We start from the raw sequence: 57,671 nt of genomic DNA on the forward strand, positions 1-57,671 counted from the left end.
GGAGCAGGACGTCGTCGCCGAAGTCCTCGAGCCGGGCGCCGGCCGGCACCTCGGCGTCGTGCGGCAGTACGGCGACGATCTTCCCGGCGGCGACGGCGACCGAAGCGGCGCGCGTCCCCCCGGGGGTGATGACGCGAGTCGAGCGCAGTACCAGTTCCACGTCGTCGGACACGCCGGAACCTCCCCATCTACTTCCACAGAGCGAAATTCAACGTTCTGTTGACGGAGTCTCGCCGCCGATGCGGGACCAGTCAAGAGCCGCCGGACAGAGCACCGACACACCGGTACCGCAATTGGATGTTTCCACAGGATGGAATTAAGATTTCACTATCCAGAATGTAGCTACCACCACCGGGGGGCGGGCGGGTAACTTCCCGAGGACGTCCGCGACCCGGACAAACCCCCTCTGACCGGCGGGGACGGCTTCGACCCGGCTCTAGGGCCGACGCCGACCGACCGGTAGGCTGCTTCCTTGCCTGCCAGCACCGAAAGGACCGCGCCGTGCCGACGTCCAGCGCCAGCACCACCGACGCTTCCGCGAAGCCCACCGCCGCCAGCGGTGGCGTTCAGTCCCTTGAGCGCGCCTTCGATCTGCTTGAACGCATGGCCGATGCCGGGGGCGAGGTCGGCCTCAGCGAGCTCTCCACCGCCAGCGGTCTGCCGCTGCCCACCATCCACCGCCTCATGCGCACCCTGGTGGCATGCGGCTACGTCCGGCAGCAGCCCAATCGACGGTACTCCCTCGGCCCCCGCCTGATCCGCCTCGGCGAGTCCGCGTCGCGCCTGCTGGGGACCTGGGCGCGGCCGTACCTGGCCCGCCTGGTCGAGGAGACCGGCGAGACGGCCAACATGGCCCTGCTCGACGGGGACGAGATCGTCTACGTCGCCCAGGTGCCCTCCAAGCACTCCATGCGCATGTTCACCGAGGTCGGCCGCCGGGTGCTGCCGCACTCCACCGGCGTGGGCAAGGCGCTGCTCGCGTACACGCCCGCCGACGAGGTGCGGGCGCTGCTGGCGCGCACCGGGATGCCGGCCGCGACCGAGAAGACCATCACCACGCCGGAGGGCTTCCTGGAGGCGCTGGAGCAGGTCCGCAAGGCGGGCTACGCGGTCGACGACAACGAGCAGGAGATAGGGGTCCGCTGCCTGGCCGTGTCGGTGCCGAATTCGCCGACCGCCGCCGCGATCTCCATCTCGGGTCCGGCGGGCCGGGTGACCGAGGCCGTGGCCGAGTCCTTCGTGCCGATCCTGCAGAACGTCGCGGCCGAGCTGTCGGTGGCGCTGCAGAGCCAGAACCCCGCGTAGGTCCGGTCCGCACGCGCCAGGGCCCGGCCCCCTCGGAGGGGGCCGGGCCCTGGCGCGTGCGCACGGGTGCTCAGGCGGCCGGGACCGTCTCGGAGCCGGACTCCCGCGGGGCCGCCCGCGTCAGGCGGCCGTCCGTCATGGTCGACGTCCGGTCCATCCGCTCCAGGTGGGCGTGGTCGTGGGTGACCAGCACCGTCGCGGTGGAGCGCTCGCGGGTCAGCGTGACCAGCAGGTCGAGGACGGCCGCCCCGCGCTCGTGGTCCAGGGCGCTCGTGGGCTCGTCGACCAGGAGCACCGCCGGCTCGTTCATCAGGGCGCGGGCGATGTTGACCCGCTGCCGCTGGCCGCCGGAGAGCTGGTGGGGCCGCTTGTCGGCCTTGTCGGCCAGCCCCACCGCGTCCAGCAGCTCCAGCGCCCGGCGGCGCAGCGTCCGGGCGGGGCGGCCCGACAGGTGGGCCATCACCTGGAGCTGCTCGGCGGCCGTCAGCGACGCCAGCAGGTTCGGCTGCTGGAAGACGATCCCGATCTCCTCGCGGCGCAGGGCCGACTTCTCGGCCGCGCTCAGCCGGGCGGTGTCCCGGCCCGCCACCACCACCCGGCCGGAGTCCGGGGTGACCAGCGTGGCGGCGACGGCCAGCAGGCTGGACTTGCCGGATCCCGAGGGTCCTATCACCGCGCTCAAGGTGCCCGCGGGCACCTCCAGGCGGACCCGGTCGAGGGCGGTGAGCCGGCTCTCGCCGTCCGGGTAGGTCAGCGTGACGTCGTGCACGAGCAGGGTCATCGGGCGCTCCCGAGGGCGGTCAGGGGGTCGACGGCGGTGATCCGCCGGATGGACAGGGCCGCGCCCAGCGCGCCGAGCGCGATCATGATCGCGGCGGGCACCAGCACGGTCGCGGTGTCGAGGACGAAGGGCACGTCGCCCCCGCTGATCAGCGCGCCGAATCCGGCGGCGAGCGCCGTACCGAGGCCGGTGCCGATCGCGAGCATGACGACGGCCTGGCCGAGGGCGTCCTTCAGCAGGTACGGGGTGGAGGCGCCCAGCGCCTTCAGCACGGCGATGTCGCCGCTGCGCTGGATCGTCCACACGGTGAAGAAGGCGCCTATGACCAGGGCGGAGATGGCGAAGAGGAAGCCGCGCATCAGCTGGAGCGAGCCGTTCTCGGCCTGGTAGGACCCTATGGCGCCGAGCGCCTCGTCGATGGTCTGCGCCTTGGTGGCGGCCGCCGCGTCCCCGGCGGCGAGGTCTGCGGAGGCGGCGGTGTCGAGCGCGATCACGGTGGCCAGGGTGTCGATGGAGGTGCCGGGGTTGCCGATGCGCTGCCAGTCGTTCAGGTCCATCCAGACGACCGGCGTGTGGCTGTAGGCGGCGGTGCCGGAGACCGCGCCCACGGTCAGCTCCAGCGGGCCGATCTTCAGTTTGCCGCCTGCGGTCAGGCCGCCGAGCTCCTCGGCGGCCTTCTCGGTGAGGACGACCCGCCCCTGGGAGAGGCCGCCGCCGCGGGGCGGGAGGGGGCCGGCCGGGTCGACGCCGAAGACGGAGACCGCAGCGGTGCGGGCGCCCGCGGACGCGTTGGTGGTGCGGATGCCGAGCGGCTCGGCGGAGTTCACGCCGGGCTGCGCCCGCCAGGCCTGCCAGGCCTTCTCCGACACCTGGGAGTTGGTGAAGGACACCTTCTGGTCGCCGGCGGGCGCGGCGAAGGCGAGGTGGCCGGCGGGCAGTCCGGTGACGGCCGAGATGTTCTCCCGGGCCAGGCCGGCGGTGAGCCCGGACAACAGGCCGACCAGCAGCGTGATGAGCAGTACGACCGAGCCCATGAGGGCGAAGCGGCCCTTGGCGAACCGTAGATCTCTCCATGCGACGAACATGATCCCCACCCTGGTCTTCCCCATGGGCACAAGGCATCGCGCCACGGTGGCGATCCTGGTATCGAAGGACGCATCCGCACATCAAACTTTCGATTGACCGGCCGCCGCGCGTCCCCGCTTAGGCTGTCAAGGCCATGGCTGCCACTACGGAACCCCCCGCTCCGCGCCTCCTGACCCCCGTCTCGCGCGTGCTGCGCCTGTGCCTGCACGCGCTGCTGTTCGGGCTGCTCGCGCTGGCCGCCGGGCGGGCCGTCACCGACTCCGCGCCGCATGCCGGCGCGGTGGTCACCGCCTGCGCGGTGCTGGCCGCCGTGTACGTGGCCGGCGTACTGGCCCCCTCGGTGCACCGCTCGCCGCGCGCCGCCGCGGTGTGGCTGGCCGCGCTGGGCGCGGCCTGGGCGGGGCTGCTGCTGATCTCCCCCGACGGGGTGTGGATCGCGTTCCCGCTGTACTTCCTGGAGCTGCACCTGCTGCGGCTGCGCTGGGCCATCGCCGCCGTCGCGGTGACGGCGTGCGCGGCGATCGGCGGCTTCCTGGCGCACGCGCAGGGCAGCGCGGTCTCGCCGGGGGCCTTCCTCGGACCGCTGCTCGGCGGGGCCGTGGCGGTGGCGACCGTACTGGGCTACCAGGCGCTGTACCGCGAGAGCGAACGCCGCCGCGAGCTGATCGAGGAGCTCATCGCCACCCGCGCCGAGCTGGCCGCGGCCGAGCGGGACGCCGGGATCCTGGCCGAGCGGGAGCGCCTGGCCCGCGAGATCCACGACACCCTGGCGCAGGGCCTGTCCTCGATCCAGCTCCTCCTGCGCGCGGCGGAACGATCACTTCCGCAGGACGCCCCGGCCCTGGAACACATCGGCCGGGCCCGGGAGGCGGCCCAGGAGAACCTGGCCGAGGCACGCCGTTTCGTACGGGCGCTCACCCCTCCCGACCTGGAGCACGGGTCGCTCGCCGCCGCACTGGAGCGGCTGTGCACGGCGGCTCCGGGGCCGCGCGTCCGGTTCTGCCTGAGCGGCGCGCCGCGGGTCCTGCCCACCCCGTACGAGGTCGCCCTGCTCCGCATCGCGCAGTCGGCGCTGGCCAATGTCGTCCGGCACGCCCGCGCGGACCGCGCCGAGATCACCCTGACCTTCATGGACGCGTCGGTGACGCTGGACGTCGTGGACGACGGCACCGGCTTCGATCCCTCCTGCGCCCCCTCCGGCGAGGGCGGCTTCGGCCTCCCCGCCATGCGCTCGCGGGCCGAGACCCTCGGCGGCCTGTTCACGGTCGAGTCCTCCCCCGGCCAGGGCACCGCCGTGGCCGTCACGCTGCCGCTGCCCCTGGAGGCATCCTGATGACGATCCGCCTGCTGCTGGCCGACGACCACCCGGTGGTCCGGGCCGGGCTGCGCGCGGTGCTGGACACCGAGCCGGACTTCGCGGTGGTCGCGGAGGCCGCCACCGCCGAGCGGGCGGTGGAGCTGGCCGCCTCCGAGCCGGTGGACGTGGTCCTGATGGACCTCCAGTTCGGTACGGGCATGCACGGCTCGGCGGCGACGGCCGCGATCACGGCGCGGCCGGGGGCGCCCCGCGTCCTGGTGCTGACCACGTACGACACGGACGCGGACATCCTGGCCGCGGTGGAGGCGGGCGCGTCGGGCTACCTGCTGAAGGACGCCCCGCCGGAGGAGCTGGCGGCGGCGGTCCGCACGGCGGCGGCCGGCCAGTCGGCGCTGGCCCCGGCGGTGGCGCTGCGCCTGATGGACCGCATGCGGATGCCGGCGGAGTCGCTGACGAAGCGGGAGCTGGAGGTGCTCCAGCTGGTCGCGGACGGCCTGTCGAACCAGCAGATCTCGAAGAAGCTCTTCCTGAGCCAGGCCACCGTCAAATCCCACCTGGTCCACGTCTACGCGAAGCTGGGCGTCGACTCCCGCACGGCGGCGGTGGCCGCGGCCACCTCCCGGCGCCTGATCCGCACCCCGTAGCCGGGGGCGGGCGCCCTCACGCCACCCAGTGCGGCCGTTCCACCGCCGGAGCCAGCGGGACGCCTTCGTGGAAGGCCGCCGCGAGGCGGCGTACGGCCTCGTCCAGCAGCTCCGGCCCCAGCGTGTACGGAATCCGCAGCCGGTGCTCGAACGTCCCCGGATCCACCCCGAACCGCGCCCCCCGCCCGATGTGCACGCCGCAGGCCCCCGCCCGCTCCGCCAGTGCCGAGCCGACCGGCTCCCCCAGGTCCACCCAGAGCGACAGCCCGCCCGGCCCCCGCTCCCACGACCACTCCGGAGTGTGCCGCTCGAGCGCCCGCTCCAGCGCCGCCCGCTGGCCCCGCAGCTGCTCGAGCCGCGCCGGCAGCGTCGCGTCCAGCCCCTCCAGCAGCGGCTGCGCCACCAGCTGGTCCAGCACCGACCCGGTCATGTCCGCGGCCACCTTCACCGACGCCAGTTCCGTGATCATCTTCGCGGTGGCCCGTACCCACCCCACCCGCAGCCCGCCCCAGTGCGTCTTGCTGAGCGAGCCGATCGTCACGACGTGCTCGGCCCCGCCCCTCGGCGCCAGCGAGGCCAGCGGCGCGGGCGCCGGCACGTCGAGGGCGATGTCGGCGATGGTCTCGTCGACCACCAGCCAGGTCCCGGTCCGCCGCGTCGCGGCCAGCAGCCGCAGCCGCTGCTCCTGCGGCATCAGCAGGCCCGTCGGGTTGTGGAAGTCCGGGATGACGTACGCCAGCCTCGGCACGGTCTGGCGCAGCGTGGACTCGGCGATCTCCATGTCCCAGCCCGCGTCGGAGACCGCGATCGAACCGGTGCGCAGCCGCGCGTGCCGCAGCGCGTCGAGGGCGTTCGCGTACGTGGGGTTCTCGGTCACCACCCGGTCCCCGGGCCCGCACAGCAGGCTCACCACCAGCGAGAACGCCTGCTGGGCACCGGCCGTGACCAGGATCTGCTCGGGGCGGGTGGCCAGTCCGCGCCGGGTGAACCGCTCGGCCACGGCGCTGCGCAGGTCGGGCAGGCCGAAGGGGTGGTAGCCGGGGCTGCGGGCGAGCCCCGGCAGCCGCGCCGCGGCCCGGGCGAGGGCCTCGGTGAGGCTGTCCTCGGGGGCGCCGAGGGCGGCGATGGCGAGGTCGATCCCGGGATCGCCGTCGGCCCGGTAGCCGCCGGCGCCGAGCAGCAGGTGCGCGCCGACGGCGCCGTGGCCCTCGGGGAGCTCGGTCCAGGTGCCGGATCCGCGCCGGCTGCGGACGTAGCCGCTCTCGCGCAGCAGGTCGTAGGCCCCGGTGACGGTGGCCCGGCTGGCGCCGAGCGCCTCGGCGAGCTCGCGCTCGGCGGGCAGCCGCACGCGCAGGGCGATCCGGCCGTCGAGGATCAGCGTCCGCACGGCGTCGGCGAGGGACCGGTAGCCGGGGCGGGCCAGCACCTCGGAGGGCAGCAGCGCCGTGAGCTGGCGACTGCCGAGGGTTCTGTCCGCCGTCTGGACAACTCGCCCGTTTGCCATGCCAACCTCCCCCGATTGGCTCTGCCGACCAGACCAATCGAGGTCCAGACTCGCGCTATCGGCCCCCGATTGGCAAGGAGACCCCGCATGTCGGCCGCGCAGACCCCACCGACCTCGCAGACCCCACCGACCTCGCGGACCGACCCGACCCCGCAGGTCCACCCGACCTCGCAGACCCTCCTGACCTCGCGGACCCACCTGACATCGCGGACCCACCTGACCGACCGCGACGAACGCGCCCTGGCGGCCGCCGCCGAACACCGGATCTCCGAGCCGCTGCGCCTCGGGCCCGCCCTGGCCGCCGTACGGCGCCTCCTGGCACGGCGGCCGCGCGCCGCGCTGCAGGAGCGAGAATCACTGACATGCCACCCACCACACACTCAACCCCGAGCCCGGTGATCGCGGGCCTGCTCCTCGCCGCCGGCGGCGGCCGGCGCCTGGGGGGCCGCCCCAAGGCCCTGCTCCCGTACCGCGGCCGCCCGCTGGTCGAGAACGCCGTACGAGTGCTGCGCGAGGCGGGCTGCGGCCCCCTCCACGTGGTGCTCGGCGCCTCCGCGGCCGAGGTCCGCGAACGCGCGGAGCTGACCGGCTGCGTGGTCGTGGACAACCCGGACTGGGCGGAGGGCATGGGCTCGTCCCTGCGCGTCGGCCTCGCCTCGCTCGCCGGTACGGGCGCGGGCGCGGCCCTCGTCTCGCTGGTGGACCAGCCGGGCATCGGGCCGGCGGCCGTGGCCCGCGTCCTGGAGGCGTACCGCTCCCCCGCGAGCCTGGTGGCGGCGGCGTACGACGGGGAGCGCGGGCATCCGGTGCTCTTCGGCTCGGACCGCTGGGCGGACATCGCGGCTACGGCGAAGGGGGACAAGGGCGCGCGGGTGCACCTGACAGACCACGCGGACGAGCTCACTCTGGTGGAGTGCGGGGACGTCGCCGAGGCCTTCGACATCGACACCCCGCCCGACCTGGCACGACTTGCTTGAGCGACGGCCGCGGGGCGGTTGAGCGGGCTGTGACGAAGGTGGCACTGAGGGCCACCGGGCGCAGGACTCTGTCGACTCAGAGAATCTCGACATCAACAAACCATTGAACTTCCACCATAAGGAAATTACTATCCACTGGTCAGAAGCGCCCTGAACCCCCAGACGGCGCCCGCGACCGTATCCCGGAACTCTCCACACCCGACGGCACTGCGTGCCGTCCTGCGCGAGCATTCCCCGCGGCCGCCAGGCACCGCCGCTGAAGGAGTGACAGATATGTCCGCACCAGCGCCGTCATCGCTGGCCATCGTCGACGCCGAGCCCCTGCCCCGGCAGGACGAAGTCCTGACCGAGGCGGCCCTCGCGTTCGTGGCCGAGCTCCACCGGCGGTTCACGCCCCGCCGCGACGAGCTCCTCGCCCGACGCGGTGAGCGCCGCGCCGAAATCGCCCGCACCTCCCACCTCGACTTCCTCCCGGACACCGCACAGGTCCGCGAGGGCGACTGGAAGGTCGCGCCGGCGCCGGCCGCGCTGAACGACCGCCGTGTGGAGATCACCGGTCCGACCGACCGCAAGATGACCGTCAACGCCCTGAACTCGGGCGCCAAGGTCTGGCTCGCCGACTTCGAGGACGCCTCCGCTCCCACCTGGGAGAACGTCGTCCTCGGCCAGCTCAACCTCATCGACGCCTACGAGCGCCGCATCGACTTCACCGACCCGCGCACGGGCAAGTCGTACGCCCTGAAGCCGGCCGAGCAGCTGGCGACCGTCGTGATGCGCCCGCGCGGCTGGCACCTGGAGGAGCGCCACCTCCGGTTCGAGGGCCGCCCGGTCCCCGGCGCGCTGGTCGACTTCGGCCTGTACTTCTTCCACAACGCCAAGCGGCTCATCGAGCTCGGCAAGGGCCCGTACTTCTACCTGCCGAAGACGGAGTCGCACCTGGAGGCGCGCCTCTGGAACGAGATCTTCGTCTTCTCGCAGGACTACGTCGGCATCCCGCAGGGCACGGTCCGCGCGACCGTCCTGATCGAGACCATCACGGCCGCGTACGAGATGGAGGAGATCCTCTACGAGCTGCGCGACCACGCGGCGGGTCTGAACGCGGGCCGCTGGGACTACCTGTTCTCGATCGTGAAGAACTTCCGTGACGGCGGCGAGAAGTTCGTCCTCCCGGACCGCAACGCGGTGACGATGACGGCCCCGTTCATGCGGGCGTACACCGAACTCCTGGTCCGCACCTGCCACAAGCGCGGCGCGCACGCCATCGGCGGCATGGCTGCCTTCATCCCGTCTCGCAAGGACGCCGAGGCCAACCGGGTCGCGTTCGAGAAGGTCAAGGCCGACAAGGACCGCGAGGCCGGCGACGGCTTCGACGGCTCGTGGGTGGCCCACCCCGACCTGGTCCCGATCGCGATGGCCTCCTTCGACGCGGTCCTCGGCGAGAAGCCGAACCAGAAGGAGCGGCTGCGCGAGGACGTCTCGGTGGCCCCGGGCGAGCTCATCGCGATCGACTCGCTGGACGCGAAGCCGACGTACGAGGGCCTGCGCAACGCCGTCCAGGTCGGCATCCGCTACATCGAGGCCTGGCTGCGCGGCCTGGGCGCCGTCGGCATCTTCGGCCTGATGGAGGACGCGGCCACGGCCGAGATCTCCCGCTCGCAGATCTGGCAGTGGATCAACGCCGGTGTCGTCTTCGAGCACGACGGCGAGCCCGTGACGGCCACCGCGGACCTCACCCGCGAGCTCGCCGCCGGGGAACTGGCCGCGATCCGCGCCGAGATCGGCGAGGAGGCCTTCGCGGCCGGAAAGTGGCAGCAGGCCCACGACCTCCTTCTCCAGGTATCCCTGGACGCGGACTACGCGGACTTCCTCACCCTCCCCGCGTACGACCAGCTGGTCGGCTGACCCCCACCCCACCCGAACCCCACCTCCGCCCCCCAGGCCCCGGGCCTGGGGGGCGGAGGCGTGTGCGCAACCCGGCCGCGGAGGAACCCGGCCGCGGAAGCGGAACCTTGACGGCCCGAACGACCGGTCGGTTGTTACTCCATCGTAACTTTCCTGTACCTAGCGGTAACAACGCGCGCCGTGTCACCTTTCCGATGCCACCGGCCGGCGGTACCCCCACTTTCCCAGCCATGCACCGGAGTTCTCTTCGGATCGGGCATGGCCGACCGCAGGAGTTCCGCCGTGATCGGATTCCGCAACGCCAGCAAGGACCGGGCCCGTAGTCGAGTGCGACGGCTCGCCGGGGCCGGGTTGGTTCTGCCGCTCGCCGCCGGCGCCCTGGTCGCCGGCTCCGCCGGGACCTCCGTGGCCAGTCCCGGGACCGGGCCCACCGCCGTGGTGTCCATGGGCGACAGCTACATCTCCGGCGAAGCCGGCCGCTGGAAGGGCAACAGCCTGACCAACAGCGGCAATCGCACCGGGACGGACCGCGCCTGGGTCTCCGGGAACACCTACGACCCCGCCAAGGTGTACGGCAGCACCGCCGGGGGCTGCCACCGCTCCGATTCCGCCGAGGTCAAGAGCGCAGGAGCCATCGCCGACGCGGCCGTGAACCTGGCCTGCTCCGGGGCGACTTCCGAGAACGTCTTCCGCGCCTCCAACGGCGGCGTGGCGTTCAAGGGCGAGGCCCCGCAGGCCGATCAGCTCGCCACCGTGGCCCGGACCGACAACGTCAAGGTCATCGCCCTGTCCATCGGCGGCAACGACCTCGGATTCGCCGACATCATCAAGGACTGCGCCCTCGACTTCGTCCTGTGGAACTCGTACTGCTACGACGACCAGCAGTACGGGGTCGACGAGAAGATGGACGCGGTGATGGCGAACGTCGGCAAGTCCGTGGACGAGATCCGCGCCGTGATGCGGGCCGCCGGGTACACCGACTCCGCGTACCGGATCGTGCTCCAGTCCTACCCGTCGCCGATCCCCCGCGGCGCCGAGAACCGGTACACGCAGAGCGACTGGAGCCGCCTCAACACCGGCGGCTGTCCGTTCTGGAACCGGGACTCGGACTGGGCGCGCGATTCGCTCGTGCCGCAGATCGCGAACCGCCTCAAGGCGGTCGCCGCCGCCAAGGGCGTGCAGTTCCTGGACCTGCGGGACATGATGCAGGGCCGCGAGGTGTGCGCGAAGGCCAGCAAGCAGGTGAGCAGCTCGGCGCCCGCTTCGGCGAAGACGAGCGAGTGGGCGCGCTGGATCGACAGCAGCGAGACGCAGGGGCTGGTCCAGGAGTCCATGCACCCGAACCAGTTCGGCCAGCTGGCGCTCGGGCGCTGCCTGAACCTCGCCGTCGCCCAGCCCGCGAACTCCGCGTCCAGCTGCAAGAACACCGCCGGAGCGGACCAGACGGGCATGTTCCTGACATCCACCCCCTGATACCCGCGTCCGGGTCCGGCCGGGGCGTCCGCGGAGGCTTCCGCGGACGCCCCTTCCCGTCCGCTCAGCCGCGTACGGCGGCCAGCGCCTCGTCGTACAGGGCCGCCAGGTCGGCGCTGCCGCCGCTGCGGACCCAGGCCTCGGTGGCGGCGTCCACGCAGGCGAAGACGGTGGCGGTCACCGCCGCGGCGCGCACCTGCGGGACCGGGCCCTCCCCGGCGGCCATCCGGGCCGTGACGGCGGGCTGGACCAGCTCCTGCCAGCGCAGCCGCTTCTGCGTGTAGCGGGCGCGCAGCGGCGGGGTGTGGAAGATCAACGTCGTGATCTCCAGCAGCTGCCCGGGGTCTCCGTGCGCCTCCATGAGCACCTCGAAGCCGGCGCGCAGGGCCTCCCACGGGGTGGCGGCGGCCGGCTGGGCCTCGACCGTCGCGCGCAGGAGCTCCCCGAGCTCCTCCTGCTCACCGCAGACGATGTCCTCCTTGGTACCGAAGTACCGGAACAGCGACCGCTGGGAGATGCCCGCCTCCTTGGCGATCTGCGCGATGGTCGTGGCCTCGTACCCCTGCTCGGCGAAGAGCCGCATGGCGGTGTCGAAGATGCTCGCGACCACGGCCTGGCGGGAGCGGTCCCACAGGCTCGGCTGCGTTGCGGTTGTCCCCATCGGGCCAGCATATAGGCGGACCGCCAGTCTGACCCTCACTGTCCGCTTGGCAGTCACTGCCACACGGGCATACAGTGATGGTCAGACGTTGTCATCCCCATGGGCAGGAGCCACTGTGAACGCGGTCGACTACCGAGGCAGGACCACCCTGATCACCGGCGCGAGCTCGGGCCTGGGCGCCGAGTTCGCACGCCAGCTCGCCGCGCGCGGATCCGACCTCGTGCTCGTCGCCCGCCGGGAGGACCGCCTGAAGGCGCTCGCCGCGCAGCTGTCGGCGGCGCACGGCGTCAGGGTGGAACCGCTCGCCATGGACCTGGCCGTCGACGGGTGCGGCGAGCTGCTGGCCGCCGAGGTCGAGCGGCGCGGGATCACGGTCTCCAGCGTCATCAACAACGCCGGCTTCGGCACGTACGGGCTCTTCCACGAGGAGGATCCGCAGCGGGTCCGCCAGGAGGTGGCCCTCGACGTGACGGCCGTCGTCGACATCAGCCGGGCCTTCATCGGCCCGCTGCGCAGCCGCGGCGAGGGCGTCCTGGTCAACCTCGCCAGCGCGGCCGCCTACCAGCCCGTCCCGAACATGGCCGTGTACGGCGCGACCAAGGCCTTCGTGCTCAGCTTCACCGAGGCCCTCTGGCAGGAGTCCCGGGGGACCGGGCTGCGCGTCATGGCGCTGTCGCCCGGTGCGACGAGGACGGAGTTCTTCGACGTCGTCGGCACGGAGGACGCCGCGGCCGGCGGCAGGATGCAGACCTCGGAGGAGGTCGTGCGGACCGCGCTGAAGGCGCTGGACCGGCGGAACCCGCCGCCGAGCGTGGTGTCCGGGGCGATGAACCGGATCATGGCCCTCAGCGGGCGGTTCGCGAGCCGCCGCACGGTCGTGCGGATCGTGGGCCGGATGACCTCGCCGCGGACTCCGGCGCGGGCCGGGGCCGCCGCGTAGCAGCCACCGCACTCACCCTGCAGGAGCTGCCGCGAAGGGGCTGACGGGGGAACGGCCGGTGCGTACGCCACACCCGCAGTGGATGGCGTACGCACCGGCCGTTCTCCCGCCGGCCCGCGGGGGCCGGGTCAGTGCACCGGCACCGGTTCCGGCGAGGTGGCCGAGGACCGCTGAGCACCGAAGTGGTTGAAGGCCAGATTGAGCGCGATGGCCACCACGCAGCCGGTGCTGATGCCGGAGTCCAGGACGACCAACAGGTCCTTCGGGAACGCGTGGTAGAACTCCGGCGCCGCGATCGGGATCAGGCCGATGCCGACCGAGGCGGCGACGATCAGGGCGTTCTCGCCCTTCTCCATGGCCGCACCCGCCAGGGTTTGGATGCCGCTGGCCGCGACCGAGCCGAACAGGACGATGCCGGCGCCGCCGAGGACCGGCAGCGGGACCACTCCGATGACGGAGGCCGCCATCGGGCACAGGCCCAGCAGGATCAGGATGCCGCCGCCGGCGGCGACGACGAACCGGCTGCGCACCTTGGTCATCGCCACGAGCCCGATGTTCTGCGCGAAGGCGCTGCACATGAAGCCGTTGAACAGCGGGCTGAGCGCGCTGCCGAGGGTGTCGGCGCGCAGGCCGCCCTCGATGGTCTTCGCGTCCGCCGGGCGGCCCACGATCTTGCCCAGCGCCAGGATGTCGGCGGTGGACTCGGTCATGCACACCAGCATCACGATGCACATGGAGACGATGGCCGCGACCTGGAACTGCGGTGCGCCGAAGTGGAACGGGGTCGGGAAGCCCACCAGGGAGGCGTTCTTGACGGAGTCGAAGCTGGTCATCCCCAGCGGGAGCGCGATCAGCGTGCCCGCCACCAGGCCGAGCAGGATCGAGATCTGCTGCAGGAAGCCGCGCAGGAACTTGCGCATCAGCAGCACGATGACGAGGGTGACGGCCGCCATGCCGATGTTCTTCATCGAGCCGTAGTCGGTGGCGGTCCGGTTGCCGCCCTGCGACCAGTTGAAGGCCACCGGCAGCAGGGACACGCCGATCAGGGTGATGACCGTACCGGTGACGACCGGCGGGAAGAAGCGGACGAGCTTGCCGAAGTACGGGGCGGCGAAGAAGCCGACGACCCCCGCGACGATGATCGCGCCGAAGATGACGGGGATGGCGTCCGCGCCCTCACCCTTGCCTATGGCGATCATCGGGGTCACGCCGGCGAACGAAACGCCGTTGACGAAGGGGAGTTTGGCGCCGATCTTCCAGAAGCCGAGGGTCTGGAGGAGGGTGGCGAGGCCGGCGGTGAAGAGCGAGGCGCCCATCAGGAACGCCGTCTCGGTCGCGGAGAGTCCGACGGCAGGGCCGACGATCATGGGCGGGGCGACGACACCCGCGTACATGGCGGCCACGTGCTGGAGGCCGCTCGTGAACATCTTCAGAGGAGGCAGGGTCTCGTCGACCGGGTGCTTCTCCTCCGGTACTGCGACTGCATCTTTGCGAAACCTGGGCGTGTGGGCCACGGCTTCCTCCGGTCGGGTAACACGTCGGCAGGGACGTGGGTGTCTTGGAGGTGGTGCGAACGCTGTGCGAGTCGAGCCGGTATGGAGTTGTCGATGTGATGTGGGGGGTGCTTCTTGCTCGGATTGCGTCTTGCTCGGGTTGCGTCTTGCTCAGGAGGCGCGGAAACGATTCGCCCAAACCGTTCCGGCCAAGCAGTGGCACGAGTCACCGCCCCCGGGAACGCCCTCGGAACAACCTCGGGCGCTTCCCGGGAACAGCTGCCGCGGACCCCGCTCGGGTCCGCGGCGACCGGCCGGGGGCCGTCCCCCCCGGCCGGACTCCGGGGGATCAGCCCTGCGCGGTGATGCGCGCCAGGCGCTGGGCCTCTTCGCGGGTGGACACCGCGATGGCGTCCTCGTCGGCGAAGAGGAGCCGGTTGTTCTCGACGATCTGCTTGCCGTTGACGAACGACGCCGTCACCGGGGCGGCCGCACCGAAGACCAGGGCGGTGACCGGGTCGGCGATCGAGGAGTGCAGGAAGGTGCTGATGTTCCAGAGCACCAGGTCGGCGCACTTGCCGGCTTCCAGCGAACCGATGTTGTCGCTGCGGCCGAGGACCTGCGCACCGCCGTACGTACCGAGGCGCAGGGCCTGGCGGGCGTTGAGCGCGGCCTCGCGGTGGACCGGGTTCAGCCGGTTGATGAGCAGCGCGTTGCGCAGCTCGGTGTGCAGCTCACCGGACTCGTTGGAGGCGGTGCCGTCCACGCCGAGGCCCACCGGTACGCCGGCGGCCAGCATGTCCGGGACGCGGGCGATGCCGGCGGCCAGACGGGCGTTGGAGGACGGGCAGTGCGCGACACCGGTCTTGGTACGGGCGAACGCGGCGATGTCGGAGTCGTTCATGTGGACGCTGTGCGCCATCCACACGTCCTCGCCGAGCCAGCCGGTCGACTCGAAGTAGTCGGTCGGGCCCATGCCGAAGAGCTCGTGGCAGAACTTCTCCTCCTCGACGGTCTCGCTGCCGTGCGTGTGCATGCGCACGCCGAGGCGGCGGGCCAGCTCGGCGCCCTGCTTCAGCAGCTCGGTGGAGACCGAGAAGGGGGAGCAGGGGGCGACGGCGACCTGGGTCATCGCGTCGAAGGAGGCGTCGTGGTACTTCTTCACGGTCGCCTCGGTGTCGGCGAGCGCACCTTCGAGGGTCTCGACGGCGTGGTCCGGCGGCAGGCCGCCGTCCTTCTCGCTGCGGTCCATCGAGCCGCGGGCGAGGGTGAAGCGGACTCCCATCTCGGACGCGGCGCGGATGATCGAGCCGGAGAGGTCGCCGGCGCCCTTCGGGTACACGTAGTGGTGGTCCATCGCGGTGGTGACACCACCGCGGGCCATCGCGGCGAGGGAGCCCTGGGCGGCCGTGTAGGCCATCTGCTCGTCGATGCGCGCCCACGTCGGGTACAGCGCGACGAGCCAGTTGAAGAGGTTGTGGTCGGTGGCCAGGCCACGCGTGATCCACTGGTAGAAGTGGTGGTGCGTATTGACCAGACCGGGAGTCACGAGGTGCCCGGTGCCGTCGATGCGGCGGACGACGTTGTCGAGGTTCTCGGGGGCCTTGCCCGCACCGATGGACTCGATCTTGTTGCCGGCGATGACGATGTGACCCGAGGCGTACTCGGTGTCGTTCGCATCGACGGTTGCGATCGCGCAGTTCTCGATGACGATGCGCTCTACTGCGCCGTCCTGGGCTGCCGATGCTGCCATGGGACTTCCTCGTGCTTTCAGTGGCGGTGCGGGCACGGCAAAACCCAGGGGATTTGAGTGCCGGAGCCGGGGGCCTGACAGCTGACAGTACTGTCGCCCCGTGTGTTGCGTCCGGGTGCCGATTCAGGAAGTGGCGGGCGTGTCGTGCGGTCCCGGGGCCACTGCGGGGCCCCGGGACGCGCGTGCCGCGCTCAGAGGTTGGTCATGTCCACGGGGATGCGGGCGTCAGCGCCGTCCCGAAGGATCGTGGCCTCGATCAGACCGTACGGACGGTCCGCGGCGAAGTAGACCTCGTTGTCGTTCTTGAGGCCGAAGGGCTCCAGGTCGACGAGGAAGTGGTGCTTGTTCGGGAGCGAGAAGCGGACCTCGTCGATCTCCGAACGGTGGTTGATGATGCGCGAACCCATCTGGTACAGGGTCTGCTGCAGCGAGAGGGAGTAGGTCTCCGCGAAGGCCTGGAGCATGTGCTTCTTGGTCTCGGCGTAGGACTTCTCCCAGTTGGGCATCCGCTGCTCGTCGTCGGTCCAGTTGAAGCGCCAGCGACCCGACACCTGGGTGGCCAGGATGCGGTCGTACGCCTCCTGCAGGGTCGTGTACTTGTCCTTCACGTAACCCCAGAACTCGGAGTTCGTGGAGTTCATGACGATCAGGTCCTTGAGGCCGGAGATGACCTCCCAGTTCTGGCCGTCGTACGTGATCTGGGTGACCCGGGTCTCCATGCCCTTGCGGACGAAGGAGTGGTTCACCTCGTCGGAGCCGATGAACTTGGAGTTGGCGTCCGAGGTGGCGATCCGGTCCCAGGCGTACTCCTCGATCCGGATGCGCGCCTTCTGGATCGGCTCCTGGCTGTTCACGAACCAGCGCGCCAGGTGGATGCCGAACTGCTCGGCGGACTCGATGCCGTACTCCTTGGCGAACGCGTACACCGTGTTCTTGGTGGTGTCCGTCGGCAGGACGTTGGCGTTCGAGCCGGAGTAGTGGACGTCGTCCATGTCGCCGGAGAGGGCGACCGAGACGTTCAGGTCCTTGATGTGGTGGGTGTCGCCGTCCCGCGTGATCTTGACGACGCGGTTCTCTGCTTTGCCGTACTGGTTCTGGCCCAGAATCGTGGCCATGCTAGCTCCCTCGGTAAACGGAGTAGCCGAACGGGTTGAGCAGCAGCGGTACGTGGTAGTGCTCGCCCGGGTTCACCGCGAAGGTGATGGTGACCTCGGGGAAGAACGCACCGCTGTCCCTTACGCGGGGGGCGTCCTGCTGCGCCTCGGCTTGCTTCTTCTCGAAGTACGTCTCGGTCTCGAAATCGAGACGTACGTGGGTGGTGCCCTCCGGCAGCGCCGGCAGGTCCTTGCATCGCCCGTCCGCATCGGTGGCGGAGCCGCCCAGGGCCGCCCACTCGCCATCAAGACCCGTACGGGCCGACAGGGAGATGGCGACGCCCTCGGCGGGGCGTCCGATGCTGGTGTCCAGGATGTGCGTGGACACCGAAGCGGTGGTCGCGGTGCTCATGCTCACGCTCCTTCTTCTGCGAGTTCGACGAGGCGGGTCAGTCGGATCCGGTTGATCTTCACCAGCTCGCCGCGGGCGATCTCCCGCTCCTGCTCCGGCGAATTGCCGATCCGGACCTTGACCGCGTCCCGCATGAACTCACCGGTCGCACCGGTGGCGCAGATGAGGAAGACGTGGCCGAACTTCTCCTGGTACGCCAGGTTCAGTTCGAGGAGCTCGTTCTTGAGCTCTTCCGAGGCGCCGGCCATGCCGCGCTGCTCGCGGGCGGAGGTCGGGTCTCCCGGCTTCGGCCGGCCGATCGGCGCGTGGCCTCCCATCGCCTCGGCCAGGTCCTCGGCGGTGAGCTCCGCCATGGCGGACTCGTTGGCCGAAAACAGGGCTTCCGCGCCGGCGAAGGGGCGCTGCGCGAGCAGCTTGGCGCCCCATGCCGAACTGGCGCACACCTCGTGCAGCTCGGCCGCGGCCGCACTGTCGTCCAAGGCGTTGAACCGGGTGAGACCCGGGGTCGGACTCGAAGTCACGGTGGGCCTCCGTGGCCTGTTGTTGCTTGACGGGCTGCGCATAGCTAACGCCCTCGACAACACGGCGTCAACACTTTGTTGAAACTTCCCGTACACAAAAGCCGCCGCCCGGATGAATTGGGCGGCGGCTCGTCACCATGAGTCAGGCGGAATTCACGCTTGGTTGTCCTTGTTCGCGTTTTCCCTGTTCAGGTAGTTGTAGACCGTGAAACGGCTGACGCCCAGGGCGCCCGCGACCGTCTCCACACCGTGCCGTACGGAGAAGGCGCCCCGCGCCTCGAGTATCCGCACCACGTCCTGCTTGGACTTCCGGTCGAGCTGTGACAACGGTACGCCGTGCCGGCGCTCCAGCGCCGCCAGGATCCGCTCCAGCGAGTCGGACAGCTGGGGCAGGCGTACGGCCAGCAGGTCCTGGCCCTCCCAGCTGAGCACGACGTCGTCGGGCTGCGCCAGGGCCGGATCCATCAGCTCGCCGCCCATCGCGTCGACCAGCGGCTTGACCGCGGTGACGAACGGGTGGTCGCGGGGCTCGGTCATGGGGTGTCCTCCCCGATCACGTTGACCTGGAGCGAGACGCGCGTGGCGCCGGACTCCAGCGAGTCGCGCAGCAGCGCGGCCACCGCGGCCAGTACCGCGTCGGCGTCACCCTCGGCGGTATTGCCGAACGGGCCCACGTCGACCGCGTCCAGTCGGGCCTCCTGGATGACCTCGCGAGCGGCCACGGCATGGGCGGGGGCCTCTTCGAGATCGAAGGGCTCGGTCGTGAACTCCACTCTCAATCGCACGCTGGTCAAGCTACCTCCCGGTCAGGATTTTTCGGCAGTCCGGGCTTGACATCCACGCAGAAGCCCATGCAGTCTTCCATCAAGCAGAAACTAACTTCCGCAATACGGAAGGAGCGCACACCCCTCATGGGATACACGGACCAGCGCTTCGATGTGAACCTTTCGATCCTCTTCACGGAACTCCCGCTTCTGGAGCGTCCCGCGGCAGCCGCCGCGGCGGGCTTCACCGCGGTCGAGCTGTGGTGGCCCTGGATCGAGACCCCCACCCCCGCTCAGGCGGAGCTCGACGCCCTCAAGAAGGCTCTTGAGGACGCCGGCACGCAGCTGGTGGGCCTGAACTTCTACGCCGGCCGGCTGCCGGGCCCGGACCGCGGCGCGGTCTCGGTACCCGGTGAGGAGTCGGACCGCTTCAACGCCAACATCAACGTGGCGGCGGACTTCGCCGCCTCGGTGGGCTGCAAGGCGCTGAACGCCCTGTACGGCAACCGCGTCGAGGGTGTGGACCCGGCCGTCCAGGACGAGCTCGCCCTGGAGAACCTGGTCGTGGCGGCCCGGGCCGCCGACCGCGTCGGCGCGATCCTGCTGATCGAGACCCTCAACAAGCCCGAGTCGCCGCTCTACCCGCTGGTGAGCGCCCCGGCCGGCATCGAGGTCGTGGACAAGGTGAACGAGGCCACCGGCCTCGGGAACGCCAAGTTCCTGCTCGACCTGTACCACCTGGCGATGAACGATGAGGACCTCTCCGAGGTCATCGAAAAGTACGCCGCCAAGACCGGCCACGTCCAGATCGCGGACAAGCCGGGACGCGGTGCCCCCGGCACCGGCGAGCTGCCCCTCGCGGAGCTGCTCGACCAGCTGAAGAAGGCCGGATACGAGGGCTACGTAGGCCTCGAGTACAAGGCCGAGGACGCCGCCGCCTCCTTCGCGTGGCTGCCGGCCGAGGCCCGCGCCGCGCAGTAGGCGGACGAAGTCCGGGCGATCAGCCAGGCACCCCTCGCACTTTTCGTACGAAGCATTAAGAGAAGGACCCTCATCATGAGCACGCTCCCCAACATCGCCTGGATCGGCCTCGGCATCATGGGCTCCCCCATGGCCGAGAACCTCCTGAAGGCCGGCTACCCGGTCACCGGCTTCACGCTGGAGCAGGACAAGCTCGACCGTCTGGCCGCCGCCGGCGGCAGCGCCGCCGGCTCGATCGCCGACGCCGTCAAGGACGCCGACGTCATCATCACGATGGTGCCCGCCTCCCCGCAGGTCGAGGCCATCTCGTACGGCGAGAACGGCATCCTGGAGAACGCGAAGTCCGGCGCGCTGATCATCGACATGTCGTCGATCACCCCGCAGACCTCGATCGACCTCGCCAAGAACGCCGCCGAGAAGGGCATCCGCGTCATCGACGCCCCGGTGTCCGGCGGCGAGGCCGGCGCCATCGAGGCCGTCCTGTCGATCATGGTGGGTGGCGAGAAGGCCGACTTCGACGCGGCCCTGCCGATCCTCGAGGCCCTCGGCAAGACCATCGTGCTCTGCGGTCCGCACGGCTCCGGCCAGACGGTGAAGGCCGCCAACCAGCTCATCGTCGCCGTCAACATCCAGGCGTGCGCCGAGGCCGTGGTCTTCCTGGAGAAGTCCGGCGTGGACCTGAACGCCGCCCTGGACGTCCTCAACGGCGGTCTGGCCGGCTCCACGGTCCTGACCCGCAAGAAGGACAACTTCCTGAACCGCGACTTCAAGCCCGGCTTCCGGATCGACCTGCACCACAAGGACATGGGCATCGTCACCGACGCCGCCCGCAACGTCGGTGCGGCCCTCCCCGTCGGCGCGGTCGTCGCCCAGCTGGTCGCCTCGCTGCGCGCCCAGGGTGACGGCGGCCTGGACCACTCCGCCCTGCTCCGTGCGGTCGAGCGCCTCTCCGGCGCCCAGATCTGAGCACCTCCCCTTTCACAGGGGCCCTGAGTTTCCGGATGGTGCCGGTGCTGACACCTGTCCTGTCGCGCCCAAGCGCCGGCACCGTCCGGATTTCCTCTCTCCATCTTTGTTCAACAAACTGTTGACGCTGCGTTCGGCCTGAAATTAGGCTGTTCCGCATGACGGAAGACGCTTTCCGTCAGCAGGTTTCCCGTACGGAAGGTCACCATGTCGAAGCGCACGCTGACGACCGAGTCCGGCGCCCCGGTCGCCGACAACCAGAACTCCGCCACCGCCGGCGTCGGTGGCCCGCTCCTGATCCAGGACCAGCAGCTCCTTGAGAAGCTGGCCCGCTTCAACCGGGAGCGCATACCGGAGCGTGTGGTGCACGCCCGCGGCTCGGCCGCGTACGGCTACTTCGAGGTGACCGACGACGTCACCGGTTACACCAGCGCCGCGTTCCTGAACACGGTGGGCAAGAAGACCGAGACCTTCCTGCGCTTCTCGACCGTCGCCGACTCGCTCGGCGGCGCGGACGCGGTCCGCGACCCGCGCGGCTTCGCGCTGAAGTTCTACACCGAAGAGGGCAACTACGACCTCGTCGGCAACAACACCCCGGTGTTCTTCATCAAGGACCCGATCAAGTTCCCCGACTTCATCCACTCCCAGAAGCGCGACCCCTTCACGGGCAAGCAGGAGCCGGACAACGTCTGGGACTTCTGGGCGCACGCCCCCGAGGCGACGCACCAGATCACCTGGCTCATGGGTGACCGCGGCATCCCGGCCTCGTACCGTCACATGAACGGCTACGGTTCGCACACCTACCAGTGGACGAACGCGCAGGGCGAGGCCTTCTTCGTCAAGTACCACTTCAAGACGAACCAGGGCATCCGCTGCCTGTCGGGCGACCAGGCCGCCGAGCTCGTCGGCAAGGACGCCAACTCGCACCAGACCGACCTGCTCCAGGCGATCGAGCGCGGCGTGAACCCGAGCTGGACCCTCTACGTCCAGATCATGCCGGCCGCCGAGGCCGCGGACTACCGCTTCAACCCGTTCGACCTCACCAAGGTGTGGCCGCACAGCGACTACCCGCTGCAGCGCGTGGGCCGTCTGGTCCTCGACCGCAACCCGGACAACGTCTTCGCCGAGGTCGAGCAGTCCGCCTTCTCCCCGAACAACTTCGTCCCGGGCATCACCGCCTCGCCGGACAAGATGCTTCAGGGGCGTCTGTTCGCGTACGCCGACGCCCAGCGCTACCGCCTCGGTGTGAACCACACCGTGCTTCCGGTCAACGCCCCGAAGGCGACCAAGGCCGACAACTACGGCCGCGACGGTGTCATGGCGCTGCGCAACGGCTCGCGCCACGACAAGAACTACGAGCCCAACTCGTACCAGGGCCCTGCCGAGACCGGTCTCGCGCTCGGCGCCCCGAAGGCCGTCTCCGGCTACACGGGCACCCACGAGGCCCCGGCCCACACCAAGGACGACGACTTCTTCCAGGCCGGTGAGCTCTACCGCCTGATGTCGGAGGCCGAGAAGCAGCGCCTGGTGGCGAACATCGCCGGCGGTCTGTCCCAGGTCACCCTGGAGGACGTCATCGACAAGAACCTGGCTCACTTCCACGCCGCCGACGCCGACTACGGCAAGCGCGTCGAGGAGGCCGTCCGCGCCCTGCGCGACGCCTGAGCCTGAAAGCTGCACCGGGGACCTGGCGGGAGGTCAGGTCCCGGGTGCCGAGCCCGAACCGCGGACCCGGATGAGGGGTGGTACGCGGTAAGGGCCGGACGAGGGCCGCGACGGGCGTGTGAGCCAGTGCGGTGGTAATGGGTGCCGAGGCCCGTCTCTTGACCTGAGGGAGACGACGCCGGAGCTCTCGTCACCGCCCGTCGCGGTCCCAGCCACACTTCACACCTCCCTCCTCCTGTACAGGGGGCCACGCACAGAGCCCCCTTCACATGAGCCTCCACACTCCGCCCGGCGGCGCGAACGTCCTGTCGCGCCAGCCTCGCACCGTCGGGCGGTCACACTCAAAGCGCCGAGTCACGGACGGTCCCGTGACTCGGCGCTTTGTCATGCACGGCGGTCGTCGACCTCCACGGACAGGTACGGCCACACGCGGGTGAGAGCGGCCAGTTCACCGCGCGACGGCCCGCCGCCGGTCGCGGGCGCCGCCGCCAGGCAGTCGGCGGGGCTGAAGTGGACCGTCGTCCCCGTCGTGCCGTCGCCGTCGACCGGCGTCAGGTCGGTGACGGGCACGCCGTGCTCGTAGTGCTGCACCCAGGACCCGCCCGCGCGGCGGTTGGTGTGGACGAGCCGTTCGCTCAGCGCCGCCACGACGGACATGCCGCGCCGCGGGTGGCCGTCGGGCAGGACCTGTGCCCCGGGGTGGTCGAAGAACCGGAGGTCCTTCGTCGCCATGACCGGCTTCCTCACCGGCCGGCCCCGCCCGTCGAGTCGGGTGTCGGTACCCCGGCCCTCGTCCGCCACGGACACCGACCCGTCGGCGTGCAGCGTGACGGTGCACCGCCCTCCACCCGAGCACTCTGCCTCGTCCGCCGCGTACGCGACGACTTCGAGCAGCAGGTGGAGAACGCCGCCCGGAGCGAACACGGCCGGGTCCCGGCGGATGCGGGCGAGGTGCTCGGCGTCCACGGAGCGCGCCCAGTCGTGCGTCGTGTTGCGCCAGGAGGCCGGTGATCCGTCCGACGGTGATCTGTCCATCGGAGCAGTATGCCCACGCGCTGCGCCGCGTCAGGCCCGGGCCTGCCGGGGAAGGCGGGCGGACAGGGCCAGGGCCGCCGCCAGCAGGGCCGCCGTCACCAGGGCCGTCGCGGAGAAGGCCGCCGCGGGGGTGCGGCCGTGGTCCGTGAAGGCCGACCAGAGCGTGACCAGCAGGGCCACCCCGACCGCGTTGGCCAGTTGCTGCACGGCGTTGAGCACACCGGACGCGGAGCCCACCTCCGGTTCGGACACGCCCGCCAGGATCACGTCGAACAGCGGCGGGATCACCAGGCCCATGCCGAGCCCGGTGACGAAGGTGCCCGGCACCAGCCGCCAGCCGTCGCCCGCTCCGCCGGCCGTGGCGGCGAGCACGAGCAGCCCCACCGCGGTCAGGACGATTCCGCACTGGATCACGCCCCGGCCGCGCCTGCGGGCCAGCGCCCCCGCCGGGCCCGCGGCGACCGCGATGCCCAGCGCCATCGGGGCGATCGCGTACCCCGCGCCCTGCGGCGAGAGGCCGAGGGGGCCCTGGAGGAACAGGGACAGCACCATCGTCAGGCCGGTGAACGAGGCGAAGAAGGCGACCGCGACGAGGATGCCCGCGGTGTAGCCCCGGTTGGCGAGCAGGCTCGGGGTCATGAGCGGCGAGGGCCGCCGGTGCTGGAGGCGTACGAAGAGCAGGAAGCCGAGGGGGCCGGCCGCCAGCAGGGCGAACCCCCAGGCCGGCCAGCCCAGTTCCGGACCCTCGACCAGCGGGTACACCAGCGCCCCGGAAGCCGCCCCGGTCAGCAGCACGCTCGGTACGTCGATCCGCAGGCCCGCGTCGGGCACGCCGCGCGGGATCCACCGGAGCGCGCCGGCCAGCGCCGCCAGGCCCAGCGGCAGGTTCACCAGGAACACCGTCCGCCAGCCGGTGCCGAAGAGGTCGGTGCCCGCAAGGAGCCCGCCCACCACCGGACCACCGACGGCGGCCAGGCCCATCACCGGGCCGAACAGGCCGAAGGCCTTGCCCAGTTCCGCCTCGGGGAAGGTCTCCTTGATGATCCCGAAGCCCTGCGGCAGCAGCAGCGCACCGCAAGCGCCCTGGAGCGCCCGGGCCGCGATCAGCGCCCCCGGCCCCGGGGCGAGCGCGCAGAGCGCGGAGGCCAGGGTGAACCCGGCAGCGCCGATCAGGAAGAGCGGGCGCCGCCCGTACCGGTCCCCCAGCCGCCCGGCGGTGATCAGCAGGACGGCGAACGGCAGGGTGTACGCGGCTCCGAGCCACTGGGCGGTCGCCCGGCCCCCGCCGAGGCCGGCGGCGATGGCGGGGGCGGCGACCCCGGTGACGGTGGCGTCGAGGAGGTCCATGACCTCGGCGACGAGGACGACGGCCAGCACCGCCCAGCGCCGCGGATGCGGAGCGGGATCCGGATGCGGATCCGGGTGCGGATGAGGATGCGGAGCGGGATCCGGATGCGGGTGCGGATGCGGGTGCGGATCCGGGTTGAGGCGTGGTCGTGCCATGGACGGGCTTCCCCCTTGCGGACGGCCGGACATTGACGAACAGTGTTCGTTCCGAACAACGTTCGCCACGAACACCGTTCGCTGTCAAGTGCTAGCCTGTCGCCATGGATTCGCCGGCCCGCCGCAAGAGCACCCGCACCCGCCCCGCCAAACCCCCGCTCAGCGAACGGGCCGTCGTCGACGCCGGCCTGCGCGTGCTGCGCCGCGAGGGGCTGGACTCCGTGACCATGCGGAAGGTGGCCGCCGAGCTGGACACCGGGCCCGCCTCGCTCTACGTCTACGTCGCCCAACGCGAGGAGCTGCTGCGCCTGATGCTCGACGCCGTGATCGCGACGGTGCCGCTCCCGGCGCTCCCCGCCCCTTCCCACGGGGACTGGCGCGAGCGGCTGGCCGGGCTGATCACCGAGGTGGTCCACGCCCTCAACGCACACCCCGGCATCGGCCGGGTCTCGCTCGGCTCCATCCCGACCGGCCCGGCCTGGCTGGACCTCTTCGACCGCATCCTCGGACTCCTGCTGGCCGGCGGGGTCGACCGCCAACGCGCCGCGTGGGGCTGCGATCTGATCGCCCTGCACATCGGGGCCGTCACCTACGAGGTCGGCGTCGCACAGCCGGCGTACGGCGCGGGCGCAGGCGGCCCCGGTGGCCCCGACGCCCTCCAGGGCGCCCTGGAGAGCCGCCACGCCCAGGCCTCCATCGAGGAGCGGCTCGCCGCGCTGGATCCCGGCCGCCACCCGCATCTGGCCGCGAGCGCCGTCGAGTTGGCGGCCGGCCCCGCCGCGGCCCGGCTCGCCCTCGGCATCGAGGTGCTGATCGGCGGCCTGGCCCCTTCGTAGGGCAACGGCGCGGGACAACGCGGAGCGGCCCCCGCGCCTCCTCACGGAGGCACGGGGGCCGCTCGTACGAACTGCGTGCTTCGAACCGCGGACTGCGGACCGCCGTCAGACGGACAGCGGGCGGATCGCGGTCGGGGCGTGACCCGGCTCGGTCGCGAGCTCCTCGAACTCGGTGACGTCGCTCATGTCGACCGTCTTGCTCATCGCGATGTTGGTGACGCGCTCCAGGATGGCCTCGACGACGACCGGGACCTGGAACTCCTGGGCCAGCTTCTTGGCCTCCTCGAAGGCCTCGCCCAGCTTGTCCGGGTCGGTGACGCGGATGGCCTTGACGCCCAGGCCCTCGGCGACCTTGACGTGGTCGACGCCGTAGACGCCCAGTTCGGGGGTGTTGATGTTCTCAAACTCGAGGTTGACCTCGAAGTTGATGCCGAGGCCGCCCTGCGCCTGGCGGATCAGGCCCAGGTAGGCGTTGTTCACGAGGACGTGGACGTACGGGACCTTGTGCTGGGCGGCGACCGCCAGCTCCTCGATCATGAACTGGAAGTCGTAGTCGCCGGAGAGCGCGACGATCGGGGTCTGCGGGTCCGCGGTGGCGGCACCGATCGCGGCCGGGATGGTCCAGCCGAGCGGACCGGCCTGGCCGCAGTTGATCCAGTGGCGCGGGCGGTAGACGTGCAGGAACTGCGCGGCCGCGATCTGGGAGAGGCCGATGGTGGTGACGTAGCGGGTCTCCGGGCCGAAGGCCTTGTTCATCTCCTCGTAGACGCGCTGCGGCTTCAGGGGGATGTTGTCGAAGTGCGTGCGGCGCTGCAGGGTGCCCTTGCGCTCCTGGGCGGAGGCGGCCCAGGCGGAGAAGTCCGGCAGCTTGCCCTCGGCCTTGAGCTCCTTGGCGACCTCGATGAAGAGTTCCAGCGCGGCCTTGGCGTCCGAGGCGATGCCGAAGTCCGGGGCGAAGATCTTGCCGAGCTGGGTCGGCTCGATGTCGACGTGGACGAACTTGCGGCCCTTGGTGTAGGCGTCCAGGTTGTAACCGGTGTGGCGGTTGGCCCAGCGGTTGCCGATGCCGAAGACGAAGTCCGACTCCAGGAAGGTCGCGTTGCCGTAGCGGTGCGCGGTCTGGACGCCGACCATGCCGGCGGCCAGCTCGTGGTCGTCCGGGATGGTGCCCCAGCCCATGAGGGTGGAGATGACCGGGACGCCGGTCAGCTCGGCGAACTCGACCAGCAGGTCGGTCGCGTCGGCGTTGATGATGCCGCCACCGGCGACGATCAGCGGGCGCTCGGACTCCAGCAGGAACTGCAGGGCCTTGACGGCCTGGGCGCGGGACGCCTGCGGCTTGTAGACCGGCAGGGGCTGGTAGGTCTCCGGGTCGAACTCGATCTCGGTCAGCTGGACGTCGATCGGGAGGTCGATGAGGACCGGGCCCGGACGGCCGGAGCGCATCAGGTGGAAGGCCTGCTGGAACACGCCGGGGACCTGCGCGGCCTCCAGGACCGTGGTCGCGGCCTTGGTGACCGGCTTGGCGATCGAGGCGATGTCGACGGCCTGGAAGTCCTCCTTGTGGAGCTTCGAGACCGGGGCCTGACCGGTGATGCACAGGATCGGGATCGAGTCGGCGATGGCCGAGTACAGCCCCGTGATCATGTCGGTGCCGGCCGGACCCGAAGTGCCGATGCAGACGCCGATGTTGCCCGCCTTGGCCCGGGTGTACCCCTCGGCCATGTGCGAGGCGCCCTCGACGTGGCGGGCCAGCGTGTGACTGATGCCGCCCACGTTCTTGAGCTCGCGGTAGAACGGGTTGATCGCAGCACCAGGGACACCGAACGCTTGTTCGACACCCTCGAGCTTGAGGATCTCCACTGCAGCGGCGGCGGCTGTCATACGAGGCATCGAGTTCTCCTGCGGGTCGGGCGGTCAGGCGGCCAGGCGGTCGAGCTCTTCCGGATTCCGGCGCGTTTCCGTAATGCGGAAGTTTTGTTCTGCTATACGGAACAAGCTAAGCGGCGAGTCACGGCGCGTCAAGCAGCTTCAGAACCCCGGAACACACCAAAAGCCGCGTGTCGTGCGAGCGACTTGTACGAACGACCGGGACGCGGCCGAAAATCAGCGGAAAATCGGGGGCACCCCCGCCCCCTCGGTGGCCGGTGGTGGAGCATGGGTCCACGCAGAGCGACGGAGGGACGGCAGTCATGGCGGATGCGGTACCGGTGCGCTGTCCGGCGTGCCTGCGCGAGAACGACTACGCCGCCCCGGTCTTCCCGTGCGCGTGCGGGAGTCCCGTCGTGCCGCCGCTGGACCTGGCCGCGGCGCCCCTGCCACTGACGCACCGCACCTGGTCGGACACGTGGGTGGCGGTGCGCTGCGCGGCCTGCGGGCTGGTGGGCGAGTGGCCGCGTCCGGAGCTGGGGTGCACCTCGTGCGGGACGGTGGTGCGGATCGCGGTGCGTCCGGTGGGGTCCGGGTCCGCCGCGGGTGACGGCGTACGGGACGGGCTGCGTCCGCGTCCGGACGCAAGGGAAGACGTACGGGAAGACGTACGGGAAGCCCTGCGGGAAGACGCAGCCGCGCCGCGGCCCGCGTTCCGGCCCGTGACCATCCGTACCGCCCGGGACGCGGTGACCACGGCCGCGCTGTACCTGCGGTGGCTCGGCTTCCAGGACGTCCGCCGGCCCGACGGGCAGACCGTCCCCTCGGCGGCCGTGGACCTGCGGGCCCCCGGGCTGGTGGCGCAGGTGGACCCGACCACCGCGCCGACCGGGCTGCGGGCCGTGGAATGCGTCTGGCTGAACGGGCTGACCGCCTCCGCCACCAGCGTCTGCTTCTCCCTGGCCGGATACACGCAGGACGCCCGCTCCCGCGCGGACGACCTGGGGATACCGCTGTTCGTCATGGACCTCACGGGCGTGCCGCAGCCGGTCAACGACCCGGCCGACGCCCTGGTGCTCACGGGGGCCTAGGGAGTGTCGTCAAAGTCGCGTCGGCCGCCCGCAAGGGCGGGGCCGGCGGGGTCTGCGCGGGCCCGGTCGACCGGGTCCGTACGTCCGTGGGGCAGCACGTAGGCTCGGAGCACATGGCGGAACACGCATCCGTATCTGTGCCGAGGAGAGCCCGATGAGCCTGTACGACATCCCGCTGACCACCCTGTCCGACGAGCCCACCAGCCTGGCGGCCCACAAGGGCAAGGCGATCCTGCTGGTGAACACCGCCTCGCAGTGCGGTCTCACCCCGCAGTACTCGGGACTGGCCCGGCTGCAGTTCGCGTACGAGCAGAAGGGCTTCACCGTCATCGGCGTGCCCTGCAACCAGTTCGGCGGGCAGGAGCCCGGCACCGCCGACGACATCGCGACCTTCTGCGCGGCCGGGTTCGGCGTGACCTTCCCGATGCTGGAGAAGACCGAGGTCAACGGCGAGAACCGGCACCCGCTGTACTCGGAGCTGGTGAAGACCCCGTACGCCGACGGCGAGGCGGCCGAGGACATCCAGTGGAACTTCGAGAAGTTCCTGATCTCCCCCGCCGGCGAGGTCGTCGTCCGCTTCCGGCCGACCGTCGAGCCCGAGGCCCCCGAGGTCATCGCGGCGATCGAGGCGCAGCTATCGGCCTAGCCGTCGGCGCGGCGCGGACCGTACGGGGGCGGGCCGGCCGTGCGGCCGGCCCGCCCCCGCGCCGTACCGGTACGCGGTACCCGCTACCGGTGCCGGTACGGGCTGCTCAGCCGAGCTCGGCCTCGTCGTACTCCGCCCCCGAGCCGGCCGCGGTGAGCTCCCGCAGCTCCACCCGGCGGATCTTGCCGGACACGGTCTTCGGGAGCTCCGCGAACTCGATGCGGCGGATCCGCTTGTACGGGGAGAGCACGGCGCGGGAGTGCGCGAAGAGCGCCCGGGCGGTCTCCGGCCCGGGCTCCCAGCCTGCGGCGAGCGCGATGTACGCCTTCGGCACGGCGAGGCGCAGCGGGTCGGGTGCCGGGACGACGGCGGCCTCGGCGACGGCCTCGTGTTCCAGCAGCGCGCTCTCCAGCTCGAACGGGCTGATCTTGTAGTCCGAGGCCTTGAAGACGTCGTCCGAGCGCCCGACGTAGGTGAGGTACCCCGCCTCGTCGCGCGAGGCGATGTCCCCGGTGCGGTAGAGCCCGTCGGCCATGGCCTCGGCGGTGCGCTCGGGGTCGTCCCGGTAGCCGGTCATCACCCCGGCGGGCCGGGTGCGCAGGTCCACGCAGAGCTCGCCCTCGTCGGCGGACTCCTTGCCGGTGACGGGGTCGAGCAACACGATCTCGTACCCGGGCGCGGGGCGCCCCATCGAGCCGGGCTTGACCGGGACGCCGGGGAAGTTGCCGACCTGGAGCGTGGTCTCGGTCTGGCCGAACCCGTCGCGGATGGTGAGGCCCCAGGCCTCGCGGACCTTCTCGATGACCTCGGGGTTGAGCGGCTCGCCCGCGGCGACGGCCTCGCGCGGAGGCGTCCGGAGCCGGGTGAGGTCGGACTGGATCAGCATCCGCCAGACGGTGGGCGGGGCGCAGAAGGTGGTCACGCCGTGCCGGTCCATCTCCGCCATCAGGCGCTCGGCGTCGAAGCGCGCGTAGTTGTGGACGAAGACGGTGGCGCCGGCGTTCCAGGGGGCGAAGAGGTTGGACCAGGCGTGCTTGGCCCAGCCGGGCGAGGCGATGTTGAGGTGCACGTCGCCGGGGCGCAGCCCGAGCCAGTACATGGTGGAGAGGTGGCCGATGGGGTACGAGGCGTGCGTGTGCTCGACGAGCTTGGGGCGGGCGGTGGTGCCGGAGGTGAAGTACAGCATCAGCGGGTCGGTGGCCAGGGTCTCGCCGTCCGGGCTGAAGTGGCCGTCGGCCGCGTACATGTCCTCCAGCCGCCGCCATCCGGTGGGCACGTCCGCGCCGGCGGCGATGCGGGTGTAGGTGCCGGGGACCTCGTCGAACTTGCCGGTGTCCTCGGCGCGCACGATGACGTGGCGCACGTTGCCGCGCCCGATGCGGTCGCGCAGGTCCGCCGCGCCGAGGAGGGGCGTGGCGGGGATGACGACGGCCCGCAGTTTCATCGCGCCGAGCATGACCTCCCACAGCTCCCGCTGGTTGCCGAGCATGACGAGGAGCCGGTCGCCGGCCGCGACGCCCTGGTCGCGCAGCCAGTTGGCGGCGGAGGCCGACCGCAGGGACAGCTCCCCGAAGGAGACGGACCGGCTGGTGCCGTCCTCCTCGACGATGCGCAGGGCGTCCGCGCCGTTGCCCTCGGCGATGTGGTCGAACCAGTCCAGGGCCCAGTTGAAGCGCTCGGGGCGGGGCCAGGTGAATCCGGCGTGGGCGGCCTCGTAGTCCCCGCGGCGTTCGAGCAGGAAGTCGCGTGCGGCCAGGAACTCGGCGGTGGCGCCGGTGTTGTGCGTCATGGAAGGCATCGTGCCGTGCCGCCCGTACGCCCCACCAGAGCGGCGTCAGCCGTGGATTGACCCGAAGCGCACCGAACCGGCGCCGCCGCCGGTCTCGGTCATCTCCGCGATCAGCCGTTCCCCTTCCGCGACGACGCGTTCCTTCTCCCCCTTCGACGTCTTCCCGAAGAGCTCTACGGTGAGGAATTCGCCCTCCCATCGCCACAGTCCGGCGACGAATCCGTCGACGAGGAGGGTGCGGTGCGCCTGGTTCCCCGTCCAGGTGCGCCCCCTGGCCTCGGGGGCGATCACGCGGGTGCGGTCGGCGTGGGAGAGCAGCAGGTTGTCGAACTCCGGGAGGAAGCGGGGCGGCGCCGGGGTGTCGGCGTCGGGCCGGGGCGCGTCGGGGAGGTCGAAGAGCTCGGCGCCGTTCTCGTCGCGGAAAACGGCCAGCCGGGGCCGCAGCCGCTCGAAGGCCCCGCGCAGCCGGGTCAGCCCGGCCCAGGTCTGCATGTCCTTGACGGAGGCGGGCCCGAAGGCGCCGAGGTAGCGCAGTACGACGTCGTCGACGGCGTGCGCCGGGGGCTCTTCGTCCGGGGACCGTCCGGTCCACTGCTGCAGGGTGGTGAGCCGTACCTGCCCGCTCAGCCCCCAGACCCCGCGCGGCGTGACCTGGACGAGCGGCAGCCGGCAGCGTGCGGCGACGGACAGGGACTGCGGATCGGCGTCCGGCCAGTACGCGAGCAGCTCCTCGCGGATCTCCCCCATCGTGCGGGGCTCGGCCTCGACGAAGTCCCGGGCGAGCTCTCCGAGCCGCTCGAGGTCCACGCCGACGAGGCCCTTGCGGAATGCGTTGACCTCGCGGTCGCGGGCGGCCTGGACCAGCGGGCGCAGGGTCAGCGCGTCGTCCGCGGTGTGGGTGTGGATGGTGGACCGCATGGTGACCATCCGGACCACCGTGCGGGACTCCATCAGCTCCGCGAGCGCGGCGGGCCGGAAGTCGGCGAGGCGGGCGTGCAGCTGGAAGTACGGCGGCTTCACGTTCTGCGCCTGGAGTCCGAGCAGGTGCGCGACGGCGTCCTCGGCGGACAGCGTGGAGCGGCGCAGGAGCAGCTGGCGCGCCAGCGTGGCACGGTTCAGTGAACGGGTGTCGAGTACGGAGCCCATGGCTGCAAGCTACCCGTACTTGCGGACAGGTACTGTCCGCGACGGGAACGGGGCAGATGGCCACAGAACCGCCGATACCCGTCAGGGCCGCCGATATCCTTCCGATATCCTGCCCTCGCCGAGGAAGACGCCGACTGGGGAGCTGACCTGCGATGCCGGAGCGCCCGGACCACCGCCACCGCCGCCCCTCACCGTCCGGGAAGCGCACCGGCGGCTGGCGCCGCCCGACACCCCCGCCCGCCGCACCGCCCGCCTCCCCGCCGGCGGGTCCGGAGCCCACGGCGGCGCCGGCCGCTCCCCCGGACCACCGCAGCGTGATCGACTCCGCCGTCTACCGCGACGGCCGGCGCATCGCCTCCCCCGCGACCCTCGCGGAGACCTTCCGCCGGCTGCGCGACCAGCCCGACGGCATGGCCTGGATCGGCCTGCACCGCCCCACCGAGCCGGAACTCCACTCGCTGGCCGCCGAGTTCAACCTGCACGAGCTCGCCGTCGAAGACGCCCTCGAGGCCCACCAGCGCCCCAAGCTGGAACGCTACGGCGACACCCTGTTCGTCGTCCTGCGCGCGGCGCGCTACCTCGACGCGTCGGAGGAGGTCGAGTTCGGCGAGCTGCACGTCTTCCTCGGCCCGGACTTCCTGATCACGGTCCGCCACGGCGCCGCCCCCGACCTCTCCGCGGTCCGCCGCCGCATGGAGGAGACCCCGGAACTCCTCTCCCTCGGCCCCGAGGCCGCCCTGTACGCGATCCTCGACGCGGTGGTCGACGGCTACGCCCCCGTCGTCGCGGGCGTCCAGAACGACATGGACGAGATCGAGACGGAGGTCTTCCGCGGCGACCCGGAAGTCTCCCGCCGCATCTACGAACTCTCGCGCGAGATGGTCGAGTTCCAACGCGCCACCCGCCCCCTGGTCGGCATGCTCCACGCCCTGATGGCGGGCTTCGCGAAGTACGGCACGGACGAGGAACTCCAGCGCTACCTGCGCGACGTGGCCGACCACGTGACCCACACCAGCGAACGCGTGGACGGCTTCCGCCAGGCCCTGACGGAAATCCTCACGGTCAACGCCACCCTGGTCTCCCAACAGCAGAACGCCGAAATGCGAGCCCTGGCCGAAGCCGGCTTCGAACAGAACGAGGAGATCAAGAAGATCTCCTCGTGGGCCGCCATCCTCTTCGCCCCCACCCTGGTCGGCACGATCTACGGCATGAACTTCGAAACCATGCCGGAACTCCACTGGGCCGCGGGCTACCCCTTCGCGATCCTCCTGATGGCCGTGGTCTGCACGAGCCTGTACGTCATCTTCAAGAAGCGGGACTGGCTGTAGGGTCCAGATCGGGGCCGTTGGTCAATTTCACATAAGCGAAGAGCGCACAGCCATGCTTCGGGGCTCTGGGGAGAATCCGGGGAGGCGCACATCTCTGGGGAGCGGCCTTTGTGACACCTCCATCCACTGGCCGCACCCTGGCCCAAGCGCCACCCTCGATCGACCGTCTCACCCGGCGCATCGGCAAACCCGTGACCACCTCACCGAAGGCCTACGCCAGGGCAAGCAAGTGTGGCATGCATCCGCTCAATCGATCCCCACGTCGGCAGGCAGCATGAGCCGACCACGGCGGATGATTGCGCCCCGCAGCCCAGAATGCGGAATCCTACAATGATGTGATCCACGATCAGCTTTGATGGCATCACCGGTTTCAGCGCCGGGCGGGTACACGCAAAGGATGTGCCTGGGGGACGAGGGGAACAGCCATCACAACAACGCACGACACCGCAGGCGGCGATTTCCGAGACATCGTGATCGCACTTACCCGTCGGCGGATCGAGATCTACCAGAGCGCCGGCGAGGAGTGGCGATTCGCCGAAAGCCTGAAGTCCGTCAGCGAGGACACCGCCCAAGAGTACGAGGGGCGCACCGTGCTCGAACTCATCCAGAACGGGCACGACGCACTCGGCGGCGACCGTCCGGGGCGCATCTCCGTCCTCGCGGTCTCCGAGGAGACAGGCGGCGTCCTCTACGTCGCCAATGAAGGTGCGGCCTTCGGCGAGAAGAACTTCCGCGCCATCACCGAGGTGGCTCTGTCGAGCAAGACGGCAGGCGAGGGGATCGGCAACAAGGGGCTCGGGTTCCGTAGCGTGCTGCAGCTGACGGACTGGCCGGAGATCTATTCGAAGGCCTCCTCTGACTCCCCGGTCTTCGACGGCTACTGCTTCCGGTTCGCGCGCCCCGAGGACGTCCACGCCCTCGTGAACGATCCGGCCCTCGCGTCCCGGGTGATCGAGGACATCTCCCCCCTCGCGCTGCCCGTACCGGCCGACGCCGCGGACCCCCTACTCAAGGAACTGGCCGAGGAGGGGTTCTCGACCGTTGTACGCCTGCCGCTGCGGGACAAACACGCCTGGGAACTCGCCGTCGCGCAGATGAGCGACATGGTGAACGGCGAGGCACCGCTTCTGCTGTTCCTCGACCGGGTGGCCGCACTACTCGTGGAGGTGCGCGACGACTCCCCCGAGGCATTCACGCGCGTCCTGTCGCGTACTGAGCGTGCCTCGGGTCTCGTCTCGACCCGCAACACCGACTGGGTCACGGAAGTCGACCTCGCCGACGCCGGCCGCTACCTGCTGGCGCGCCGCATTCTGGAGGCCGACGCCCTGCACGAGGCAGTCAGCCACAGCGTCCGGGCCCGGCAGATCGACTCTGCCTGGGAGAACTGGAACGCCGAAGCGTGGGTGGCGGTGGCCCTCAGACTGGACACCCAACTTCCGCACGGCCGCATGTACACGTTCCTCCCCATGGCCTCTGCCGTCCGGTCTCCCTTCCCCGGACACGTCCACGCCCCCTTCTTCACGAAACTGGCACGGCTCGACATCAGCGAGTCGGTGGTCCTCAACGACCACCTCCTCACTCAAATCGCGTTCCTGACGGTGGAACTGAGCCGGCGCGTTCGCTCGGAGGCACCACACCTTGTGGCCGCCGACCTCGTCGTAGACCTTGTCAGTTGGGACGTGCCGCAGCGGCTGAACGCGGCTCTGGACGGCAAGCTCGGCACCGAACCGATCGTCCCGCTGCACGGTGGGGAGACCTGGAGTTCCCTGCAGGACTCTGCTGCGTGGCCGGAAGGAAAGCGCCCGTGGCGGGTACTGACCGCGGATGCGCTCGCCGAGGCAGGGGCGCCCCTGCTCGCCACCTCTGTCGGCCCCGTCCGCCACACGCGACTCGACAAGCTGTGCAGGACACTCCTGTCCAGACCGCTCCGCGCACCGGCACAGCTGACGGCCGAATGGGTGGAACGCGTGGCCACGACCCTGCCGCGCGAGGACGAGATGACCGCCGGCCGCCTATGGGGCGACTTCTACAGCGACATCGCGGTCGCCTTCGCCAGGGATCCGGAAGCACTGCGAGGACGCCGCATTCTCCTCGATCAGAGCATGCGGCTGAGAAGCGCCCTCAGCGGCGTGACCGACTCGCCTCAGAAGGGCGAGGTCGTGTTCTTCCACCCCGACACGGCTGGCGGCGACTCCGCCGCCCAGGTCCCCAGCGACCTGAAGGCGCTGCGGCGTCGCATCGCCTTCACCCACCCGGCGATCGCCTGGGACATCCAGGGACGCGATTTCCTTCAGGGCTACCGGCTCGTGCGCCCCTACGAACTGGACCGGGTCTTCGACGCGTTGCAGGACCTGCTGTCCGAACATCCTTCCGAAGCGCTCAGCCGCGACGTGCTCACGTTTGCCTTCCGGCAGTACCCGGCGCTCACCGAGGCCCAGCGAAGGCGGCTGCCCCGCATTCCGTTCCGGGTCCCACTGGCCACCAACGTCTGGGACAAGGCGGTGCGGTGCTCGTTCTCGGCTGCCTGGGGCACCGAAGGAGCGTTGAGGTTGGACGGGTTCCTCAACGAAGGAGGCGCCCGGGTGCCGGCCCTGGCCTCGCAGAGGGACTGGTGGATCAACGGCCCGGAAAGCTGGCCCATCCCCGTCCAGGACAGGGCTGGCTGGGTCGAGTTCCTCAAGGCCCTGGGCGTGTGCGACGGCCTACGGCTGACCCGTGTGGGCGAGCGGATCAAGCCCAGCTACGGCAACGACCTCGGTCCCGTGAGCCTCGCGGTGCGCTTCGGCCTGGGGGACCGCCTCGCCGCCGTCTGGACCGCCGACGTCCGGGCAAGATGGACCAAGTTCGCCCACCCGTGGACACAGTACGAGTTCACTCGGGCACCTGCCCATCTCGCGGGAGGGAGCGAGGTCGCGGCGCTGACCGATGCCGCACGGCGTGAGTTTGCGGAACTGCTGATCCACGGACTCCGCACCTGGAGTCAAGAGATGTTGACATTCTCCGTACACAGGCCCACTTACCAGTTCAAGGACGAACACGTGTGGCCGACTCCTCTCGCCTCGTTCCTCCGGGGCCTGGATTGGCTCCCCGTCGAGCACCCGGACGGTCCCGCCTTCGTAGCTCCCCGTCAGGCGTGGTTCAGCACCGACGGCGAACTCCCCGCTTTCATCCCCGCACTGCCGTTGTCGATTCGGCGGCTCCTCGCCGACAAGGAGGTCGCCGACCGCCTTTTGCAGCTCGGCCTGCGCAGATGGGACGACCCGCAGCACGCAGGGGCGTCGGTGCGTCAGCTCGGGGTCGTGCTGAGCAAGGGCGAGGTCCCCGAATACCTCAGCGTCTCTTTCAAGCGGCACTACGAGCGGGCCTGGTCGCATGTCGCCCAGACAGGAGTCTGGCCGTGGGCGCCCGGGAAGGAGGTCCAGCTGGCGGTTAGCCGCACCAACGCGCTCGGCATCCTGGCATCCTCCGCCATCTCCGTTGAGGGAGACACCCTCTACGTCCGCGACCAAGAGGACCCCCTCAAGGAGGCACTCATCGAGCTGGCGGGTCACCCCGTCCTCGTCGCCTCCGCGGAGTACGGTGGAGCGATCGTCCAGATGGCCGAGGAGAACGGGCTCAAGGTCGAGCGCACCTCCGCCACCCACGTTCAGGTCAGGCACAGCGACGGCGCCCCGATCAGCCCCGGCGGAGAGGCTGCTGTACTCGTCGAAGGCATTGAGTGGCTGGTCGTCGTCGTCGCACTCGCGATGGAACTGAAATCCGGAGCATTCGTACGGCGCAGCGAACGCGGCGTACGCGCCGCACTCGAGCGGCTGCGCACCATCCGCGTGGTTCAGGCCGAGGACGTGGAGATCGCCATCGCAGGGACCCCGACCGAACCCCCGTCGACCACCCGGGCCCTTCCCCTGCCCGACGACGACCACCCCACCGTGGTGGTCTGGAGGAGTACCGGGGGCTGGGACGAGCTCCAAGCTGCGACGCCGGCCGTCGCCCAGCTCCTCGGCCGTCCCTGGCTGCAGGACGCACTCGAACTCATCCTGGTGAAACTGGAGCGGTACTTCGAAGGCCACCTGCCCGACCAGATCGACGATGGCGCCCTTGCCCATGCCTTGGACACGACCGAGGCGAAGGTCACCGAGATCAGGCGCCACCTCACCGACGACGTACAGGAAGCCGTACGGCTGATTCGTCCAGTGCTGGCCTGCGTCGCCGCTTCCCACTGGGACGAGGAGGCGGAACATCTGCTGGCTCGTGCCGCGAATGACTCCGAACTCCGAGTGATCGTCGAACGGTACGCACCAGACTTGCCCATCCCGTCGGACGACCTGGTCGCTCTCGCCCGCACCTCCACCACGCCCGCCGAGCTCCGCGACGAACTATGCCTCGACTTCCGGCAATTCAACTCCGCACTCGCCATGCTCGGCCCCGGATATTCTCCTTACACCTACCCCGACCGCCACGAACAGGCCTTCGGTGACTTCGTAGGCGCACACTCCGACGTACTTGTGGAACGGCTGCGCGAGCACTACGCCGTCGTCGCCGAGGAGGGCGGCGACTTCTCTGCCTACGTGGCGGCCCGCGGGCTCCACAGCCTCAGGCCAGACCCGGACTGGCTGGACCTTTACATGACTCCGCCACTGGAAGTGATGCGCGCCAAGGCACGGGAGTGGCTGCGCAAGCATGACGCCGAAGACGACTTGGACAGGCCGGGGCACCTCCAACCCGTCGGTCTGCTTCGCGAGCTCAATGCCGTGGCGATCTCCGCTCTCGTGGGGCGGCTGATTCCCCTCGTCCACGCGTGGTGCCACCAACACGGTGTCGCGGCTCCCGCCGGCTGGCGCAACGCCGTACTGATGGAGGCCAAGAACTACATCGACAGGACCGGGCTGAGCGACCTGGTGGAGCTGAACGAGGAACGACTTCTCAATGCCGTGCAACACGCAGTCGGATGGCCGGACGGCATGCCGAAGACCACGGAACTTTCCCGATTGAGTCTGACCCAGGCTCATCTGGCCCATGCGACCAAGCACATCCAAGGCTCTGGCGGTCCGAGCAGCACTCCCCCACGCACGATCACCATCGGGGACGACGAGGTCACGGTGGGACGCGATCAGCTCTCCGTCATCGCGGACCTAGCGGCAAGGACGATCGGCGAAACCTTCCTCGCCCAGAGCGGCAGAGTGCGCCTGGACGCCGTGGTCGACGTGCCACGACCGCGCACCGCCCAGGGTTCCCGCAAACCGCGCATCGTCGTGGCGAAGATGACCCAGGCCAACGAGGACCAGCGATCAGCCATCGGCCTCGTCGGAGAAGTGGCGGCCCGCGCATGGCTCCAGCGCCGGTATGCCAACGTACGCTGGACATCCGGATACGCCGCGGTCCTCAACGGCGAACGCGAAGCGTCCGACGCCCTTGGGTACGACTTCGAAGTCGAGTGGCGCGACACCAGCCGGTTCTTTGAGGTGAAGGCCCTGAGCGAACCCGTTGCCGATCGAGTGGAGTTCGAGTTCGGACCCTCCGAACTGGAAACAGCCCGCCGCCACGCGCGTGGAAGTCGCTACCGCATCCTGCTGATCACCTCCGCCCTCGCACCAGTGGACCGCAGAGTCTTCGAGCTGCCGAACCCCTTTTCCGCGCAGGGCCGTGATCGATTCAGGATCGTGAGCCGAGGGCTGCGCTACCAGTGCTCCCCTCTCGCAGGGGGGTAGGACGTTCCCTGCGGAGCACTCCGCCGTTCCCCGACCGTGGGGCAACACAGGTAACACTTCTCAGATCTCAGAAGTGGGCGGCACGGGCATGTGCCGTGTCGCCCGTTTCTCACGCCGTAGTACGGAACGTACCGGCGCCGCACCATGAGCATGCGGCCTTCGTGTACCACGACGGCCGCTGCGATGGCCGGTCGACCTTCAGCGTTCTCCTGCTCCACGTTGCTCCTTCAGATCGGGTGGGCCGGCTGCCCCGAGGGGCGATACCGGCACGTTCACTGCGGCTCGGCCCCGGTCCGGAGGAGCGGCGCGAGCAGAGCGACCGCCTCCTCCCAGGGGAAGCGGTCGGCGTCGCCGCCGGACTTCGGACGGTGGGGCTCGTAGCTGCCGATCAGCACGCCCATCTCCCGGAGCTCGTCGATGCTGCGCCGGTAGGCCCGGTGGGCGGCGAGCGCGGTGTTCACGTAGGGCACCAGCACCGTGGGAATGCCCATGCCGGGTGCTTCGCAGAGGATGCCGAGGGCCAGGTTGTCGGCGAAGCCGGCGGCCCACTTGTTGACCGTGTTGAACGTGGCCGGCGCGACCGCGATGGCATCGGCCCGCGGATACGTCCTCGCCTCGCCGGGCGAACGCCAGGCGGACCTGACCGGGTACCCGGTCTGCTCCTCGACCGCCCGGGTGTCGAGGAACTCGACACCCTGCGGCGTGGCGATGACCCCGACCTCCCAGCCCCGTTCCTGCGCTGCGGTGATCAGTCTGCCGACGTCGCCGGCGATCCCAGCCGCGCACACGACGACGTACAGGAAGGGCTTGGACTGCGGCTCGGTCACGCGGGTACTCCCAGTCGGCGGCTGAAGTGGTGGAGCTCCGGCAGCGTACGACGGCGGTCCCGCGCGGCCATGTCGGCGACCAGCTCGCGGACGGCGGGACGGCGTACGTCATGGGCAGCGCAGGTCTCAGCGATCCGCAAGGCCTGGTAGCCGTCGGCCAGGCGGCCCTGCTGGGCGTAGGCGCGGGCGGCCTCGATGATCTTCTTGCGGCCGGTCGCCTTGACCGCCGCCACGAGCGCCTCGTCCTCCCAGGCATTCATCGTCGTACGGTCGATGACTTCGTTCTTGGGGAACACCTCGGCGAGCTGGGGCAGCAGGGGCCCGGAGAACGACTCGGCGGCCACCGTGGTCAGGACGGCCGGCACATCGAACGCCTGAGCCGCCTTGGCGAGACCCACGGTGCTGTTGATGATTGCGGCGCGGTCGCCGCTGCCGGTGCCGAAGAACATCTGCGGCTGGTGGTCCACGAAGAGCATGACCGCGTTGTCGGGCGTGAGCAGATCCTTGCTCGGGGCGGCCTGCACCTTGTTGATGTCGAACATGAGGGTCCTCTCGAACCAATCGATAACGTGCCCGCCGCGTCCGCGGCTCGGCACTTCTTCCAGCTACGAGCGACCCGACCGACCGCGTTGACCTGCTGCGCCCAGGGGTTGGCACGACAGCGCACAACCAGGCCGCCTCACCAGCGGGACGCTGCCAGGAACGGGCTGCGGCCAGGGAGAACCTGGTGAGAATGAAGGTCCGGTGGGGAGCGGCTGGGGAGCATCGACCGTGCAGAACGACGTCACCGTGAAAGCCCCGGAAACGAGCAAAGTCGCAGGCCAGCACGGCTCGTACAGCGATCTCCGCAGGTCAGCGCGTTGAGGGCGACGACTTCAAGAAGATCTCCTCCTGGGCCGCCATCCTCGTCGCCCCCACCCTGGTCGGCACGATCTACGGCATGAACTTCGAAACCATGCCGGAACTCCACTGGGCGGCGGGCTACCCCTTCGCGATCCTCCTGATGGCCGTGGTCTGCACGAGCCTGTACGTCATCTTCAAGAAGCGCGACTGGCTGTAGCGACTCCCCGCCGGCCAAAGGCAAGGCGGCCCACGATGCCCATCCACGGAGCGTCGAACCTACCCGCCGCCCAGTCCGGGCGGAGCCGATCGCGCAGTAGGGGCGTTCCCGGCACGGGTGCGACAGAGGATGCGGCTCACCCGTGGCTACCGTGGGGCCGCGTCCATGCGTCGATGCCCGGGGGCTCCTGGTATCCGGCCGCGGAGATCCACACCTTCTCTGCACCCTCCTTGGTTTCAACGAAGACAACGCGGAAGGTCCTGGCAGGAACGGCGTCGCCGGCAAAGACACGCGAGAAGAGCGCGTCGGAGATCGCCACGGCCGCGGGCGCGCGGCCCCCCGTCTCCAGCGTCGCGCGCAGTGGCGCCGACTCCACCAGTCGGGCCGCCGTGACCAGTCCCGGGCCGAACCAGCCCGTCCCGCTGCGTTCAACGGGGCCGTAGTGCAGGGCGATGCGCAGCCTCAGCCACCCAAAGACGTCGTGTTCATGTAGTGCGCCTTCCAGGTGCGTGAGCAAGCGGGGCACGAGGTGGTCGTGCTGCATGCGCGCAGGGAAGAGAACGACCATCCCGTCCCCCGTGCTCCAGCTCTCCCGGAGTCCGGCATCCTCGTGCGGCAGCACGAGGGAGACGAGGTCATACAGCGCACTCCGGGCACGCTTCCCCTCCGCAATCGTTCCCCTGCCAAAACCGGCGATTTCCATGATCAGGATCAGTCGGTCGGACATGCCCTTCTGATTCGCGACCCTGTCGACCAGCGCCTTCACACCATGGTCCGAATGGCCCCTGCCGACGCGGTCGAGGCTCCATGTCGTCCCCATGTCCACCGCTTCGCTACTCGCCTCCCGGCTCAGGTCGGCCCGCGCCAGCAGCGGAGAGAGGACGAACCGGGCGGCCCCATCGGCCGTCCGAGGGCGGAGCCAGGCCAGCGCGTGCCCCGCGGTGCCGTCCGCCTCAACGGGCGTGAGGTCGCCGCGGCGGAGCAGTGCATTGAGGACGAACTGGGCGTCACGGGCTGCGCCGTGCTCCTCCAGCCATGCCAGAGCGAACGCCGTGCCGGTCCGGACCTCCTCGGGTGCGAGGTCGGTGCGCTGCAAGAGAGGGCGGAGCACGAACTTGGCCGAGGCGTGCCCGCCGACCGCCCGCAGCCAGTCGAAGCTGATCCGTAGGAACTCGTTCCGGGCGTTCCGGTCCAGGTCCGCTTTACGCAGCACGGCGCTGAGGGCGAACTGGCTCTGGACGTCGGCCTCGCGCCCCTCCAGCCAGCCCAGCGCATGGCCTTCCACCACCCGCGCCTGCTCTTCCGACAGGTCCCCGCGCAACAGCAGGGGGCGCAGCACGAACTGTGCCGAATCGCCCAGTCCGTGTACGTCGAGCCAGCCCAAGGCGTGGTTGACGGTGCGGCCCGCCTGTTCCCCGGACAGTCCGGTGACCGCCAGCAGCGGACCCAGGACGAACTCCGCGGCCTGCGCCGTGCCGTGCACCTCCAGCCAGTCCACCGCGTGCCGTACTGCTTCAGACTTCACCTGGTGGGACAGGCCGGTACGGGAGAGGAGTCCGTTGAGGACAAATTGGGCCTCCTCCGTGAGGGAGTCGACGCGCAGCCACTCCAGTGCCCGGTCAACGGTGGCTCCCGCCTGATCCTCGCTCAAGTCGGCGCTGCGGAGCAGTTTTCGCAGGGCGGGGGCGGCGATGCCGGGCGGAGTGAGCGCCTCCTCCGGCCGTGGGGTGGGGTGGGCGAGGACGTGGAAGCGTTCCGCGCGCTCTGCGTCCCCCCTCTCCCGCGCGGCGAGGGCTACTGCTTTCAGATCATGCCGGGAGGCGTGGGCAGCCAGTGCGTCCCACAGGCCTTCGGGCGGCTCGATGCTGTCCCGGACCGCGCTTCCATACCGTTCCAAGTGGTCGGAGAGGACGTAGTGCTCGGGACGCCAGGAGTCCCCCCACGTCTCCGCCTCGTGCGCCGGTGGGCGTACCAGGGACAGCAAGGCCGCGCCGGTCGGCACATCGGCGCAGAGGGAGTCGAGTGTGGAGGCCAGCCGGTTTTCGGAGTTGTGCCGTTCGGGCGCGGGCAGATAGTGGGGGGCCGCCGCTCTCAGCAGGGCGAGGGGAAGCCGCGGGCCGTGCCCGCAGCGCCGGGCGTCGATTGCGGCGTCCAGGAGTGCCCGGGAGGGAGCCGGCTCGGAGAGGTACCGGCTGATCCAGCGCTCTCCCGGCGCCGGGGACATCCGAATGCGCATGGCATTCCGGCACAGGGCACGGGCCTGCGCATGGGGGTCCGGGGCGTCGGCTGGCGGGGAAGTCTCCAGGAGGCTCCAGACCTCCGGCGTCAGCAGGCCAAGCACCAGCAGCGGATCACGGTCAGCCCTCGAGATTCGTGCCCGCAGAGCGGCGGAAATCCGTTCGCCGAGGCCTCCGCCAGATTCGTCCAGGAGGTGGCGTGCCCCATCTTCCAGCCGGACCACCGTGTGCGGACCGATCGACGAGGGCCCGTCCAGCTCAGCGGCCAGCACCGCAGGGGTGGGGGGATCCCACACCCGGTATCCGTCCGGGAGCAGGCGCAGTGCTTCCAGGCTTGAACGGACCCGGCCCGATCCGGGCGCGCCGATGAGGAGGACCAGCCCACCCGTACCGGCGGCGAAGCCCTGTACGGCAGCGCGCAACCGCAGGTCATGGGGCAGTGCGACGTGGGGTTTGGGCGTGCTTCCGGCGAGTTCGGCGATTGGCCGTCCGAGGCGCACCGGCCGTGGGCCCTCCGCCCTGCGTTCCTCTCCCAGGGCGTGGTGGCGGAGCGCCGCGAACCGGTAGGGCGACCACGCAGCGTCACCGGTCAGCCCCGCTTGTCGGACGAGGAAGCGCGTCAGCCAGTCGAAGGCCCGCTCGTCCTCGGGTAAAGCATCTCCGCGGAACCACTCGGTCAGCGTCGTGAGGTCGAGCACGACCGGCGGCGACGCCTCGGCGGCCTCCCTCGCCAGTTCCCCGTACGCCGGGGAACCCGCCAATCGGCGCAGCCCGCGCAGACATTCGGTCAGCGCGGCCCGGCTGTCTTGAGGCATCCTCCCGTATCGGGTCTGGAGACGAAGGACAACAACCGCTCCCTGACCGGGGGTTTCTCGCCGGACCAGCCTCACGCAGGAGGCCGGGGCATGGAGTCCTTCAGGTTTGTCCGACTCGTCGAGGACGAGCAGGAAATCGACCGGGCGGCCCGATGTGGAGTGGGCGATGGTCCCGGACCGCACGGCGTCGGTCACCTGCGCCCAGGAGAAGCCGGCCCGTGTCTTCAGCTCGACGGACAGGATGCCTCCGGGGATCTTCCAGACCAGGTCCTGCCCCCTGTCGCCCGTGCCCGGGCCCGGCTTCTCAAGGGTGACGCCCTCCGGCGAGAAGTGGTCCGCGAGGTCGTTGAGCACGTCGGCACCGGTGAGTGCGCCCGTCGCCGCACGCAGGTCGTCGAAGCACGTGTTCGGTCCGGGCCAGTCGCCCCCGGGGGCCGGAAGCCGGGAGATCAGGTACGTGATGAGGTGCCGTAGAAGGGTTTCGGCGTGGCGCGTGCCCCGTTCAAATGGGGTGTTTTCGAGGAAGCGCCGCAGTTGCCACACCGCCGCGTACGCGTCGGACCGGTCTTCGGACCGGTCTTCGGACCGGTCTTCGGACCGGTCTTCGCTCACGTCCTCGGTCGCCTCATCGCGCGGTGCCGTGCCCGGCCGGTGTTCCCCCGGCGGCCCGCTCCGGGCGTCGTCGCCCCGTACTTCCCGCGCCACCGTTACGGCATGCCGTACCAGGACGTCCTTCTCCGCGAACGCCCGGGCCGCCGCCGGGATCTCCGTGCCCGCCAACGCGTCGTGGAGGACGGCGGTGATGCCCCGGGGGGCGTACGGGTGAGCGGCCGCGTGGGCGCTGAGGACAGCCTTGGTAAGCCAGACGTCGTGAGTCGTCAGGAATGTGCCCAGGTGTTCCCGTGCCTCGGCTCGCAAGGCGAGCACAGGGTCGCCGCCTGGATCGCGCCGTACCGCGAACAGCCCGCTGGTGAGCAACTCGGCGAGGTCGGAGTACCGGGCTTCGGGCACCGCCTGGTCGCGCAGGACGTGCAGCAGCGGTAGGGGCAGTTCGGGAAGACCGGCGCACAGGACGGCAAGTCGCACGGCGGGAGTGGGCGCCGTGCGGATGAACGCCTCGGCCAGCCGCGCGGAATCGTGCCGCCGGGCTGGGATGGTGCCGTCCCGTGCCGGGGCGGGGCGGCCGGTGGCGGGGATGAGGACGGCGTCGCAGCCCCGCGGGTCGGCGCGCATAAGAGTGCTCGCCCAGGCGCCCAGGGAGCGCGGGGTGCAGGACACTACGGGCAGGGCGGTCCACGGTCCGGCCGGGTCCGCGCCGTTCGCGGGCGGCCTCAGCCGGGATGGCAGGGTGTAGCGGAGGGCACTGTTTCGAGCGCCGGCCCGGCCCACTGTGACGCGTACGCCGGGCAGGTTGAGGGCGGAGCGGCGCCACAGGCGCGGGGGCAACGGGTCCAGCAGGGCCACCGGGACGCGCTCGCCCCATTCCCGAAGGAGCAGCCAGGGCGCGGGGGTGTGCCAGCCACGGGCGGCGCAGTCGGAGACCATGAGGATCATGCGCCTTCCCCGGGTGCCGCCGCCGTGGTGGGGCACACGCCCGCCGGGCACCTCGTGGCCGTGGTGGTCGCGCACCACCGCCCCGCCCTCCTCCCATGCGAGGCGCCAGGTGTGCACCGTACGGAAGCCTCCCAGGGTGGTCAGGAGCCGGGTCAGGGCGCGGATGGTCTCCTCCCACACGCTCATGGACAGAGAGCAGTCGACGAGGACCACCACCTCGAACCAGGGTTCGGGGGCGGGGCGGAACAGCGGCACCAGGGGACCGCCGCGCGCGTAGTGCTCCACCGTGGCCTCGACGTCGAGGCGGTCGCGCCCACCACGCGGCCACGGTCTCCGGAACGGCTGGATCGCGCGGCCGACGGCCAGCGCGTCGGGCAACGGGTCGGTCCGCCCCAGGGACATCGGCACGCCGCACACGACGGAGGCCGATCCGGGGGAGCGCACGGACAGTTCCCTGCTCTCCGTGCGGTGGACCGCGGCCTCGGTTCCGCCCGCGGTCGGAGGCGTCTCGCAGGGCTTCGGGTCGGCAGTGGTCTCGTCGGACAACCCGTCGTGGACATTCAGCGCGCCTTCGGTTGGCGTGCCGGAGGCGGCGAGCCACAGTGCGTCGGCGAGGACGGCGGCCTCCACTCCGGGAAGCAGCGGGGCGTTCCCCCATGCCCGCAGGAGACGGTCCAGGGCCTCAGACACGGGAGAGTTCGCGCAGGATCAGCGCGCGCAGTTCCTCGTACTGGGCTCCTCGTGGCGCCTGGTCTCCGGTGAGCAGGGCCACCGCGTTGAGCAGTTGATCGATGGCCAGGTGTTCGCCCGCCACGACGCGCTCGGCGAACCCGTCGACGAGATCCTTCCCGCCGTCCGGCACGACATCGAAGTGGGCACGGACGATGCCGTGCAGCAGTTCGGCGGTGAGTGGCGGCATCGTGTAGCGGACGCAGCGGCGCAGGAAGGCAGGCGAGAAGTCCCGCTCTCCGTTGCTGGTCAGGAGGATGAACGGGAACTGGGTGCACTGCACGCGGCCGTCCCCGATGAGGTGCTCCTCGTCGCTGTCCCACTGCCGGACCATGACACGGGGGCACCGATAGCGGACGAGTTCGGGGATCTCGTACTCTCCGCGCTCCAGGACTTCCAGCAGGTCGCTGGGCAGGTCCAGGTCGCTCTTGTCGATCTCATCGACCAGTAGGGCTCGAGGCCGCGCGGCGGGCAGCAGCGCGGTGCCGAGGGGGCCCAGTTGCAGGAAGGGCGCGATGTCGTCCCGGCTTCGGCCGTTCCACGCGCCGCGCGCCGCCGCCGCGCGCAGGCTCTGTGCGTGGATGCGGCCCAAGGCGTCATAGCGGTACAGGGCTTCGGGCAGAGTGCTGCGCGAGGTGATGTGCCAGCGCAGCACCGGCCCGAGGTCCAGTTCGTGCGCCACCTGCTCGATCACGGTGGACTTTCCGGAGCCTGCGGGGCCGCTGACCAGCAGCGGACGGCGCAGGTGGACCGCCGCATTGACGGCGTCGACGAGGCCGTCCGGCGGCTGGTACTGACGGTGCTGCGGTGTGCGCGGGAACGATCTCCACGGAGGCGGGTCGGCCAGCGGGGTGACCCGCTGCTCGCCGTCACCTCGGTAGTAGGGCTTCCAGGTCACAGGTCCTCCTCGGGGCCGGTCACAACACGCTGTTCGAACGGTCGGCAGAACTCCAGCCAGGCCTCGTCGTGCCAGACCGTGCGTACGTCGCCGAGGCACGCCACGCATCCGGCGTGCTCCGTGCCCCACCGCTCCCGGTAGGCGGGGGCAAGGTCCTGGGGAAGCCCACGCCAGTGCTGGCCGACCAGCTGCCGCAACCAGTTCCGGTCCGGCGTGGTGCCGTGGTCCGGCCAGAGGATGATCGGAGCGTAGGGCAGCAGTTGTTCGAGGATGTCCTGCAGGTCGTCCGGGTGGTGGTCGAGCCCGACGACGGTGTCGTATCTGCCGGTCAGGAGATTCTGTTCGAGAGCCTGCCGGTCACCCAGGACGGACGGGCCGATCCACTCCACCGGCGCGGCGGAGCAGTCCGACATCCGGCTTAGCGCTTTGCGGGCCGCGTCGTTCATCTCGGAGTTCTCCTCGTCCGGATCCATGCGGCCGCTCCACCGGACAACGACGTCGTGGTGCACGCCGAGCAGCCGGCGGTCGATCCGGGCCTCCTCGGGCCGCCAGGAGGCGAGCAGGTGGGCAGGGGCCGCCACGTCCACGTTCTCCAGTCGCTGTGGGGCGGTCAGGAGGCCGCGCGCCCAGGTCAGGGCCGCTCCGATCGCCCGGCCCGCACCTGTGCGGTCCGCGGTGCCGCACGGGAAGCGCTCGTACGGTGGCAGCCTCTCGTCCGTGCCGACCAACCAGGCGTCCACCTCTTCGGGCCAGTCGGTCAGCGCCCCGGCCAGGCTGACCACGAGGCGGAGCCCATCCTGCCGTCGTTTCCTCTCGAACCCGGTTACGGCGTCGTTGAACTCGGCGATCACGCCGTGGTCCACCGCCCACTTCCGCAGGTTCTCGACCACGGCGTCCGATCCGGACAGGTAGGCGAGGGCGCCAACGAACTGTGTGGGCGCCTTCCAGGGGTGCTCGTCCCCGCGCGGTGCCCGTACGGCCGCGTACTCGACCAGATCGCGGAGGAGTTCGGGCCCCTCGGCGTCGTGTGGCAACCCGGACAGTCGGCGCGCCTCCCTCAGCAGATCGGTGGACATCACCGAGGCGAGCACGCTGTCGAGGAGCGGAACGATCCGTGCACAAGCGAGGAGGGCTGCGACAAGCTGTGTGACCCTGCCGTGCCAATCCCGGTCGCCCGTGCTTGCCGCCTCCGGCTGCTGGACGAAGTCGTACAGGTCCTCCAGCCCTGAGCGGGTCAGGGGCGTGGGCAAGCTCTTGCCAGCCTGCCACATCGTGACGGCCTGCTCGAGCGCCTGGCGCCCCACCCGCCCGACGACGCCGCCCGTGGCGCCGGGGGCGAAGGACACGTTGCGAGCCAGCCACAGATCTTCCTGCGCGAAGGGGTCATTGTCGAACTCGAACCGGCCGACCGCCTGTCCGACGATGCGCTCGCGCAGCCCGCTGGTGAGCAGGCCGTCGACGCACACCTTGGCCCCCGCCCCGGTGAGGCCCTCCCGAAGGATGGCGACGAGGGCACGGGTCAGACGCATGCCGCGAGCCTGCTGGTCGGCGGCAGCGGCCGTGAGCACTGACAGCCGGGTCTGGCCCGACCGGACCCCGCCCGCGATCCGGCCTGCGTCCGGCATCCCGCCTGCCGAGTAACAGGTGTCGATCAGGGCGATCACGCCCTCGACACCAGACTCGTCGACAGCTGCGGCAAGCAGCCGACCGACGTCCACTGCTGAGATGGGGCTGCCGGTACTGGAGCTGGCGACCATGAAGTGCAGGTCCGTCTGCTGCGGTGTGGTGAAACCGTGCCCCAGTAGTGCCAGGACGAGGACCGCTTTGTCCTCACGGGCCCGTCGCACCGCTTCCCGTACGGCCTTGTGAACATCCTCGGGTTCGAGAGAGTCGCTCACTAGGAGGGAAGTGTGCTCGCCGGTCCTGGCGACACACGCCCCGATCGACGCGTCCGTGAGGACGGAGTGCAGGTCACCGGCGGCTTCCTCCAACCGGGGCAGGGTGGGCATGGAAGTGCACTGTGCCCCTATGACCAGCACGTGCCGGCGTCGTGCTCCGGTCACTTCTTCAGGGCTTCGACCAACGGGCCCGCGACGTCGGACTGGCGCAGGTACTTGGTGGCCGTGTGGACCCACAGGCCGTCCGAGTCGACCCGTTCCGTCACCGGTAGGACGCCGTCGGCGTTGGGCAGCATCCACTTCTCGATACGGGGGCGGCCCACGACGACATCATCGCGGTCCCAGAAGTTCAGCCACCGCTCGACCCGTGCGGGAGTACAGGGCGGCTGGGGGAGCAGCCTGTGCAGGACAGCCGTCGCCGTGGCCAAGGGCGAGCCGAGCGTCATCAGCAGTGGGACCCGGCCTTTGTAGTCACGCAGCGCCTCGAAGGCGACCACTGTGCCCAGGGAGTGGGCCACCACGATCAGCGGACGTTCGGGGTCCGTCCCCTGGAGGACGCGTTCCCTGATGCGGGCGTCCAGGGTGGGCCCACCGTTCGTGGCACGATGCCTGCCGAGATAGCGGCCGACTTGGGAGAGGTGCCACAGCAACGGCAGGCCGCTGGCCCATTGGGCGCTTCCTCGCAGCCCGGGGATCTGTAGCACCGACGTCAGTGCCCGACCGAGGATGCGGAACGGCTCTCCGAGACCCTGCTCCTGCTCGTCGTCCATGCCCGGCAACTGGGCCCGGGCATCCTCGACGACTGCCAACGCCATCCTGTCGCCCCCTTCCCGAGCCTGGTGGCCGAGTTCGTCGACCAGGGCAGCAACGAAGTCCTCCAGGAAGGTGATGTCCTCCGGGTCGTCGAAGACTCCGGATGGTTCTCCCTGCGCCTCGGCGTCCGTGAACAGATCGCTGTAGTTGGCAAAACGGGTTTCCGCCAACCATCCTCGCGTCAGCCCGGAAATCACATCGGAGTGCCCGGCCCTGCGCGCTCCGTCGGCCAAGGCCTCAAGCCACTTGTGGCGCTGCTGCTCCGTGTCCCGCAGCCCGCCGATCCCGTGAACGAAAACCAACTGAGGAGTATCCGAACCGCTCACCCATGCCCCCCGAAAACGCCCGCACATCGTCGTTCAGCCGCACCCTAAACCCCAACGCCCGGACACCGGAGGCAAATCGGCCATTCCCTCGTCCTGTGTACGCCCCCGGGGCAGAAGGCCGGTCAGACGCCGGAGTGCGGAACCAGATGTCGTCGCGGTCGCAAGAAAAGGCGGAAATGTGCAAGCACGCAGGCCAATGCTGCCGCAGGGTGATTCACGCAGGCCAGCCCTCTGAGGGTGACGACTCCAATGAGGTCTCGCGCGACTGGCTATAGCAGCAGCGTCCGTTGTGGCGCGGGTGGTCAGCAGGGTGGGGACGAGCCCTTTTGGCGGGTGAGGTCGCGGTTGTAGAGCCACCCGGTGGTGTTCGTTCCGTCCACGCGCACGTACGTCCACTGGTTTCCGTACGAGTTGACGACGTAGCACTGGTACCAGAGCTTCGTGCCGTTCTTGACCAGGGCGCCGGCGGCGCACGGCTGGTACGGCGCGGCCAGCAGGTGGTGGTCGCCGGAGATGTAGCCGTAGGCGCCCGGCTTCGGGTCGCTGTGGGTCCAGCCGGTGCAGCCCGTCGGTACGGGGCTCGGCTGCGGCGGGGTCGAAGGCGGGGCCGCGCCCTGCCGGCTCTCCGCCGGTGGCGCCGGGGCAGCGGACCGCTCCCGGTCGCCGCCGCCCGAGGCCACGGCGTAGGCGACACCGCCGGCGGCGAGTACGACGACGGCCGCGACGGCCAGGGCGACGCGGCCGCGGCGCCCGGCCCGGTCCGCGGAAGTGGTGCCGGCCCGCGTGGCCGTGATCGGTTGAGCCGGCGGGTAGGGCGGTGCATGGGTGTGCGGGAACGATTCACCGGCGAACGGGGGCGGGGGGCCGAAGCCGGGAGCCGGGGCGGGAGCGAGGGCGGACGGCGCCTGCACGGACGGCGCCGTCGGGGTCGCGGCAGGGGTCGCGGTCGGGGCCGGTCCGAACGGGGCCGGAGGGACGGCGGGGGCTGCCGCCGCGGGAGACTGCGGGGCCGGAGCCTGAACCGCGGGCGGCGCGGCGGGGGCCGCTGCGGCGGGCGGCGCGGCGGGAATCTGCGCCGCAGGGGCCCATGCCGCGGGCGGCGCCGGGTGAGTCTGCGCCGCAGGGGCCGGAGCCTGAACCACGGGCGGCGTTGCCGGAGTCTGCGCGGTGTGGTGGGCCGCGGGCGGCGGACCGCCTGCTGCCACCGCTTCGAGCATCGCGCGGGCCTGGTCCGCGGTGGGGCGGTGCTCCGGCTCCTTCGCCATCAGCGCCTGCAGCACCGGCCCGAGCGGGCCCGCCCGCCGGGGCGCGGGCAGCGGTTCGGCGACGATCGCGGCCAGCGTGGACCACACGGAGGTGCGGCGGAACGGCGAGACGCCCTCCACCGCCGCGTACAGGGTCATCCCGAGCGACCAGATGTCCGAGGCCGGGCCGGGCTCCCTGCCCTGCGCGCGCTCCGGCGGCAGGTAGTCGAGCGAGCCGACGAGCTGGCCGCTGCGGGTCAGCTTCGCCATCTCCTCGTCGCCGGGAGCGTGCATGGTGGCGATGCCGAAGTCGGTCAGCACGACCCGGCCGCCCCGCTCCAGCAGCACGTTGCCCGGCTTCACGTCCCGGTGCAGGATGCCGGCCTTGTGCGCGGCGTCGAGCGCGCCCATCAGCTTCGCGCCGATCGAGGCGGCCTCGTACGGGTCCAGCGCTCCGCGCCCGGTCACCACGTCGTCGAGCGAGGGCCCGTCGACGAGCTCCATCACGATGACCGGCAGCCCCTGCTCCTCGGTCACGTCGTACACCGTGACCACGCCGACGTGCCGGATGCGCGCGGCGGCCTGCGCCTCGCGCCGCATCCGGCTGCGCATGTCGGCCAGTTCGGCGGGGCTCGCGTCGGTGTAAACGCGCAGCACCTTGACGGCGACCTCGCGGCCCAGCGCCTCGTCGACCGCCCGCGCCACCACCCCCATGCCACCGCGTCCGATCAACTCGGTCACCCGGTAGCGCCCGCCGAGCACCGTGCCGACCAGGTAGCCGTCCTTCGCTTGCCCTGATGGCACCGGCACCGCACGCTCCGTTTCCTCACCGGCCGTCCGTCGACGGCCTGACGGGACCCAAGCGTAAAGGCGTGATCGTCCGGGGAAGGCGGTCCGGCCCCTGACGCGGGGGCGCTACCCGGGGTCGGCGGTCGTGATCCGTGCGAGGAGGTCGGTGTACGGGGAGCGCCTGTCGGGGCGGGCGTGGGCCGCGGCGCGTCGGAGCGCGGGAATCGCGGGCGGTCCCATGAGGGTGAGCCCCTCGGCCGCGGCCTTGCGGACGGTGGGGTGGGGGTGTTCCAGCAGCCCGGTCAGGGCCGGGATCGCGGGCGCCCAACTCGCGTGCGAGAGGGCCCGGATCGCCGTGCGCACCAGGTCGGGCTGCGGGTCGTCCAGCAGGATCGACGTGTGGTGCAGATGCGTCTGCCGGTCCAGCATGGCCCGCGAGGTCCGGTGGGCGTGGAGGCGGACCCCGGGCCTGGGGTGGCGCAGCAGCTCGGCGATCAGGTCTCGCAGGCCGGGGTCCTGGTCGGGGTCGGGGCCGCCGTGTCCCTCGGCCAGTTGCGCGAGTGCCCGCCGTATCAGCGTCGGGTCGCCCGTACGGGCCTGGTCCAGCAGTTGGCTCCGGGACGGGGGCCGTGACGCTTGCGCCGACGCGGCCGGGGCGCGGTCACGGAGCGCCGCCAGCGCGGCGGCGTCCTGCCGTGCGGCGTCCGGGCCGCGCAGCGGACCGTCGACGAGGAGCAGTCCGTCGGCGAGGTCGTCGCGTCCTTCGTCGCGCAGCCGCCGGCAGGTCCGCGTCAGCGCGGGGGTGCGCAGCAGGGGACGCCCGCGGAGCAGGTCGAGGAACCCCCAGGCGCCGGCGTCGAGCCGGCCGCCGAGGTGCTCCGCCAGCACGTCGCAGGGGACGTGGCGCAGCGCCCGCCCGGCTGCGGAGCCGCTGGACGGCGGCTCGTGCTCCCACCAGTCGAGCAGAAGGGGGACCAGCGGTTCCAGGTCCGACGGTTCGAGCGCGCTCGCCACGAGGGCGACCCTGTCGCGCAGGACGCCGTCCGCGCGGAGTTCCGCCTCGCCGATCGCCGTCAGCCTCCGGGCCAGGCGGGCGCCGACGGGTATGTCGATGCGGCCGTGCACAAACGCCCGGAGCACGCAGAGCCCGGTCTCGGGCTCGGGCCACTCCAGGAGTGCCAGGGCCGCGGTGCGGCGGTGCTCCGGAGCGGATGCCCCCAGCATGGCCAGCAGGCGCTCCCGCAGTGCGGTCGAGCGGGGCTGGTCGAGGTCGTCGGCGCGTACCGCCCGCGGTGGCGGCGCCGTCGCGTGCGCCGTCGCGTGCGCAGTCGCGTGTTCCGCCGCGCGCGCGGTCTCGGCGATGGTCCAGGGTGGTGCGTCGAGCGGCTGGACGTCCGTCATCCAGTCGACGAGGGCGGAGCGGACCTCGGGCCCGGCCGAGGCGTGTACGTCGATCAGCGCGCTCAGCCGCTCCCGGGAGTCCGGGACGCCTTCGTGCGACCCGCGGAGCCGGCGCAGCCGCTCCGGGGCGCCCGGCGCGCGCACGGCCGCCTCCAGCGCGGCTCGCCACGCGCCCACCCCGGCCCCGGCACCGGCACCCGCCCGGGCCCCGGCATCCGCCGACGGGGTGGCGGCGGGGGGCAGCGGGGCGCCGAACGCCTCCCGCAGTACGGCGGTCTCGGCCCGCCAGGGGTCGGCGCCCAGCCGGGCCGAAGCGAGCGCCTGCTCGAGGTCGGCACGGACCGCCACCGCGCCGAGGGCGCGCAGCAGCGGCAGTACGGACCCGCCCCCGGGGGCGGGGGGCAGCGCGCGTACCGCCTCCGCGACCGCCGGCTTCAGGGCCGCCGGCACGGCCGGCGCGGCCGCCGCGAGTACCGCGACGAGGTCGTGCCGCTCCGCGGCCGAGGCCTCGTCGAGCACGTCGAGCCGGGCGAGCGCGTCGAGCAGGACCCCCGCGGAGCGGGCGAAGGCCGTCAGCTCCTCAGGCGTCCACGGTGCCGGGCAGAGCCGCAGGACGAGGCCGAGTACGCGGCCTCGTGCGGCGGGTTCGGAGCCGGCCAGGCGGAGCCAGTCCGCCAGCATGGGCCGCAGCACCCGCAGCCGGTCGGGGTGCGTCCGCCCGTGCCGTTCGGCCACGCGCAGCGCGGCCGACGGGTCCCAGCCCTGCACCGTCAGCGACCTGACGTCCGGGTCCGCCGCGAAGTCCGGCGCCGGCCCCGGTGCGGCGGGCGGGGTGATCCCGTGCCGGGCCATGGCCGCAGCCAGCTCCTCGACCGTCCCGGAGGCGAGGCCGACCCGGCCGGCCGCCACCAGGGCGAGCAGGACCGGCGCGACCCGCGACGCCTGGTCCTCCAGTGCGAGGACCGAGCGCGCCGCGAGCGTGCGGTCGAGGGCCGCCAGCAGCAGCTCGCGGGCCCGGCCGTCCTCTCCCTGTTCGGCGGCGGCGAGGACGGTCGCCGGGTACGCGTCGCCGAGGACCGCGCGCAGTGCCTCGACGAGCGAACTCCGCAGGCCCGGGTTGTCGTGGCTGCCGAGCCGGCGGAGCAGTGCCGGTACCGCCGTGGGCGTGCCCACCTCGACCAGCACCTCGGCGGCGGTCTTCTTGATGTTCATGTTCGGATGGTCGAGACATGCGGCGATCGCGCTGGAGGCCCAGCGGGCCCGCGCGTGACCGAGTGCGAGCAGCGCCTGCCGGACGGTCTGGACGTCCTGGGCGGCGGTCAGCGCGATCAGCGTCGCCGACAGCGCCTGCGCGCCGTCCCCGGTGGCGTCCCGGGCGAGCAGCGCGATCGCGTGCTTGCGCACGTGCCGGTCGCGGTGGCGCAGCAGGCGGTGCGCCCGCGCGCGGGTACCCGTGTAGGGGGCCCGGAGCAGGAGTTCGAGCAGGATCGTCTGCTCGGCGCTGGACAGTCCGGGCCTGTCCAGCAGGTCCAGGGCCACGGTGGCGACCAGTGCGTGGCCCGCCTGCGGGGCGGTCTCCGCGTCGAGCAGGCAGGACGGCCTGATCCGTCCCCGCTCGTGGAGGCGGCGGCCCAGACCCTGGAGGGCGTCCAGGATCTCCTGCGGTACGAAGGGCTCCGCGGCCGGCCGGCCGCCGTCACGCCGCGTGCGGGCTCCGCCCGGTTCCCGGGACCGCGCCAGCTCGGCCACGATGCGCAGGAGCAGGTCCGTGATGGCCGGCAGCGTGCCGGCGCCGCCGTGCGCGGCCAGTCTGCACAGTGCCGCCGCCGGTTCGTCCGGGTCCAGGTGGGAACTGAGCAGGGCCAGTTCCCGCTCGTCCGGGCCACCGAGATCCGTCGCGATGCGCGCCGGCAGGTCGGCGGGATCGAGACGGACGAGGAGGGCACGCCGCCCTGACGGATCGTCGGTCAGATGCCACAGCACCTCGAGGGCGCGGCCGCGCACCGCGCGCAGGTGCGGCGCGATGACGCCCGCGCCCTCCGCCCCGGCGAGACCGAGCCCCTCACGCAACGCCGCCGTGGTCCGGTGGCCTCCGATGGCCTCCAGAGCCTCCAGGGCGGCTGCGGGGGCGGCCGGCAGGAGGGCGATCACGGCGTCTTCCGCCTCCACGTGGCGCAATGCGCGGATCGCGTCGAGGAACGGCCCCGGCGCGGGAGCCGAGGGAAGGGCCCGGGTGATCGCGTCTGCGATCGGCAGCTCCCCCGTCCCCTGCCCGGCGAGGGCGACCAGCAGCGTGAGCCGCCGCGGCCAGCTCGGATCGTCGGCGTCCGCGTCGAGCAGTACGCGGAACATCGCCCGCCGGCAGGTGAAGAGGATCGTGGCGATCTCGTGGGGCGGGACCGAGTGATCGGCCAGCGCCAGGCCGATGAGGGCCGGGACGTGTGCTTCGTCGGGGAAGTGACCGCGCCGGTGGAGCCCGCGCAGGCAGGCCACCACCGGCCCGCCGAACAGCAGGGGGTCGCGTGCGGCGACGGCCGTCAGTGCGCCGATTTCAGCGTGCTCCGCCAGGTCACCGAGCAGTTCCATCGCGCGCCGGCGAAGACGCGGCGGCAGATCCGGATCCTCGACGACCCGGCGCAGCAGAGCGCGGTGCCCGTGACGGGCGGCGGCCGCGATCGCGGCCTCGGCCGCCTCGGGCCTCGTGACCACCGCGTCGGCGGTGAGGAAGGGAGCGAGGCGCCCCTGCGGCAGGGGTTCCAGCGCGGCCCACGGCCTGGCCAGTTCATCCAGGGCGGCGGCGGCCACGTCCGCGCTGTCGGCGCCGAGCAGGCCGGCCGCGTACCCGCGGACCCGCGCGGGAGCGAGCAGACCGGCGTGCAGCCCCTGCCGGGCCAGCCGCAGTGCCGCTGTCTGCAGCACCGGATCACCGCTGTCCACCAGCTCGTTCACGAGCTGCTCGGGCCGGTGCGCGCGGGTGGCGGTCAGTTCCCGCACGGCCTGGTAGAGCAGTTCGCCCGCGGGCTCCTGGCGGATCACCGCCGGCTCGTTCAGGAGCTCGGCGCGCAGCCAGGCGATCCGCACCCGTACGGGGAGCCCGGCCGTACGCCACGACGGCCGGGGGAGCCCGCGGCGGTACGGGCCCAGCCGTTCGTGGAGCCGGGCCAGGACGAGCGCCGCCTCCGGCGCTCCCTCCACCTCTGCCGGCAGCAGCCCCGCGAGCTCGGCCGTCTCCTGCTCGTCGCCCAGCCGGCCCGAGGTGACGCGCTCGTGCAGCAGGACCAGCCCCAGGTGCCGCAGACGGGGATCGCCGTGGCGGACGAGGAGCCGGAAGACGGCCGACGGGCAGCGCCGCGCGTCGGGATGGACGGCCAGCAGGCCGAGGTCGGCCCGCCGCAGCGCGTCGTGGAACGGTTCCTCCGCCGGCGTGATCATCGTCGGATGCTAACGGGGTCGTCCCCCGCCCCACCAGCGGGATCCGCCCGGTGCGCCCCGCGCCCGTGGCCGGGCCGGGCACGCGCCCCGCGCCCGTGGCCGGGCCGGCCTCCGCCCGAGCCCGCGCGCGTACGTCGTCCTCACGAAGCGCGGCCGGCCGCGGGCGCCGCCGCGCCTCCCGCCGCGTCGCGCCACGCCTCCATGTGTTCCCGTGCCGCCGTCTCGGCGCGACGTATCGCCGACGCCGGCAGGGGGACGCCGCACATGCCGTCGAGGGTCTCCAGCATCCGGCCGGCGAATCGCAGGCCGAGCGGGGTGAGCCGGCCGGAGTCCAGGATCACGGCCGTCGCCTCCCGGGCCCCGGAGCGCCAGCGGGCGAAGCGGGTGTGCGCGAGGGCCCGCAGTTCCGGGTCCGGTTCCGTCTCCCCCCGCCTGCCCCAGAACTGGGCGACCGCCA

General features: G+C 71.3%; 42 protein-coding genes and 1 pseudogene (2 of these 43 only partly in view). 17 read left to right on the top strand and 26 right to left on the bottom strand.

The window, feature by feature from the left end; all coding sequences use genetic code 11:
- Positions 1 to 172: the 5' portion of an allantoinase AllB gene (gene allB / locus ACFY1T_RS21270; RefSeq protein ID WP_390789503.1), read on the bottom strand. 1,169 nt of this gene lie to the left of the window's left edge; the window shows 172 of its 1,341 coding nt (coding positions 1–172); its start codon is at positions 170 to 172; the stop codon falls past the left edge of the window.
- A 329-nt stretch (positions 173 to 501) separates the two neighbouring features.
- Between allB and ACFY1T_RS21275 the strand changes: the two genes are divergently transcribed.
- Complete coding sequence (locus ACFY1T_RS21275; protein WP_030858217.1) at positions 502 to 1,305, top strand: IclR family transcriptional regulator; 804 nt, start codon at positions 502 to 504, stop codon at positions 1,303 to 1,305.
- A 70-nt stretch (positions 1,306 to 1,375) separates the two neighbouring features.
- Here the strand turns inward: ACFY1T_RS21275 and ACFY1T_RS21280 are convergent, their stop codons facing one another.
- Positions 1,376 to 2,086, bottom strand: coding sequence for an ABC transporter ATP-binding protein (locus ACFY1T_RS21280; protein ID WP_390789504.1), 711 nt, complete (start codon positions 2,084 to 2,086; stop codon positions 1,376 to 1,378).
- A complete protein-coding gene (locus ACFY1T_RS21285) occupies positions 2,083 to 3,171 on the bottom strand; it encodes an ABC transporter permease (protein WP_390789579.1) in 1,089 nt (362 codons plus the stop codon). The genes ACFY1T_RS21280 and ACFY1T_RS21285 overlap by 4 nt, the downstream gene beginning before the upstream one ends.
- Before the next feature lie 134 nt (positions 3,172 to 3,305).
- On the opposite strand from ACFY1T_RS21285, the gene ACFY1T_RS21290 reads away from it, so the two are divergent.
- Entirely contained in the window at positions 3,306 to 4,505 is a 1,200-nt protein-coding gene (locus ACFY1T_RS21290; RefSeq protein WP_390789505.1) for a sensor histidine kinase, read from the top strand.
- The gene (locus ACFY1T_RS21295; RefSeq protein WP_390789506.1) at positions 4,505 to 5,134 is read left to right on the top strand and encodes a response regulator; all 630 of its coding nucleotides are present in this window, start codon (positions 4,505 to 4,507) and stop codon (positions 5,132 to 5,134) included. Before ACFY1T_RS21290 ends, ACFY1T_RS21295 begins: the two co-directional genes overlap by 1 nt.
- 16 nt (positions 5,135 to 5,150) lie before the next feature.
- Here ACFY1T_RS21295 and ACFY1T_RS21300 read toward each other — a convergent pair whose 3' ends face one another.
- On the bottom strand, positions 5,151 to 6,638 hold the full coding sequence (locus ACFY1T_RS21300) for a PLP-dependent aminotransferase family protein (RefSeq protein ID WP_390789507.1): 1,488 nt from the start codon (positions 6,636 to 6,638) through the stop codon (positions 5,151 to 5,153).
- A gap of 87 nt (positions 6,639 to 6,725) precedes the next feature.
- On the opposite strand from ACFY1T_RS21300, the gene ACFY1T_RS21305 reads away from it, so the two are divergent.
- From ACFY1T_RS21305 to ACFY1T_RS21320, 4 genes are all read left to right on the top strand, one after another.
- On the top strand, positions 6,726 to 7,037 hold the full coding sequence (locus ACFY1T_RS21305; protein WP_390789508.1) for a hypothetical protein: 312 nt from the start codon (positions 6,726 to 6,728) through the stop codon (positions 7,035 to 7,037).
- A complete protein-coding gene (locus ACFY1T_RS21310) occupies positions 7,001 to 7,615 on the top strand; it encodes an NTP transferase domain-containing protein (RefSeq protein ID WP_390789509.1) in 615 nt (204 codons plus the stop codon). The genes ACFY1T_RS21305 and ACFY1T_RS21310 overlap by 37 nt, the downstream gene beginning before the upstream one ends.
- Positions 7,616 to 7,888: 273 nt before the next feature.
- Positions 7,889 to 9,517 (top strand): malate synthase A, encoded by a 1,629-nt coding sequence (gene aceB / locus ACFY1T_RS21315; protein ID WP_390789510.1) that lies wholly within the window; start codon positions 7,889 to 7,891, stop codon positions 9,515 to 9,517.
- A 282-nt stretch (positions 9,518 to 9,799) separates the two neighbouring features.
- A complete protein-coding gene (locus ACFY1T_RS21320) occupies positions 9,800 to 10,990 on the top strand; it encodes a GDSL-type esterase/lipase family protein (RefSeq protein ID WP_390789511.1) in 1,191 nt (396 codons plus the stop codon).
- Positions 10,991 to 11,054: 64 nt separating this feature from the next.
- Here ACFY1T_RS21320 and ACFY1T_RS21325 read toward each other — a convergent pair whose 3' ends face one another.
- Positions 11,055 to 11,651: a TetR/AcrR family transcriptional regulator gene (locus tag ACFY1T_RS21325; RefSeq protein WP_390789512.1), complete on the bottom strand. Its 597-nt coding sequence runs from the start codon at positions 11,649 to 11,651 to the stop codon at positions 11,055 to 11,057.
- A gap of 115 nt (positions 11,652 to 11,766) precedes the next feature.
- Here ACFY1T_RS21325 and ACFY1T_RS21330 point away from each other — a divergent pair, with 115 nt between their 5' ends.
- Positions 11,767 to 12,591: an SDR family NAD(P)-dependent oxidoreductase gene (locus tag ACFY1T_RS21330; RefSeq protein ID WP_390789513.1), complete on the top strand. Its 825-nt coding sequence runs from the start codon at positions 11,767 to 11,769 to the stop codon at positions 12,589 to 12,591.
- Positions 12,592 to 12,719: 128 nt separating this feature from the next.
- Here the strand turns inward: ACFY1T_RS21330 and ACFY1T_RS21335 are convergent, their stop codons facing one another.
- From ACFY1T_RS21335 to ACFY1T_RS21365, 7 genes are all read right to left on the bottom strand, one after another.
- Positions 12,720 to 14,105 (bottom strand): nucleobase:cation symporter-2 family protein, encoded by a 1,386-nt coding sequence (locus tag ACFY1T_RS21335; protein ID WP_390789514.1) that lies wholly within the window; start codon positions 14,103 to 14,105, stop codon positions 12,720 to 12,722.
- Positions 14,106 to 14,433: 328 nt separating this feature from the next.
- Positions 14,434 to 15,837: an 8-oxoguanine deaminase gene (locus ACFY1T_RS21340; RefSeq protein WP_030858192.1), complete on the bottom strand. Its 1,404-nt coding sequence runs from the start codon at positions 15,835 to 15,837 to the stop codon at positions 14,434 to 14,436.
- A 191-nt stretch (positions 15,838 to 16,028) separates the two neighbouring features.
- Positions 16,029 to 16,952: a factor-independent urate hydroxylase gene (pucL, locus tag ACFY1T_RS21345; protein WP_030858190.1), complete on the bottom strand. Its 924-nt coding sequence runs from the start codon at positions 16,950 to 16,952 to the stop codon at positions 16,029 to 16,031.
- 1 nt (position 16,953) lies between these two features.
- Positions 16,954 to 17,343 carry a hydroxyisourate hydrolase gene (gene uraH, locus ACFY1T_RS21350; RefSeq protein ID WP_383343698.1) on the bottom strand — a complete coding sequence of 130 codons (390 nt, stop codon included), beginning with the start codon at positions 17,341 to 17,343 and terminating at the stop codon, positions 16,954 to 16,956.
- Between the two features lie 2 nt (positions 17,344 to 17,345).
- A complete protein-coding gene (gene uraD, locus ACFY1T_RS21355) occupies positions 17,346 to 17,864 on the bottom strand; it encodes a 2-oxo-4-hydroxy-4-carboxy-5-ureidoimidazoline decarboxylase (protein ID WP_390789515.1) in 519 nt (172 codons plus the stop codon).
- 153 nt (positions 17,865 to 18,017) lie between these two features.
- On the bottom strand, positions 18,018 to 18,401 hold the full coding sequence (locus ACFY1T_RS21360) for a helix-turn-helix domain-containing protein (RefSeq protein ID WP_030858184.1): 384 nt from the start codon (positions 18,399 to 18,401) through the stop codon (positions 18,018 to 18,020).
- Positions 18,398 to 18,649, bottom strand: coding sequence for a thiamine-binding protein (locus ACFY1T_RS21365; RefSeq protein WP_390789516.1), 252 nt, complete (start codon positions 18,647 to 18,649; stop codon positions 18,398 to 18,400). Before ACFY1T_RS21365 ends, ACFY1T_RS21360 begins: the two co-directional genes overlap by 4 nt.
- Before the next feature lie 126 nt (positions 18,650 to 18,775).
- Here ACFY1T_RS21365 and ACFY1T_RS21370 point away from each other — a divergent pair, with 126 nt between their 5' ends.
- From ACFY1T_RS21370 to ACFY1T_RS21380, 3 genes are all read left to right on the top strand, one after another.
- Complete coding sequence (locus tag ACFY1T_RS21370) at positions 18,776 to 19,609, top strand: TIM barrel protein (RefSeq protein ID WP_390789517.1); 834 nt, start codon at positions 18,776 to 18,778, stop codon at positions 19,607 to 19,609.
- A gap of 75 nt (positions 19,610 to 19,684) precedes the next feature.
- The gene (locus ACFY1T_RS21375; protein ID WP_030858178.1) at positions 19,685 to 20,575 is read left to right on the top strand and encodes a 2-hydroxy-3-oxopropionate reductase; all 891 of its coding nucleotides are present in this window, start codon (positions 19,685 to 19,687) and stop codon (positions 20,573 to 20,575) included.
- A gap of 207 nt (positions 20,576 to 20,782) precedes the next feature.
- Complete coding sequence (locus ACFY1T_RS21380) at positions 20,783 to 22,240, top strand: catalase (protein ID WP_030858176.1); 1,458 nt, start codon at positions 20,783 to 20,785, stop codon at positions 22,238 to 22,240.
- 384 nt (positions 22,241 to 22,624) lie between these two features.
- On the opposite strand, the gene ACFY1T_RS21385 is transcribed toward ACFY1T_RS21380, so the two are convergent.
- Both ACFY1T_RS21385 and ACFY1T_RS21390 read right to left on the bottom strand, forming a co-directional pair.
- Positions 22,625 to 23,275: an ATP-binding protein gene (locus tag ACFY1T_RS21385; RefSeq protein WP_390789518.1), complete on the bottom strand. Its 651-nt coding sequence runs from the start codon at positions 23,273 to 23,275 to the stop codon at positions 22,625 to 22,627.
- A gap of 30 nt (positions 23,276 to 23,305) precedes the next feature.
- Positions 23,306 to 24,778 (bottom strand): MFS transporter, encoded by a 1,473-nt coding sequence (locus ACFY1T_RS21390; protein WP_390789519.1) that lies wholly within the window; start codon positions 24,776 to 24,778, stop codon positions 23,306 to 23,308.
- A 104-nt stretch (positions 24,779 to 24,882) separates the two neighbouring features.
- Here ACFY1T_RS21390 and ACFY1T_RS21395 point away from each other — a divergent pair, with 104 nt between their 5' ends.
- Positions 24,883 to 25,614, top strand: coding sequence for a TetR/AcrR family transcriptional regulator (locus ACFY1T_RS21395; RefSeq protein WP_390789520.1), 732 nt, complete (start codon positions 24,883 to 24,885; stop codon positions 25,612 to 25,614).
- A 105-nt stretch (positions 25,615 to 25,719) separates the two neighbouring features.
- Here ACFY1T_RS21395 and gcl read toward each other — a convergent pair whose 3' ends face one another.
- Positions 25,720 to 27,507: a glyoxylate carboligase gene (gene gcl / locus ACFY1T_RS21400; protein WP_390789521.1), complete on the bottom strand. Its 1,788-nt coding sequence runs from the start codon at positions 27,505 to 27,507 to the stop codon at positions 25,720 to 25,722.
- A gap of 299 nt (positions 27,508 to 27,806) precedes the next feature.
- Between gcl and ACFY1T_RS21405 the strand changes: the two genes are divergently transcribed.
- Positions 27,807 to 28,574: a hypothetical protein gene (locus ACFY1T_RS21405; RefSeq protein ID WP_390789522.1), complete on the top strand. Its 768-nt coding sequence runs from the start codon at positions 27,807 to 27,809 to the stop codon at positions 28,572 to 28,574.
- Between the two features lie 154 nt (positions 28,575 to 28,728).
- Positions 28,729 to 29,220 (top strand): glutathione peroxidase, encoded by a 492-nt coding sequence (locus ACFY1T_RS21410; RefSeq protein ID WP_390789523.1) that lies wholly within the window; start codon positions 28,729 to 28,731, stop codon positions 29,218 to 29,220.
- Positions 29,221 to 29,326: 106 nt separating this feature from the next.
- Here ACFY1T_RS21410 and ACFY1T_RS21415 read toward each other — a convergent pair whose 3' ends face one another.
- Both ACFY1T_RS21415 and ACFY1T_RS21420 read right to left on the bottom strand, forming a co-directional pair.
- Positions 29,327 to 31,009 carry an AMP-binding protein gene (locus ACFY1T_RS21415; protein WP_390789524.1) on the bottom strand — a complete coding sequence of 561 codons (1,683 nt, stop codon included), beginning with the start codon at positions 31,007 to 31,009 and terminating at the stop codon, positions 29,327 to 29,329.
- A 45-nt stretch (positions 31,010 to 31,054) separates the two neighbouring features.
- Positions 31,055 to 32,155: a winged helix DNA-binding domain-containing protein gene (locus ACFY1T_RS21420; RefSeq protein ID WP_390789525.1), complete on the bottom strand. Its 1,101-nt coding sequence runs from the start codon at positions 32,153 to 32,155 to the stop codon at positions 31,055 to 31,057.
- A gap of 152 nt (positions 32,156 to 32,307) precedes the next feature.
- Between ACFY1T_RS21420 and ACFY1T_RS21425 the strand changes: the two genes are divergently transcribed.
- A complete protein-coding gene (locus tag ACFY1T_RS21425) occupies positions 32,308 to 33,483 on the top strand; it encodes a magnesium and cobalt transport protein CorA (RefSeq protein WP_390789526.1) in 1,176 nt (391 codons plus the stop codon).
- Between the two features lie 470 nt (positions 33,484 to 33,953).
- Positions 33,954 to 39,191: a sacsin N-terminal ATP-binding-like domain-containing protein gene (locus ACFY1T_RS21430; protein WP_390789527.1), complete on the top strand. Its 5,238-nt coding sequence runs from the start codon at positions 33,954 to 33,956 to the stop codon at positions 39,189 to 39,191.
- Positions 39,192 to 39,463: 272 nt separating this feature from the next.
- Here ACFY1T_RS21430 and ACFY1T_RS21435 read toward each other — a convergent pair whose 3' ends face one another.
- On the bottom strand, positions 39,464 to 40,018 hold the full coding sequence (locus ACFY1T_RS21435; RefSeq protein ID WP_390789528.1) for a flavoprotein: 555 nt from the start codon (positions 40,016 to 40,018) through the stop codon (positions 39,464 to 39,466).
- Positions 40,015 to 40,560 carry an isochorismatase family protein gene (locus ACFY1T_RS21440; protein ID WP_390789529.1) on the bottom strand — a complete coding sequence of 182 codons (546 nt, stop codon included), beginning with the start codon at positions 40,558 to 40,560 and terminating at the stop codon, positions 40,015 to 40,017. Before ACFY1T_RS21440 ends, ACFY1T_RS21435 begins: the two co-directional genes overlap by 4 nt.
- A gap of 332 nt (positions 40,561 to 40,892) precedes the next feature.
- Between ACFY1T_RS21440 and ACFY1T_RS21445 the strand changes: the two are divergent.
- Positions 40,893 to 41,078: pseudogene (locus ACFY1T_RS21445) on the top strand (CorA family divalent cation transporter); the annotation flags it as partial.
- Between the two features lie 136 nt (positions 41,079 to 41,214).
- On the opposite strand, the gene ACFY1T_RS21450 reads toward ACFY1T_RS21445, so the two are convergent.
- From ACFY1T_RS21450 to ACFY1T_RS21480, 7 genes are all read right to left on the bottom strand, one after another.
- Entirely contained in the window at positions 41,215 to 46,374 is a 5,160-nt protein-coding gene (locus ACFY1T_RS21450) for an SAV_2336 N-terminal domain-related protein (protein WP_390789530.1), read from the bottom strand.
- Positions 46,367 to 47,311, bottom strand: a complete 945-nt coding sequence (locus tag ACFY1T_RS21455; protein ID WP_390789531.1) for an AAA family ATPase — start codon at positions 47,309 to 47,311, stop codon at positions 46,367 to 46,369. The genes ACFY1T_RS21450 and ACFY1T_RS21455 overlap by 8 nt, the downstream gene beginning before the upstream one ends.
- Positions 47,308 to 49,320 carry a hypothetical protein gene (locus ACFY1T_RS21460; protein ID WP_390789532.1) on the bottom strand — a complete coding sequence of 671 codons (2,013 nt, stop codon included), beginning with the start codon at positions 49,318 to 49,320 and terminating at the stop codon, positions 47,308 to 47,310. Before ACFY1T_RS21460 ends, ACFY1T_RS21455 begins: the two co-directional genes overlap by 4 nt.
- 50 nt (positions 49,321 to 49,370) lie before the next feature.
- A complete protein-coding gene (locus tag ACFY1T_RS21465; protein WP_390789533.1) occupies positions 49,371 to 50,324 on the bottom strand; it encodes a hypothetical protein in 954 nt (317 codons plus the stop codon).
- 326 nt (positions 50,325 to 50,650) lie between these two features.
- A complete protein-coding gene (locus ACFY1T_RS21470; RefSeq protein ID WP_390789534.1) occupies positions 50,651 to 52,396 on the bottom strand; it encodes a serine/threonine-protein kinase in 1,746 nt (581 codons plus the stop codon).
- A 111-nt stretch (positions 52,397 to 52,507) separates the two neighbouring features.
- The gene (locus ACFY1T_RS21475) at positions 52,508 to 57,214 is read right to left on the bottom strand and encodes a HEAT repeat domain-containing protein (protein ID WP_390789535.1); all 4,707 of its coding nucleotides are present in this window, start codon (positions 57,212 to 57,214) and stop codon (positions 52,508 to 52,510) included.
- 140 nt (positions 57,215 to 57,354) lie between these two features.
- A protein-coding gene (locus tag ACFY1T_RS21480; protein ID WP_390789536.1) for an aKG-HExxH-type peptide beta-hydroxylase crosses the window boundary here: on the bottom strand, positions 57,355 to 57,671 show its end. 1,069 nt of this gene lie beyond the right edge of the window; only the last 317 of its 1,386 coding nucleotides appear in the window; its start codon lies beyond the right edge, outside the window; the stop codon is at positions 57,355 to 57,357.

Source organism: Streptomyces sp. NPDC001194, assembly GCF_042896985.1.
Lineage (GTDB): Bacteria > Actinomycetota > Actinomycetes > Streptomycetales > Streptomycetaceae > Streptomyces.

What these genes read in the sequence shown, in the direction of transcription:
- ACFY1T_RS21280 (WP_390789504.1), bottom strand. Translation starts at nt 2,086, where the DNA reads ATGACCCTGCTCGTGCACGACGTCACGCTGACCTACCCGGACGGCGAG.
- ACFY1T_RS21285 (WP_390789579.1), bottom strand. Translation starts at nt 3,171, where the DNA reads ATGTTCGTCGCATGGAGAGATCTACGGTTCGCCAAGGGCCGCTTCGCC.
- ACFY1T_RS21290 (WP_390789505.1), top strand. Translation starts at nt 3,306, where the DNA reads ATGGCTGCCACTACGGAACCCCCCGCTCCGCGCCTCCTGACCCCCGTC.
- ACFY1T_RS21295 (WP_390789506.1), top strand. Translation starts at nt 4,505, where the DNA reads ATGACGATCCGCCTGCTGCTGGCCGACGACCACCCGGTGGTCCGGGCC.
- ACFY1T_RS21300 (WP_390789507.1), bottom strand. Translation starts at nt 6,638, where the DNA reads ATGGCAAACGGGCGAGTTGTCCAGACGGCGGACAGAACCCTCGGCAGT.
- ACFY1T_RS21305 (WP_390789508.1), top strand. Translation starts at nt 6,726, where the DNA reads ATGTCGGCCGCGCAGACCCCACCGACCTCGCAGACCCCACCGACCTCG.
- ACFY1T_RS21310 (WP_390789509.1), top strand. Translation starts at nt 7,001, where the DNA reads ATGCCACCCACCACACACTCAACCCCGAGCCCGGTGATCGCGGGCCTG.
- aceB (WP_390789510.1), top strand. Translation starts at nt 7,889, where the DNA reads ATGTCCGCACCAGCGCCGTCATCGCTGGCCATCGTCGACGCCGAGCCC.
- ACFY1T_RS21325 (WP_390789512.1), bottom strand. Translation starts at nt 11,651, where the DNA reads ATGGGGACAACCGCAACGCAGCCGAGCCTGTGGGACCGCTCCCGCCAG.
- ACFY1T_RS21340 (WP_030858192.1), bottom strand. Translation starts at nt 15,837, where the DNA reads ATGGCAGCATCGGCAGCCCAGGACGGCGCAGTAGAGCGCATCGTCATC.
- pucL (WP_030858190.1), bottom strand. Translation starts at nt 16,952, where the DNA reads ATGGCCACGATTCTGGGCCAGAACCAGTACGGCAAAGCAGAGAACCGC.
- uraH (WP_383343698.1), bottom strand. Translation starts at nt 17,343, where the DNA reads ATGAGCACCGCGACCACCGCTTCGGTGTCCACGCACATCCTGGACACC.
- ACFY1T_RS21360 (WP_030858184.1), bottom strand. Translation starts at nt 18,401, where the DNA reads ATGACCGAGCCCCGCGACCACCCGTTCGTCACCGCGGTCAAGCCGCTG.
- ACFY1T_RS21370 (WP_390789517.1), top strand. Translation starts at nt 18,776, where the DNA reads ATGGGATACACGGACCAGCGCTTCGATGTGAACCTTTCGATCCTCTTC.
- ACFY1T_RS21375 (WP_030858178.1), top strand. Translation starts at nt 19,685, where the DNA reads ATGAGCACGCTCCCCAACATCGCCTGGATCGGCCTCGGCATCATGGGC.
- ACFY1T_RS21380 (WP_030858176.1), top strand. Translation starts at nt 20,783, where the DNA reads ATGTCGAAGCGCACGCTGACGACCGAGTCCGGCGCCCCGGTCGCCGAC.
- ACFY1T_RS21385 (WP_390789518.1), bottom strand. Translation starts at nt 23,275, where the DNA reads ATGGACAGATCACCGTCGGACGGATCACCGGCCTCCTGGCGCAACACG.
- ACFY1T_RS21390 (WP_390789519.1), bottom strand. Translation starts at nt 24,778, where the DNA reads ATGGCACGACCACGCCTCAACCCGGATCCGCACCCGCATCCGCACCCG.
- ACFY1T_RS21395 (WP_390789520.1), top strand. Translation starts at nt 24,883, where the DNA reads ATGGATTCGCCGGCCCGCCGCAAGAGCACCCGCACCCGCCCCGCCAAA.
- gcl (WP_390789521.1), bottom strand. Translation starts at nt 27,507, where the DNA reads ATGCCTCGTATGACAGCCGCCGCCGCTGCAGTGGAGATCCTCAAGCTC.
- ACFY1T_RS21405 (WP_390789522.1), top strand. Translation starts at nt 27,807, where the DNA reads ATGGCGGATGCGGTACCGGTGCGCTGTCCGGCGTGCCTGCGCGAGAAC.
- ACFY1T_RS21410 (WP_390789523.1), top strand. Translation starts at nt 28,729, where the DNA reads ATGAGCCTGTACGACATCCCGCTGACCACCCTGTCCGACGAGCCCACC.
- ACFY1T_RS21415 (WP_390789524.1), bottom strand. Translation starts at nt 31,009, where the DNA reads ATGACGCACAACACCGGCGCCACCGCCGAGTTCCTGGCCGCACGCGAC.
- ACFY1T_RS21420 (WP_390789525.1), bottom strand. Translation starts at nt 32,155, where the DNA reads ATGGGCTCCGTACTCGACACCCGTTCACTGAACCGTGCCACGCTGGCG.
- ACFY1T_RS21425 (WP_390789526.1), top strand. Translation starts at nt 32,308, where the DNA reads ATGCCGGAGCGCCCGGACCACCGCCACCGCCGCCCCTCACCGTCCGGG.
- ACFY1T_RS21440 (WP_390789529.1), bottom strand. Translation starts at nt 40,560, where the DNA reads ATGTTCGACATCAACAAGGTGCAGGCCGCCCCGAGCAAGGATCTGCTC.
- ACFY1T_RS21460 (WP_390789532.1), bottom strand. Translation starts at nt 49,320, where the DNA reads ATGCCCACCCTGCCCCGGTTGGAGGAAGCCGCCGGTGACCTGCACTCC.
- ACFY1T_RS21475 (WP_390789535.1), bottom strand. Translation starts at nt 57,214, where the DNA reads ATGATCACGCCGGCGGAGGAACCGTTCCACGACGCGCTGCGGCGGGCC.